The 57,671-nt window shown below is 67.9% G+C and carries 49 protein-coding genes, 2 tRNA genes and 1 pseudogene (1 of these 52 running past the window's edge); 31 read left to right on the plus strand and 21 right to left on the minus strand.

Annotated features, from left to right (window positions below; translation table 11 throughout):
• Positions 1–155: 155 nt before the first annotated feature.
• The gene (locus AB0B50_RS42055; RefSeq protein ID WP_362342525.1) at positions 156–1,598 is read right to left on the minus strand and encodes a CCA tRNA nucleotidyltransferase; all 1,443 of its coding nucleotides are present in this window, start codon (positions 1,596–1,598) and stop codon (positions 156–158) included.
• Between the two features lie 196 nt (positions 1,599–1,794).
• On the opposite strand from AB0B50_RS42055, the gene AB0B50_RS42060 reads away from it, so the two are divergent.
• From AB0B50_RS42060 to trxA, 7 genes are all read left to right on the plus strand, one after another.
• On the plus strand, positions 1,795–4,146 hold the full coding sequence (locus AB0B50_RS42060) for a DUF6049 family protein (RefSeq protein WP_362342528.1): 2,352 nt from the start codon (positions 1,795–1,797) through the stop codon (positions 4,144–4,146).
• A 46-nt stretch (positions 4,147–4,192) separates the two neighbouring features.
• On the plus strand, positions 4,193–6,535 hold the full coding sequence (gene murJ / locus AB0B50_RS42065) for a murein biosynthesis integral membrane protein MurJ (protein ID WP_362342531.1): 2,343 nt from the start codon (positions 4,193–4,195) through the stop codon (positions 6,533–6,535).
• Between the two features lie 118 nt (positions 6,536–6,653).
• Entirely contained in the window at positions 6,654–8,369 is a 1,716-nt protein-coding gene (locus AB0B50_RS42070) for a protein kinase family protein (protein WP_362342534.1), read from the plus strand.
• A 45-nt stretch (positions 8,370–8,414) separates the two neighbouring features.
• Positions 8,415–9,149: an RNA polymerase sigma factor SigM gene (gene sigM, locus AB0B50_RS42075; protein ID WP_362342537.1), complete on the plus strand. Its 735-nt coding sequence runs from the start codon at positions 8,415–8,417 to the stop codon at positions 9,147–9,149.
• Complete coding sequence (locus AB0B50_RS42080) at positions 9,146–10,150, plus strand: hypothetical protein (RefSeq protein ID WP_362342540.1); 1,005 nt, start codon at positions 9,146–9,148, stop codon at positions 10,148–10,150. Before sigM ends, AB0B50_RS42080 begins: the two co-directional genes overlap by 4 nt.
• Before the next feature lie 238 nt (positions 10,151–10,388).
• Positions 10,389–11,348, plus strand: a complete 960-nt coding sequence (trxB, locus tag AB0B50_RS42085; protein ID WP_362342542.1) for a thioredoxin-disulfide reductase — start codon at positions 10,389–10,391, stop codon at positions 11,346–11,348.
• A gap of 40 nt (positions 11,349–11,388) precedes the next feature.
• Positions 11,389–11,721 (plus strand): thioredoxin, encoded by a 333-nt coding sequence (gene trxA / locus AB0B50_RS42090; protein WP_362342544.1) that lies wholly within the window; start codon positions 11,389–11,391, stop codon positions 11,719–11,721.
• Between the two features lie 85 nt (positions 11,722–11,806).
• Here the strand turns inward: trxA and AB0B50_RS42095 are convergent, their stop codons facing one another.
• The 9 genes from AB0B50_RS42095 to rpmH all read right to left on the minus strand — a co-directional run bounded on the left by AB0B50_RS42095 (position 11,807) and on the right by rpmH (position 18,770).
• Positions 11,807–12,424 carry a GNAT family N-acetyltransferase gene (locus AB0B50_RS42095; RefSeq protein WP_362342547.1) on the minus strand — a complete coding sequence of 206 codons (618 nt, stop codon included), beginning with the start codon at positions 12,422–12,424 and terminating at the stop codon, positions 11,807–11,809.
• Between the two features lie 307 nt (positions 12,425–12,731).
• Entirely contained in the window at positions 12,732–13,850 is a 1,119-nt protein-coding gene (locus AB0B50_RS42100) for a ParB/RepB/Spo0J family partition protein (RefSeq protein WP_362342549.1), read from the minus strand.
• Positions 13,847–14,923 (minus strand): ParA family protein, encoded by a 1,077-nt coding sequence (locus AB0B50_RS42105; protein WP_362342690.1) that lies wholly within the window; start codon positions 14,921–14,923, stop codon positions 13,847–13,849. The genes AB0B50_RS42100 and AB0B50_RS42105 overlap by 4 nt, the downstream gene beginning before the upstream one ends.
• A 296-nt stretch (positions 14,924–15,219) precedes the next feature.
• A complete protein-coding gene (gene rsmG, locus AB0B50_RS42110; RefSeq protein WP_362342552.1) occupies positions 15,220–15,939 on the minus strand; it encodes a 16S rRNA (guanine(527)-N(7))-methyltransferase RsmG in 720 nt (239 codons plus the stop codon).
• 100 nt (positions 15,940–16,039) lie between these two features.
• A complete protein-coding gene (locus AB0B50_RS42115) occupies positions 16,040–16,555 on the minus strand; it encodes a R3H domain-containing nucleic acid-binding protein (protein WP_055700788.1) in 516 nt (171 codons plus the stop codon).
• 14 nt (positions 16,556–16,569) lie between these two features.
• Positions 16,570–17,883, minus strand: coding sequence for a membrane protein insertase YidC (yidC, locus tag AB0B50_RS42120; protein ID WP_362342555.1), 1,314 nt, complete (start codon positions 17,881–17,883; stop codon positions 16,570–16,572).
• Between the two features lie 3 nt (positions 17,884–17,886).
• Positions 17,887–18,243, minus strand: a complete 357-nt coding sequence (yidD, locus tag AB0B50_RS42125; protein WP_362342558.1) for a membrane protein insertion efficiency factor YidD — start codon at positions 18,241–18,243, stop codon at positions 17,887–17,889.
• Positions 18,240–18,611, minus strand: coding sequence for a ribonuclease P protein component (gene rnpA, locus AB0B50_RS42130; protein WP_362342561.1), 372 nt, complete (start codon positions 18,609–18,611; stop codon positions 18,240–18,242). Before rnpA ends, yidD begins: the two co-directional genes overlap by 4 nt.
• A gap of 21 nt (positions 18,612–18,632) precedes the next feature.
• Positions 18,633–18,770: a 50S ribosomal protein L34 gene (rpmH, locus tag AB0B50_RS42135; protein ID WP_003949374.1), complete on the minus strand. Its 138-nt coding sequence runs from the start codon at positions 18,768–18,770 to the stop codon at positions 18,633–18,635.
• Between the two features lie 367 nt (positions 18,771–19,137).
• Here rpmH and dnaA point away from each other — a divergent pair, with 367 nt between their 5' ends.
• The 10 genes from dnaA (at position 19,138) to AB0B50_RS42185 (ending at position 32,320) form a co-directional block, all read left to right on the plus strand.
• Positions 19,138–21,009 carry a chromosomal replication initiator protein DnaA gene (gene dnaA / locus AB0B50_RS42140; RefSeq protein WP_362342564.1) on the plus strand — a complete coding sequence of 624 codons (1,872 nt, stop codon included), beginning with the start codon at positions 19,138–19,140 and terminating at the stop codon, positions 21,007–21,009.
• 955 nt (positions 21,010–21,964) lie between these two features.
• On the plus strand, positions 21,965–23,095 hold the full coding sequence (gene dnaN, locus AB0B50_RS42145; RefSeq protein ID WP_362342567.1) for a DNA polymerase III subunit beta: 1,131 nt from the start codon (positions 21,965–21,967) through the stop codon (positions 23,093–23,095).
• An 89-nt stretch (positions 23,096–23,184) separates the two neighbouring features.
• Entirely contained in the window at positions 23,185–24,060 is an 876-nt protein-coding gene (gene gnd, locus AB0B50_RS42150) for a phosphogluconate dehydrogenase (NAD(+)-dependent, decarboxylating) (RefSeq protein WP_362342570.1), read from the plus strand.
• Positions 24,061–24,112: 52 nt separating this feature from the next.
• Positions 24,113–25,234 (plus strand): DNA replication/repair protein RecF, encoded by a 1,122-nt coding sequence (gene recF / locus AB0B50_RS42155; protein ID WP_362342573.1) that lies wholly within the window; start codon positions 24,113–24,115, stop codon positions 25,232–25,234.
• A complete protein-coding gene (locus AB0B50_RS42160; protein WP_362342576.1) occupies positions 25,231–25,803 on the plus strand; it encodes a DciA family protein in 573 nt (190 codons plus the stop codon). The genes recF and AB0B50_RS42160 overlap by 4 nt, the downstream gene beginning before the upstream one ends.
• A gap of 265 nt (positions 25,804–26,068) precedes the next feature.
• Positions 26,069–28,126, plus strand: coding sequence for a DNA topoisomerase (ATP-hydrolyzing) subunit B (gene gyrB, locus AB0B50_RS42165; protein ID WP_362342579.1), 2,058 nt, complete (start codon positions 26,069–26,071; stop codon positions 28,124–28,126).
• A gap of 42 nt (positions 28,127–28,168) precedes the next feature.
• Positions 28,169–30,772 (plus strand): DNA gyrase subunit A, encoded by a 2,604-nt coding sequence (gene gyrA, locus AB0B50_RS42170; protein ID WP_362342581.1) that lies wholly within the window; start codon positions 28,169–28,171, stop codon positions 30,770–30,772.
• An 18-nt stretch (positions 30,773–30,790) separates the two neighbouring features.
• On the plus strand, positions 30,791–31,501 hold the full coding sequence (locus tag AB0B50_RS42175) for a DUF3566 domain-containing protein (protein WP_362342584.1): 711 nt from the start codon (positions 30,791–30,793) through the stop codon (positions 31,499–31,501).
• A 121-nt stretch (positions 31,502–31,622) separates the two neighbouring features.
• Positions 31,623–31,699: transfer RNA gene (locus tag AB0B50_RS42180), tRNA-Ile, on the plus strand.
• Positions 31,700–31,909: 210 nt separating this feature from the next.
• The gene (locus tag AB0B50_RS42185) at positions 31,910–32,320 is read left to right on the plus strand and encodes a hypothetical protein (protein ID WP_362342586.1); all 411 of its coding nucleotides are present in this window, start codon (positions 31,910–31,912) and stop codon (positions 32,318–32,320) included.
• A gap of 149 nt (positions 32,321–32,469) precedes the next feature.
• On the opposite strand, the gene AB0B50_RS42190 is transcribed toward AB0B50_RS42185, so the two are convergent.
• Positions 32,470–32,799, minus strand: coding sequence for a DUF6344 domain-containing protein (locus tag AB0B50_RS42190; RefSeq protein ID WP_362342589.1), 330 nt, complete (start codon positions 32,797–32,799; stop codon positions 32,470–32,472).
• Between the two features lie 313 nt (positions 32,800–33,112).
• Between AB0B50_RS42190 and AB0B50_RS42195 the strand changes: the two genes are divergently transcribed.
• Entirely contained in the window at positions 33,113–33,241 is a 129-nt protein-coding gene (locus AB0B50_RS42195) for a DLW-39 family protein (protein WP_003999697.1), read from the plus strand.
• Positions 33,242–33,557: 316 nt separating this feature from the next.
• Positions 33,558–34,937, plus strand: coding sequence for a hypothetical protein (locus tag AB0B50_RS42200; protein ID WP_362342592.1), 1,380 nt, complete (start codon positions 33,558–33,560; stop codon positions 34,935–34,937).
• Between the two features lie 21 nt (positions 34,938–34,958).
• Here the strand turns inward: AB0B50_RS42200 and AB0B50_RS42205 are convergent, their stop codons facing one another.
• Both AB0B50_RS42205 and AB0B50_RS42210 read right to left on the minus strand, forming a co-directional pair.
• Complete coding sequence (locus AB0B50_RS42205) at positions 34,959–36,344, minus strand: serine/threonine-protein kinase (protein ID WP_362342595.1); 1,386 nt, start codon at positions 36,342–36,344, stop codon at positions 34,959–34,961.
• Between the two features lie 54 nt (positions 36,345–36,398).
• Positions 36,399–36,947: a DNA-binding protein gene (locus tag AB0B50_RS42210; protein ID WP_362342598.1), complete on the minus strand. Its 549-nt coding sequence runs from the start codon at positions 36,945–36,947 to the stop codon at positions 36,399–36,401.
• 182 nt (positions 36,948–37,129) lie between these two features.
• On the opposite strand from AB0B50_RS42210, the gene AB0B50_RS42215 reads away from it, so the two are divergent.
• From AB0B50_RS42215 to AB0B50_RS42225, 3 genes are all read left to right on the plus strand, one after another.
• A tRNA-Ala gene (locus AB0B50_RS42215) sits at positions 37,130–37,202 on the plus strand.
• 103 nt (positions 37,203–37,305) lie between these two features.
• Positions 37,306–37,503, plus strand: a complete 198-nt coding sequence (locus AB0B50_RS42220; protein ID WP_362342601.1) for a hypothetical protein — start codon at positions 37,306–37,308, stop codon at positions 37,501–37,503.
• A 23-nt stretch (positions 37,504–37,526) separates the two neighbouring features.
• Positions 37,527–39,170, plus strand: a complete 1,644-nt coding sequence (locus AB0B50_RS42225; protein ID WP_362342604.1) for a site-specific integrase — start codon at positions 37,527–37,529, stop codon at positions 39,168–39,170.
• A 1,142-nt stretch (positions 39,171–40,312) separates the two neighbouring features.
• Here the strand turns inward: AB0B50_RS42225 and AB0B50_RS42230 are convergent.
• From AB0B50_RS42230 to AB0B50_RS42240, 3 genes and pseudogenes are all read right to left on the minus strand, one after another.
• Positions 40,313–40,894, minus strand: coding sequence for a hypothetical protein (locus AB0B50_RS42230; protein WP_362342607.1), 582 nt, complete (start codon positions 40,892–40,894; stop codon positions 40,313–40,315).
• 80 nt (positions 40,895–40,974) lie between these two features.
• Positions 40,975–44,277 carry an RHS repeat-associated core domain-containing protein gene (locus AB0B50_RS42235; protein WP_362342610.1) on the minus strand — a complete coding sequence of 1,101 codons (3,303 nt, stop codon included), beginning with the start codon at positions 44,275–44,277 and terminating at the stop codon, positions 40,975–40,977.
• 745 nt (positions 44,278–45,022) lie between these two features.
• Positions 45,023–45,160 (minus strand): annotated as a pseudogene (locus AB0B50_RS42240) (response regulator); the annotation flags it as partial.
• A gap of 400 nt (positions 45,161–45,560) precedes the next feature.
• Here AB0B50_RS42240 and AB0B50_RS42245 point away from each other — a divergent pair.
• Positions 45,561–46,364 (plus strand): HEAT repeat domain-containing protein, encoded by an 804-nt coding sequence (locus AB0B50_RS42245; protein ID WP_362342612.1) that lies wholly within the window; start codon positions 45,561–45,563, stop codon positions 46,362–46,364.
• A 587-nt stretch (positions 46,365–46,951) separates the two neighbouring features.
• Here AB0B50_RS42245 and AB0B50_RS42250 read toward each other — a convergent pair.
• Complete coding sequence (locus tag AB0B50_RS42250) at positions 46,952–47,665, minus strand: DUF5324 family protein (RefSeq protein WP_362342615.1); 714 nt, start codon at positions 47,663–47,665, stop codon at positions 46,952–46,954.
• Positions 47,666–47,987: 322 nt separating this feature from the next.
• Between AB0B50_RS42250 and AB0B50_RS42255 the strand changes: the two genes are divergently transcribed.
• Both AB0B50_RS42255 and AB0B50_RS42260 read left to right on the plus strand, forming a co-directional pair.
• Positions 47,988–48,521, plus strand: coding sequence for a peptidylprolyl isomerase (locus tag AB0B50_RS42255; protein WP_362342618.1), 534 nt, complete (start codon positions 47,988–47,990; stop codon positions 48,519–48,521).
• 116 nt (positions 48,522–48,637) lie between these two features.
• The gene (locus AB0B50_RS42260) at positions 48,638–49,534 is read left to right on the plus strand and encodes a rhomboid family intramembrane serine protease (RefSeq protein WP_362342621.1); all 897 of its coding nucleotides are present in this window, start codon (positions 48,638–48,640) and stop codon (positions 49,532–49,534) included.
• Between the two features lie 260 nt (positions 49,535–49,794).
• On the opposite strand, the gene crgA is transcribed toward AB0B50_RS42260, so the two are convergent.
• Positions 49,795–50,052: a cell division protein CrgA gene (gene crgA, locus AB0B50_RS42265; protein WP_055701380.1), complete on the minus strand. Its 258-nt coding sequence runs from the start codon at positions 50,050–50,052 to the stop codon at positions 49,795–49,797.
• Between the two features lie 142 nt (positions 50,053–50,194).
• Between crgA and AB0B50_RS42270 the strand changes: the two genes are divergently transcribed.
• The 6 genes from AB0B50_RS42270 (at position 50,195) to AB0B50_RS42295 (ending at position 54,756) form a co-directional block, all read left to right on the plus strand.
• Positions 50,195–50,965 carry a DUF881 domain-containing protein gene (locus AB0B50_RS42270; RefSeq protein WP_362342623.1) on the plus strand — a complete coding sequence of 257 codons (771 nt, stop codon included), beginning with the start codon at positions 50,195–50,197 and terminating at the stop codon, positions 50,963–50,965.
• 38 nt (positions 50,966–51,003) lie between these two features.
• Positions 51,004–51,705, plus strand: a complete 702-nt coding sequence (locus AB0B50_RS42275) for a class E sortase (protein ID WP_362342693.1) — start codon at positions 51,004–51,006, stop codon at positions 51,703–51,705.
• Positions 51,706–51,731: 26 nt separating this feature from the next.
• The gene (locus AB0B50_RS42280; RefSeq protein WP_362342702.1) at positions 51,732–51,920 is read left to right on the plus strand and encodes a hypothetical protein; all 189 of its coding nucleotides are present in this window, start codon (positions 51,732–51,734) and stop codon (positions 51,918–51,920) included.
• A complete protein-coding gene (locus tag AB0B50_RS42285; RefSeq protein ID WP_362342626.1) occupies positions 51,917–52,570 on the plus strand; it encodes an aminodeoxychorismate/anthranilate synthase component II in 654 nt (217 codons plus the stop codon). Before AB0B50_RS42280 ends, AB0B50_RS42285 begins: the two co-directional genes overlap by 4 nt.
• 113 nt (positions 52,571–52,683) lie before the next feature.
• The gene (locus AB0B50_RS42290) at positions 52,684–53,994 is read left to right on the plus strand and encodes a class E sortase (RefSeq protein WP_362342696.1); all 1,311 of its coding nucleotides are present in this window, start codon (positions 52,684–52,686) and stop codon (positions 53,992–53,994) included.
• A 24-nt stretch (positions 53,995–54,018) separates the two neighbouring features.
• Positions 54,019–54,756, plus strand: coding sequence for a class E sortase (locus AB0B50_RS42295; RefSeq protein WP_362342628.1), 738 nt, complete (start codon positions 54,019–54,021; stop codon positions 54,754–54,756).
• 18 nt (positions 54,757–54,774) lie between these two features.
• On the opposite strand, the gene AB0B50_RS42300 is transcribed toward AB0B50_RS42295, so the two are convergent.
• The 3 genes from AB0B50_RS42300 to AB0B50_RS42310 all read right to left on the minus strand — a co-directional run.
• Positions 54,775–55,203: a hypothetical protein gene (locus tag AB0B50_RS42300; RefSeq protein WP_362342631.1), complete on the minus strand. Its 429-nt coding sequence runs from the start codon at positions 55,201–55,203 to the stop codon at positions 54,775–54,777.
• A gap of 166 nt (positions 55,204–55,369) precedes the next feature.
• Entirely contained in the window at positions 55,370–57,373 is a 2,004-nt protein-coding gene (gene pknB / locus AB0B50_RS42305) for a Stk1 family PASTA domain-containing Ser/Thr kinase (RefSeq protein ID WP_362342634.1), read from the minus strand.
• Between the two features lie 168 nt (positions 57,374–57,541).
• A protein-coding gene (locus AB0B50_RS42310; RefSeq protein WP_362342637.1) for a penicillin-binding protein 2 crosses the window boundary here: on the minus strand, positions 57,542–57,671 show its final stretch. It continues 1,334 nt past the right edge of the window; 130 of the gene's 1,464 nt are visible here — the last part of the coding sequence; its start codon lies off the right edge, out of view — the gene reads right to left on this strand; the stop codon is at positions 57,542–57,544.

The following is a 57,671-nucleotide window of genomic DNA, read 5'->3' on the forward strand; positions in this document are numbered from 1 at the left end:
CCCTGCGGGCTTTGGCCCACTCTGTGTTGTTCTTTTTTTTCTAAACTATTCTGGGGGGGGGGTGGGGGTTTTTTTCTTGTTTTTTTGTTTAAAACAGCGCCCCTCAGCACATAACGGACCAGTGGTTGTTTCACGTGAAACAACCACCGCCCGCCTCAGCTCTGCTCGGCCCACCACTCCTTGAGCGCAGCCACCGCCGCATCCCGCTCCATCGGCCCGTTCTCCAACCGCAGCTCCAGCAGGAACTTGTAGGCCTTGCCGATCACTGGGCCCGGGCCCACGCCCAGGACCTCCATGATGTCGTTGCCGTCGAGGTCAGGGCGGATCGAGTCCAGCTCCTCCTGCTCCTGGAGGCGAGCGATGCGCTCCTCCAGGCCGTCGTACGCACGCGACAGGGCGTTCGCCTTGCGCTTGTTACGCGTCGTGCAGTCGGAGCGAGTCAGCTTGTGCAGCCGGTCCAGGAGCGGTCCTGCGTCCCGTACATAGCGACGTACGGCCGAATCGGTCCACTCACCCGTGCCGTATCCGTGGAAGCGCAGGTGGAGCTCGACCAGCCGCGAGACGTCCTTCACGAGCTCATTGGAGTACTTGAGCGCCGTCATCCGCTTCTTGACCATCTTCGCGCCCACCACCTCGTGGTGGTGGAAGGAGACCCGGCCGTCGCTCTCGAAGCGTCGTGTCCTCGGCTTGCCGATGTCGTGCAGCAGCGCCGCGATCCGCAGCGTCAGATCGGGGCCGTCCGTCTCCAGTGCCATCGCCTGCTCGAGGACGATCAGCGAGTGGTCGTAGACGTCCTTGTGACGGTGGTGCTCGTCCCGCTCCAGACGCAGCGCCGGCAGCTCGGGCAGGACGCGCTCGGCGAGCCCTGTGTCCACGAGGAGCGCCAGGCCCTTGCGCGGGTGTGCGGAGAGGATCAGTTTGTTCAGCTCGTCCCGCACGCGCTCCGCGGAGACGATGTCGATGCGCTCGGCCATCGCCTTCATCGCGGCGACGACGTCGGGGGCCACCTCGAAGTCCAGCTGCGCGGCGAAGCGCGCGGCCCGCATCATGCGCAGCGGGTCGTCGGAGAAGGACTCCTCGGGAGTGCCAGGGGTGCGCAGAACGCGCTCCGACAGGTCTTCGAGCCCGCCGTGCGGATCGATGAACTCCTTCTCGGGGAGCGCCACCGCCATCGCGTTCACGGTGAAGTCACGGCGTACGAGGTCTTCCTCGATGGAGTCGCCGTAGGACACCTCGGGCTTGCGCGAGGTCCTGTCGTACGCCTCGGAGCGGTACGTCGTGACCTCGATCTGGTAGCCGTCCTTCTGGCTGCCGACCGTGCCGAAGGCGATCCCGACCTCCCACACCGCGTCCGCCCACGGCCGGACGATCTTCAGAACGTCCTCGGGGCGCGCGTCGGTCGTGAAGTCCAGGTCGTTGCCGAGCCGCCCCAGGAGGGCGTCCCTGACCGAGCCACCGACCAGGGCGAGGGAGAACCCCGCCTCCTGGAATCGACGGGCGAGATCGTCCGCGACAGGGGACACACGCAGCAGTTCGCTGACCGCGCGGCGCTGCACCTGGCTCAGTGCGCTGGGATTGTCTTCATTGGCGTTCGGCACAACAGAAAAGGGTACGTGGCCCGGGCGCCCGGGGCCGACCCGATTCCCGCCGGGCCCCGCAAGGCCCGCACCGCCGCCCCGGCCAGGTCTTCCGATCATGTGGAGCAGTCCGCGGCACTTCGCCACAGCGCGCATCGTTACCATGCGTGGACGCACAACCGACGACCACTGACGACGACGAGGGACGGGCGAACGCGTGGCCGAGGCGGCAGACTTCCCGGGGACCAGTCCCTCACCTGCCCGCCGGTGGCTGCGGCGCACCGCAGCACTGCTGGTGGGCACCCCTTTGCTGGCCGGACTCCTGCAGGTCCCGGCAGACCCCGTCGCGCATGCCGCCCCACCGAGCGCGAAGGCGGACGCGACCGGGTCCCGCACCGTCGACGTCTCGCTGGACAAGCTCACCCCGACCACGCCCGGTGAGGGCGACACGCTCGTCGTCTCGGGCACCGTCACCAACAACGGCAAGCAGACGGTGACCGACGCCCAGGTCGGCCTGCGGGTGGGGCCCGTCAACAGCCGCAGCGCCATCGACGCCGCCGCGAAGCGCACGGGCTTCCAGCCAGGCACCGAGGGCACGGAGGTCGGCGGGAAGTACACCGAGAAGTTCTCCAAGCTGGTCCCCGGTGTGCGCCAGGACTTCAGCATCTCCGTACCGGTCAAGGAGCTGAGCCTCGGCGCCGACGGCGTCTACCAACTGGGGGTCGCCCTCACCGGGCAGAGCAGCGCCCAGCCCTACCCCCAGGTGCTCGGCATCGAGCGCACCTTCCTGCCGTGGCAGCCCGATGCCGCCGACACGAAGACGAAGACGACCTATCTCTGGCCACTGATCTCCTCCACGCACCTCACGGCGAAGAACGAGTCGGACGAACAGCAGACGCCTGTCTTCAAGAACGACGACCTGGCCGACGAACTCGCGCCCGGCGGACGCCTGGAACAGCTCCTGTCCCTCGGCAGTGACCTCGATGTCACCTGGGTCATCGATCCGGACCTGCTCGCCTCCGTCGAGGCGATGACGCATAGCTACCGGATCCAGAACCCCGACGGGACGACCACCAGGGCCGGCAGGCACCAGGCCGTCGCCAATCAGTGGCTCAACGACCTCGAGACCGCCGTCAAGGGCAAGAAGGTCGTCGCGCTCCCCTTCGCCGACCCCGACCTCGCGTCCCTCGCGCACAACGGCAAGGCCGTCTCCGGCTCCCTCGGCCACCTCAAGGAGGCCACCGACGCCGCTGCCGAGACGGTGGACACGATCCTCCACGTGAAGCCCAGCACCGACTTCGCGTGGCCCGCCGACGGGGCGATCGACCCGTCGATCGTCGACGTCGCCACCTCCGCGGGAGCCCACTCGGTCATCACCCGCAGCGACAGCCTGCGCGAGGCCAATCTGCAGTACGCGCCGACCGCGGCCCGGCCCATCGGTGGTGGCACGACGGCCGTGGTGGCCGACGCACGCCTCTCGACGGCCTTCGAAGGCGACATGACGGAAGCCGAGAACTCCACGCTCGCCGTGCAGGAGTTCCTCGCCCAGAGCCTGATGATCAACCTTCAGGACCCCGACAAGCAGCGCAGCATCGTCGTGGCCCCACAGCGCATGCCCTCGGCGAGCCAGGCCCAGTCCATGGCGAAGGCACTCACCGGCCTCTCCGGCGGCCAGTGGTCGCAGCCCGAGGACCTGACCGCCGCGGCGAAGGAGAAGCCGGACCCGCAGGCCACCACGCAGGTGCCGTCGGCCGGCTCGTACCCCGCCTCGCTGCGCAAGCAGGAGCTGCCGCAGTCGGCCTTCGAAGACATTCAGAACACGCAGAACCGGCTCGATCGCTTCCAGGTGATCCTCACCGAGAAGCACCGCGTGGTCACCCCGTTCGGGAGGGCCATAGACCGAGAGATGTCGACCTCCTGGCGCGGGCGCCCGACGGAGGCGAGCGACTATCGGACGAGCGTGTGGGGCTATCTGAAGGAGCTCACCGGGCAGGTGGGTCTGATCCAGAGGTCCGATGCGAAGCTCTCCGGACGCAGCGCGACCATTCCGATCTCGGTCCAGAACAACCTGGTGCAGGAGGTCGACCACCTCGTGCTGCGGCTGTGCTCGCACAACCCCACTCGCCTGAAGATCGGTGACGGGCAGTGCGAGGAGAAGCCGATCAAGGTCTCGGGCGGCCACTCCCAGTCGGTGAAGTTCACGACCACGGCCAACGCCAACGGTCCGGTCCCGGTGTACGCCCAGCTCTACACGGAGGACGACCAGCCCTACGGCGACGCCGTGCGCTTCGAGGTCAACGTCACCGAGTTCACCCTCACGGTGATGCTTGTCATTGCCGGCGGCCTCCTGCTGCTCGTTCTCGCCGGATTCCGGATGTACACCCAGCGCAAGCGCGCGGCGCGCAAGCAGGCCCAGGAAGGCCCTGACGAGGGCCCTGACGAGGGCCCTGAGGGCGATTCCGGCTCCGAGTCGGGGGAAGACGACCCCGAGCAGCCGAGTGACCCGACACCGGACACCGCTCCGGAAAGCACCGACCCGTCGGACACGGGTGAGAGAGTGGACCGTTGAGCGATGTCGTGGCCGGTGGGCCCGGGGACGATGAGGTGGGGTAACCATGAACGCGCCGTACGACGGTGACCGTGGCCAGGGCGCGGGCGGCTCCGCCTCGCCCGGGGGCCCGCCGCCCGGCTCCCCCGAGCACGGGCAGGTGCCGCCGCAGCCGGCGCCGGACATGTATCTCCAGGACGCCTACGACCAGGACCCCTACCGGGCCCAGGACCTCTCCGCCCAGGACCCGGTGACCGAGGCGCTCTACGACCGTGCGGCGCACCCCCCGCCGCCGCCCGGCACCTATCAGCAGCAGCCGCTCTACGCCCAGCCGCCCAGCCCGCAGCACGCCCCGGACCCGCGCGTGTGGGCCCAGACACCCGCCCCCGAGCCGGACGGCCCCACCCGCCACCTCCCGTACGGCGACGACGCCCGTACGACGCAGTTCGTGGGCGTCGACGACCTGGTCACCCAGGCCGGCGAGGAGCACCACGAGCCGGACGCCTTCGCACACCTCTTCCGCGACCAGCAGCCCGGCGGCTACCGCAACCAGCAGGCCGGCTACCAGCAGAGCGACTACCAGCAAGGTGGCTATCCCCAGGGCGACGGCTACCAGCAAGGCGGTGGCCATCCCCAGCAGGGCGGCTACCCCCAGGGCAACGGCTACCAACAGCCCGTCAACGGCGGCTACCCGCCCGCCGAGCAGCAGCCGATCGTCCCGGCCCCCGCGGCGGCCCCGGCACCGGCTCCCGCGCCTGCGCCCGCCCCCAAGTCGGGCGGCCGCGCGTCGGGCCTGCTGAAGTCGAGCGCCGTCATGGCAGCCGGCACGCTCGTCTCTCGGCTCACCGGCTTCATCCGCTCCGCCCTGATCGTCTCAGCGCTCGGTGTGGGCCTCCTTGGTGACACCTTCCAGGTCGTCTACCAGATCCCGACAATGATCTACATCCTCACCGTCGGCGGCGGCCTCAACTCCGTCTTCGTGCCTCAACTGGTGCGCTCCATGAAAGAGGATGAGGACGGTGGCGAGGCCTACGCCAACCGCCTGCTGACCCTCGTCATGGTGGCGCTCGGTGTCCTCACCGCCCTGGGCATCGTCCTGGCTCCGCAACTGGTTCAGGTCATGTCCGTACCGGTCGCGAACAATGCGGAAGCCACCGAGGTGGGCACCACCCTGCTGCGCTACTTCCTGCCCTCGATCTTCTTCATGGGTGTCCACGTGGTGATGGGACAGATCCTCAACGCACGCGGCAGGTTCGGCGCGATGATGTGGACGCCGGTCCTCAACAACATCGTCATCATCTTCACGCTCGGCATGTTCATCTGGGTTTACGGAACGTCGGCGGAGTCCGGCATGACCGTGAACAGCATCCCGCCGCAGGCCGAGCGTCTCCTCGGCGTCGGAATTCTGCTGGGTCTGGTCGTCCAGGCCCTGGCCATGGTCCCGTACCTCCGCGAGACCGGCTTCCGACTGCGTCCCCGCTTCGATTGGAAGGGCCACGGTCTGGGGAAGGCCGCCAAGCTCGCCAAGTGGACCATCCTCTTCGTCCTGGCCAACCAGGCAGGTGCGATCGTCGTCACCCAGCTGGCCACCGCAGCCACGACCGACCTGCCCTCGACCAGCGGCATCGGCTTCGCCGCCTATGCGAACGCCCAGCTCATCTGGGGCCTCCCGCAAGCCATCATCACGGTCTCCCTCATGGCCGCCCTGCTTCCCCGGCTGTCCCGGTCCGCACACGACGGGGACACCGGTGCCGTGCGTGACGACATCTCGCAAGGCCTGCGCACAACGGCCGTGGCGATCGTCCCCATCGCCTTCGGATTCGTCGCGCTCGGCATCCCGATGTGCACCCTGATCTTCGGCTCCTCGGGCAGTGCCCAGGCCACGAACATGGGTCTCATGCTGATGGCCTTCGGCCTCGGCCTGATTCCCTACTCCGTGCAGTACGTCGTGTTGCGGGCCTTCTACGCCTACGAGGACACACGAACGCCCTTCTACAACACGGTCATCGTCGCCGCCGTCAACGCCGCCGCCTCCGGTGCCTGCTACATGCTGCTGCCGACCCGCTGGGCGGTGACCGGCATGGCAGCCGTGTACGGCCTCGCGTACGCCATCGGCGTGGGGGTCGCCTGGCGCCGACTGCGCAAGCGTCTCGGCGGCGATCTGGACGGGGGCCACGTCCTGCGTACCTACGCTCGCCTCGGGATCGCCGCGCTGCCCGCCGCGCTGCTCGGCGGCGGCGTCGCCTACGCCGTGACCCAGGCCCTCGGGCAGGGGGTCCTCGGGTCTCTGGCGGCGTTGCTCGCGGGTGGTGCGGTGCTGCTCGGGGTCTTCTTCGTGGCCGCCCGAAAGATGCGGATCGCGGAGCTCAACTCCATGGTCGGCATGGTCCGCGGGCGTCTCGGTCGCTGAGACAAGTCGGTTCGCACAACCATCGTCGGCCACCGTGTGTCGTGCATAGCGCCGGACTGTGGGCACAATTGGCTTTGGCGTCTGACGAAGCGCAATGGATGGGGAGGCAGGAACGACGGTGGCGGAACGGAGCACGGCTGCCGTCGACGTGGCAGACAACAGCGGCGACGAGCCGCTGACCGCCAAGGCGGAGCAGGCCACGGCCGACGGGGTGGCCCAGACCCGGGAGCGGGACACGGCAGCAGACGAAGACGCGGCGGACAACAACGACAAGCCCACGAGCCGCGGGGCGGCGTCCTCACCCCCAGAACTGCACAGTGGTCACAAGCTCGCCAGACGCTATCGACTGGAAGAGTGCGTCACCCGTCTGGACGGTTTCAGCAGCTGGCGTGCGGTCGACGAGAAGCTCCGTCGCGCCGTCGGCGTGCATCTCCTGCCCGCGGACCATCCGCGGGCCCGCTCGGTGCTCGCGGCGGCCCGTTCCTCGGCGCTGCTCGGCGACCCGCGCTTCGTACAGGTCCTGGACGCGGTCGAGGAGAACGACCTCGTCTACGTGGTCCACGAGTGGCTCCCTGACGCCACGGAGCTCACCGCGCTCCTTGCCGCCAGCCCGCTCGAGGCGCACGACGCGTACCAGCTCGTCAGCCAGGTCTCCCAGGCCATGGCCGCCGCGCACCGCGAAGGCCTCGCGCATCTGCGGCTGACGCCGAGCGCGGTGCTGCGCACCTCCACCGGCCAGTACCGCATCCGCGGCCTCGCCGTGAACGCCGCGCTGCGCGGCATCAGCTCCGACACCCCGCAGCGCACGGACACGGAAGCGATCGGCGCACTTCTGTACGCCTCGCTGACCCAGCGTTGGCCGTATGAGGACGACGCATACGGGCTCTCCGGGCTTCCCAAGGACATCGGCCTCATCGCCCCCGACCAGGTGCGGGCGGGCGTCCACCGCGGCCTGTCGGAGCTCGCCATGCGCGCGCTCGTCAACGACGGCGCGACGGCGTCACGCCAGGAGCCTCCGTGCACGACGCCGGAGGAACTGGTGAAGGCGATCGGCGAGATGCCCCGCATCCGTCCGCCCGAGCCCGCCTTCACCGCTCCGCCGGAGTACCAGCGCACCACGTACCAGCAGGGCACGTACGGCCGTCCGGCGCCCCCAGGTGTCACGCAGCCCGTACCGACCCCTCCGCCCCCGCTGCAGAGCCGCACCGGCAGGGCTCTCAAGTGGGCCGTGTCCGCGCTGCTCATCGCCGCGCTGGGCCTAGGCAGCTGGCAGCTGGCGGACGCCCTGATGGACCGCGAGAACTCCGGAGACCCCGGCACGTCGCACACCAACGGAGGCGGCGACAAGGGCCAGCCCAAGCCGAAGAAGCCCATCGCCATCAAGGGCGCCGAAGAGTTCGTCCTGAAGGGCGACCCCCAGAACCCGGGCACCGTAGGCAACACCTACGACAAGGACCGGTCCACGCTCTGGCGCACCAAGACCTTCAACGAGGGTCCGAGGCTTGCCCCGTACAAGCCCGGTGTCGGTATCGTCTACGACCTCGGCTCGGAGCAAGACGTCTCCGAGGCGTCGATAGCCCTTCGCTACGGCGGGAACCGCACCACGGTCGAGCTGTACGCGACGGACTCGCTGACGCCTTCGACGGCAATCGGGGCCATGAAGAAGATCGGCGCCGCGACCACGTCGGGCCAGACCGCGAAGATCGAGGCCAAGAAGCCCGTGAAGTCGCAGCACGTGCTCCTCTGGATGACCGAGGTACCGAACTCCCCTCGCGACGGGTACTACGGAGCGGGATACAAGCAAGGCATCACGGACGTGAAATTCAAGGGCTGAGAAATCGGCTCGGCGACGCTCACCGAGGGGGGAGGGGGTTCGACGGTGGACAGCACCGAACACCGCGACATGAGCGACCAGGACCTCCTCGCCTGCCACGTCGCCGGTGACAAGGATGCCTTCGGCGAGCTCGTGCGGCGCCACCGCGACCGGCTGTGGGCCGTGGCGCTGCGCACGCTGGGGGACCGCGAGGAGGCGGCCGACGCGGTGCAGGACGCCCTCGTCTCCGCCTACCGAGCGGCCCACACCTTCCGTGGGCAGTCCGCCGTGACGACGTGGCTGCATCGGATCACCGTGAACGCCTGTCTCGACCGGGCGCGCAAGGCGGCCTCGCGCAAGACCTCGCCGATCGATGACACCGAACGTCTGGAGCAGCTCCTGGAGCCGGAGGAGTCCGCGGCCGCTCCTGTCGAGCGGGGCGATGTCCACCGGGAACTCGTGGAGGCGCTGGGCACGCTTCCTCACGATCAGCGTGCCGCCCTCGTCCTCGTCGACATGCAGGGCTATCCGGTGGCCGAGGCAGCCCGCATGCTCGACATCCCCACCGGCACGGTCAAGAGCCGCTGCGCACGCGGCAGAGCCAGACTGCTGCCGCTGCTCACTCATCTGCGTACGGAAGCACCCGCACGGAACGGGGACAGCGGCGACGACGGCGGAAGCAAGAAGCCCGTCTCAGGAAGGAACCGGACGCAGGGGACATCCGTCCCACCGGCAGCAGGGCCAAGGGATTCAGGACCAAGCGATTCAGCTGCTGTGAAGGGCGGAGGTGGGCGAGCGTGACAACCACGACCGACTCGGCCGGGCACCCGGAAGTCGCTGAGATCTCCGATCTGACCGAGGGTCTGCTCTCCCCGTCACGCACGAGCGACGTGCGACGGCACCTGGACAGCTGCGAGCTCTGCGCCGATGTCTATGCCTCCCTGGAGGAGATCCGCGGCATGCTCGGCACCCTGCCGGGCCCTCCGCGCATGCCGGCCGACGTCGCGGGGCGCATCGACGCCGCACTGGCCGCCGAAGCACTGCTGAACTCCACCGCCCCCGACGGCCCCATTGCGGTGGACGAGACGTCCGAAGCAGGGTCTGAGACGGGGTCCGAGGTGGATCCCGAGCCCGCGCTCGCCACTTCGCCGCCCGCCGCCGCGCGTGTTTCACGTGAAACATCGCCTTCCCACGCATCCTCCGGAGCCACCGACCGTCCTGCCGGACGCCCGCGTGCCGCCACCGGTCCAGGGCGTGGCAGCCGCCTGCGGGGGATGCGTCGACGTACCGCCGTGCTCAGTGCCGTCTTCACTGCGGCCGCCATCGGTCTCGGCACCCTGCTGATGCAGACCATGGGCGGCGACTCAGGAGGGACCTCCGATACGGCCTCGGGCCGGGAGACCGCGAACCCCTTCTCCGAGGAGAAGCTCCAGGGGCAGGTCGCCGATCTCCTCGCGAAGAACTCCGTCAAGGGATCCGGGGGAAAGGTGGAGGGTTCCACGCCTTCCTACGACACGCGCACCGCGCCGGAGTCCCCCAAGACGAAGTTGCGTGAGGAGTCCGAGGAGAGTCAGAAGGGCACTGTCGAGGTCCCCGAGTGCATTGAGCGCGGCATCGACGACAAGACACCTCTCGCCGCCGAAGCAGGCTCCTACGAAGGCAAGCCCGCCTACCTCGTCGTCGTGCCCCACGATTCCGACAGCACCAAGGTCTCCGCGTACGTCGTCGACGCCAGCTGCGTGGGCGAGTCCTCGCCGTCCACGGGGAAGGTCCTTGTGACGCACTCCTATCCCCAGAGCTGACGTCTCGGGTATCCCCGGAGCTGACGTCCAGGGCCTTTTTCACAGCGCTCTTTCACGGGCGCTCGGCGCTGCGGCCAGCAGTCTTGTGGTGCAAGGCACTCTCCGTCCTGACACGCTTCCGTGCGCGCGGACACGTCGGGGAATGCACGCCCCGTAGGATCCGTTGGGTGGGGTGAGAGTCCTGAGACAGGCACCCACGAGCAGTACGCAGCAGTCCCCAGAGACGAGGAATCAAGCCGTGACCGACGTCCGTAACGTGATCATCATCGGCTCCGGGCCCGCCGGCTACACGGCGGCGCTCTACACCGCGCGCGCGTCGCTGAAGCCGCTGGTGTTCGAGGGCGCCGTCACCGCCGGCGGTGCGCTGATGAACACCACCGAGGTGGAGAACTTCCCCGGCTTCCAGGACGGCGTCATGGGCCCCGAGCTCATGGACAACATGCGGGCCCAGGCCGAGCGCTTCGGTGCCGAGCTCGTGCCCGACGATGTTGTCGCCGTCGACCTCAGCGGTGAGATCAAGACCGTGACGGACACCGCGGGCACCGTGCACCGCGCGAAGGCCGTCATCGTCACGACCGGCTCGCAGCACCGCAAGCTCGGCCTGCCGAACGAGGACGCCCTCTCCGGACGCGGCGTCTCCTGGTGCGCCACCTGCGACGGCTTCTTCTTCAAGGACCAGGACATCGCCGTGATCGGCGGCGGCGACACCGCGATGGAGGAGGCCACCTTCCTCTCGCGCTTCGCCAAGTCCGTGACGATCGTGCACCGCCGCGACAGCCTGCGTGCCTCCAAGGCGATGCAGGAGCGTGCCTTCGCCGACCCGAAGATCAAGTTCATCTGGGACAGCGAGGTCGCCGAGATCAAGGGCGAGCAGAAGCTCTCCGGGCTGACGCTGCGCAACCTCAAGACGGGCGAGACGTCCGAGCTGCCGGTGACCGGCCTGTTCATCGCGATCGGCCACGACCCGCGCACGGAGCTCTTCAAGGGACAGCTGGAGCTGGACGATGAGGGCTACCTGAAGGTCGACGCGCCCTCGACCCGGACGAACCTGACCGGTGTCTTCGGCGCCGGCGACGTCGTCGACCACACGTACCGCCAGGCGATCACGGCGGCCGGCACCGGCTGCTCCGCCGCTCTCGACGCAGAGCGCTTCCTCGCTGCCCTCGCCGACAGCGAAACCGCGGCTGCCACCGTCTGACCCCTCTCTTCCCCCACCGCAACAAGTTAAGGAGACTGCCGTGGCCGGCACCCTGAAGAACGTGACCGACGCCTCCTTCGAGGAGGACGTCCTCAAGAGCGACAAGCCCGTACTGGTGGACTTCTGGGCCGCCTGGTGCGGTCCGTGCCGCCAGATCGCCCCGTCCCTCGAGGCGATCGCGGCCGAGCACGGCGACAAGATCGAGGTCGTCAAGCTCAACATCGACGAGAACCCGGGTACGGCCGCCAAGTACGGCGTCATGTCCATCCCGACCCTGAACGTCTACCAGGGTGGCGAGGTGGCCAAGACCATCGTCGGCGCCAAGCCGAAGGCCGCGATCGAGCGTGACCTGGCGGACTTCATCGCCGAGTAATCGGCGGCGATGTTTCACGTGAAACACGAATGGACCAGTCCCTCGGGGACTGGTCCATTCGCCGTGCATCGGCCGGAAGGCGCCCTCACAGCGGCCGCAGCGCCGGCTCCTTCTGTACTGCTCCCAGCAGGCGGTCGAGCGCCAGCTCGACGTCCTCCTTCCAGGAGAGCGTCGTCCGCAGCTCAAGCCTCAGCCGGGGATAGGCGGGGTGTGGGCGGACCGTCTTGAAGCCCACCGCCAAGAGATGATCCGCCGGCAGCACACACGCGGGCTTCTCCCAGCGCGCGTCACCGAAGGCCTCGATCGCCTTGAAGCCTCTACGCAGGAGATCCTTCGCGACCGTCTGGACGATCACACGGCCGAGCCCCTGCCCCTGATAGCCGGGCATGATCAAGGCCGTCATCAGCTGGACGGCGTCCGGCGACACGGGGCTGGTGGGGAACGCCGTGGAGCGGGGGACGTATGCCGGAGGCGCGTAGAGCACGAAGCCCACCGGTACGTCGTCGACGTAGACGACACGACCGCAGGAGCCCCACTCCAGCAGAACAGCGGAGATCCAGGCTTCCTTCTCCAGCTCCGCGGTTCCGTCCTTTACCGCGGCCTGGCCGCTGACCGGGTCCAGCTCCCAGAAGACGCACGAACGGCAACGCTTGGGAAGGTCCGGGAGGTTGTCCAGCGTGAGCGGTACGAGCCGACGCCCCATGAAGGCGGTTCCTCACTTCCTTCACCCGCCGCGCTGAGGGCGGCTGTCAGAGCGCTGCGTTCCCTGAGCAAGCTGCCGACGAACCCGCCGACCGCACCCAGCCCGAGGCTCGCTGTCATCAGTCCGGTGCGGCTCATCGATCGCATGGCCCCTGCCTCCCCAATGAGGTGCCGTCAGGTGGATGCGCCATACCTCAACGCATCGTATCCACGATGGGATTGCCTCGATACCGTAAGAAAGCAAAGAGCGGGCCGTGTTCCGGTACACACCGGACACGGCCCGCTCTCGCGGTGCCGACCTTTGCGACTCAGGCCTTGCCGTCCTCGGAGTCGCTCTCCGCCTCGGCCTCGGCGAGGCCGTTCTGCAGGACAGGCCCCTCTCCCGGAGCCAGCGTGCTGAGGATGCGCTCCAGATCCTCCAGAGAGGCGAAGTCGACGACGATCTTGCCCTTCTTCTGCCCCAAGTCCACCCTCACCCGCGTCTCGAACCGATCGGAGAGACGAGTGGCGAGGCCGGTCAGTGCCGGCGAGAGCCGGGTGCCGGCACGCGGCCCCTTGGCCTTCGGAGCGCTCTGCGGCCGTGAACCCATGAGGGTCACGATCTCCTCGACGGCGCGTACCGAGAGACCCTCGGCCACGATCCGGTGAGCGAGCCGGTCCTGCTCCTCCGAGTCCTCGACGGAGAGCAGCGCGCGAGCGTGTCCCGCGGAGAGAACTCCGGCGGCAACCCTGCGCTGCACCGCCGGCGAGAGCTTCAGCAGCCGCAGCGTGTTGGAGACCTGCGGGCGGGAGCGACCGATGCGGTCCGCCAGCTGATCGTGCGTGCAGTTGAAGTCCTTGAGCAACTGGTCGTAGGCGGCGGCCTCTTCCAGCGGGTTCAGCTGGGCGCGGTGCAGGTTCTCGAGCAGCGCATCCAGGAGGAGCTTCTCGTCCTCCGTGGCCCGCACGATCGCGGGGATGCGCTCCAACCCCGCCTCACGGCAAGCCCTCCAGCGCCGCTCGCCCATGATGAGCTCGTAGCGCGCGGGGCCCAACTGCCGTACGACGACCGGCTGGAGAAGACCGACCTCCTTGATGGAGGTCACCAGCTCCGCGAGGGCGTCCTCGTCGAACACCTCACGCGGCTGCCGCGGGTTGGGCTTGATGGAGTCCAGCGGCAGCTCGGCGAAGTGCGCACCGGCCACGGTCGAGCTCTCCGGCGCCTCCGCCGACTGCTGGGGCGGCTCCACCGTTTCATGTGAAACGGGGCTCTGCGGGAGCGACGCCACCTTCGCGGCGGCCACCCCCCGCTCGGCGGTGAGCACAGGCACGGCAGTGGGGGAGGTCGAGGCTCCTCCCCCCACCGTCTGCGGGGCCTGCTTCTCCGTAGGGGCTGCAGGGATCAGGGCGCCGAGGCCTCGCCCCAGCCCTCTCCGTCGCTCGCTCACTGCATCCCCTCCGTCATGCTCTGCTGGCTGTTCTGAGCGCCCATGTGGGCGTGCTGGACGTCGTAACGCACCCCGACTCCGCGCAGCGCGATCTCTCGTGCCGCTTCGAAGTAGGAGAGGGCTCCGCTCGATCCCGGATCGTAGGTGAGCACCGTCTGGCCGTAACTCGGCGCCTCGGAGATGCGGACCGATCGCGGGATGCTCGTCCGCAGGACCTCGTCGCCGAAGTGGTTGCGCACCTCGTCCGCCACCTGAGAGGCGAGCCGGGTCCTGCCGTCGTACATGGTGAGGAGGATCGTCGACACATGCAGGTTCGGGTTGAGGTGACCCCGCACCAGATCGACGTTGCGCAGGAGTTGGCCGAGGCCTTCCAGTGCGTAGTACTCGCACTGGATGGGGATCAGCACCTCCGCACCGGCCACCAGCGCGTTGACCGTGAGCAGACCCAGCGACGGCGGACAGTCGATGAGGATGTAGTCCAGCGGCTGCTCGTACGCCTGGATCGCTCGCTGCAGTCGGCTCTCACGAGCCACCAGCGACACCAGCTCGATCTCCGCACCGGCGAGATCGATGGTGGCGGGGGCGCAGAAGAGACCCTCGACGTCGGGCACCGGCTGGACGACTTCGGAGAGAGGCTTGCTCTCGACCAAGACGTCGTAGATGGACGGCACTTCGGCGTGATGGTCGATACCGAGAGCCGTGGAGGCATTGCCCTGCGGGTCGAGGTCGATCACCAGGACGCGTGCGCCGTGCAGAGCGAGCGAGGCGGCGAGATTGACGGTCGTCGTCGTCTTGCCCACCCCGCCCTTCTGGTTGGCGACCACCATGACGCGGGTCTGCTCGGGGCGCGGCAGGCCTTCGCCTGCGCGGCCAAGCGCTTCCACCGCCAGTTGGGCAGCACGACCGATGGGTGTGTCGTCCATCGGGGTCGGTGTTTCACGTGAAACATCCTCCCCCGCCGACTCGGTACGGGGACCGGGGACCGGATCGGTCATCGGTCCCGCGATGTTGGCGTCGGACCGCAAGGATTCACTCTCCTCGACATCAGGCTCGCAATGAACAGAGCCTCCCATGCTTTCGGGGTCGTGAACCAGCGAGGCCCGGTCTTCTGTGGACGAATCCACCTCTGTGGACAACTCCGTTCCCTTATCGAGGGAACCAAGTGGTCGACGGTCGCGAGGTTCCGCAGCGCGGCCGCGACTGATGATGCCATGCAGCAGTGAGCGACGTTTCACGTGAAACACGATGCACCGCAGCCGGGGTGCCGCTTGTGCGACACCCCGGTATGCGTACGTTTGACAGCTTTTGTGGAGTACGGCTCGTCGTCAGGACGGATCAGCGGCCCCGCGCCGCAGTGAGCGGATCCGAGTCAGCCTCGGCGTCGCCGAGCCCGTCCGGTGCGAGCCGCCTTGGCCCGCTTCGCGGCGAAGCGCACGCCACCAGGGCTCTCCCCGACCTCCACCCGTACGACTGTGGACTGCGGGTCCACCACGCCCTCGCCCACGTGCAGGACCGAGGTGTCCACGGCGCCGAGCTTACTCAGGGCAGCTCCCGCGGCCCTGACCTCTTCCTCGGCGGTGTCGCCCTTGAGCAGAAGCATCTCTCCATACGGGCGAAGCAGCGGAACGCCCCAGGCCGCCAGGCGGTCCAGCGGCGCCACGGCGCGCGCGGTCACCACATGGACCGGCGGCAGCTTGCCGAGGACCTCCTCGGCGCGCCCCCGCACGACCGTCACATGGTCGAGGCCGAGCAGCTCCACGACCTCGGTGAGGAAGTTCGTGCGCCGCAGCAGGGGCTCGAGAAGCGTGATCTTCAGGTCAGGGCGGACCAGGGCCAACGGGATACCGGGCAGGCCGGCGCCGGAGCCGACGTCGCACACCGTGACGCCCTCGGGCACCACCTCGGACAGCACCGCACAGTTCAGCAGGTGCCGCTCCCACAGCCGGGGCACTTCGCGAGGGCCGATCAAACCTCGCTGCACTCCCGCGTCGGCGAGCAGCTCCGCGTACCGGACCGCGTCCGGGAAGCGCTCACCGAATACCGTCCGGGCCTCTTCAGGCGCCGGGGGGAGCTCCGCTGCCTCCGTCACGGGGACCGTCCTTCCGTACCGCACTGGGGTGGCTGACTAACAGGCTGACAAAGATCGGCCCCGCCTGCGAACAGACGGGGCCGGAAATACTCGGTGCCGCTCAGGCGGGGAGCACGACGACGAAGCGCTGCGGCTCCTCGCCCTCGGACTCACTGCGCAGACCGGCGGCCTTGACCGCATCATGCACGACCTTGCGCTCGAACGGCGTCATCGGCTTGAGCTTGACCGGCTCGCCCGAGCTCTTCACCTCGGCCGCGGCCTTGGCGCCCAGCTCCGAGAGCTCTTCGCGCTTCTTGGCGCGGTAGCCCGCGATGTCCAGCATCAGGCGGCTGCGGTCGCCGGTCTCACGGTGCACTGCGAGACGCGTGAGCTCCTGGAGCGCCTCCAGGACCTCGCCGTCGCGGCCGACCAGCTTCTGCAGGTCGCGGCTGCCGCTGTCACTGATGATCGAGACAGCGGCCCGGTCGGCCTCGACGTCCATGTCGATGTCGCCGTCGAGGTCGGCGATGTCCAGCAGACCCTCGAGGTAGTCCGCCGCGATCTCCCCCTCCTGCTCGAGGCGGGTGAGGGTGTCGCCGGCCTCAGCTGCGGCGGAGGTGGTGGTGCCTTCCGTCACGGGATGGGCTCCTTCTACTTCTTGGAGGACGGGTGCTTGGGCCGCTGCTGGCCCTTGCGCTGCTGTCCCGACTTGGCTCGGCTGCGCTGACCGGAGCCGGGCTGCTTGCCCGTGGTGCTGCCGCCGGCCTGCTTGGTCTTGGGGGTGCTGTCCTGGGGCTTGTCGGCCTTCTCCAGGGAGGGCTTCGTCTCGGGGGACTTGTCCTCGGGAGCGTCCGTCTTGGCGGTGCCCTGCGCGGTGCCGGACTGACGCTTCGCCTTGCTCTGGCGCTTGGGCTGCTGCCGCTTGGGAGCACCGGAGCCGGGAGCGCCGTCCTCGGTCTCCGTGGCGACGGCCGCTTCGCTCTCCACGACGGTGCCGTCGGCCTGGGCCGCGAGGCCCGCCTTGGTCAGACCGTTGATGAACTTCCGCTCGAACTCGTTGCGGTCACGGCCCTTGGCGACGATCGCCTTGATGACGTTGGTCTTGCCGCGGCCCCGCACCTTCTTGGTGTGCGTGATCTGCTTCTGCAGGCGCTCCAGGAACGCGGCCTGGGCCTTGGAGCCCGGGGTCGGGTTCTGGCGGATCACGTACATCTGCTGGCCCATGGTCCACACGTTGGTGGTCAGCCAGTAGACGAGGACACCGACGGGGAAGTTGATGCCGAAGACGGCGAACATGATCGGGAAGACGTACATCAGCAGCTTCTGCTGCTGCATGAACGGCGTCTTGACCGTGGTGTCCACGTTCTTCGTCATCAGCTGGCGCTGCGTGAAGAACTGCGACGCCGACATCAGGATGATCATGATCGCGGTGACGACGCGGACGTCCGTCAGCGTGGCGTTGAGCGCAGCGACCTTGTCCGCACTGTCAGTGAACTTCGCGGCCAGCGGGGCGCCGAAGATGTGGGCCTTACGCGCGCTCTCCAGGAGCGGGCCGTCGATCTCGCCGATCTGCTTGCCCGTGGCGATGCCGTTGAGCACGTGGTAGAGGGCGAAGAAGAACGGGGACTGCGCCAGGATGGGAAGGCACGAGGAGAGCGGGTTGGTACCCGACTCCTTGTACAGCTTCATCATCTCTTCGGACTGGCGCTGCTTGTCGCTCTTGTAGCGCTCCTGGATCTTCTTCATCTCGGGCTGCAGCGTCTGCATCGCCCGAGTGGCCTTGATCTGCTTCACGAAGAGCGGGATCAGGCAGATCCGGATCAGGATCACCAGGGACACGATGGACAGGCCCCAGGCCCAGCCCGTGTCGGGGCCGAAGATCTTCCCGTACACCGAGTGGAACTGGACGATGATCCACGAGACTGGTGTCGTGATAAAGCTGAAGAGACTGGCAATCGTGTCCACTAATCAGGCTCCTTGAGCATGGGACGGGGTCTCGGTCTCGGCGGCCGGTCCAGGGGGAAGATCCCCGGTCGGCGCGCCTGCGGCGGAGGGCCCGCCCTTGCGTTCGCGCCAGGCAGCGCGCAGCATCTCGTGCCACCGCGGACGCTTGCGCGGCGGAACGTGGTCGACACCACCGAGCGACCACGGATTGCACCGCAGAATGCGCCAGGCGGTGAGCGCCGTTCCCTTGATCGCGCCGTGCCGGTCGATGGCCAGGTAGCCGTAGCGGGAACACGATGGGTAGTACTTGCACACTGGGCCCAGGAGCGGACTGATCGTCCACTGGTACAGCTTGATCAGAGCCAGCAGCGGGTACTTCATCGCGCGCCCCCTCCCAGCAACCGCTCCAAGGCGGCGTCCAGGTCTCGGGCCAGCTGTGCATGGTCGGCGTCGCCCGCTCCGGGCAGCGCTCGTACGACTACCAGGCTACCGGGGGGCACCAGGGCCAACCGGTCACGCATCAAGTGGCGAAGCCTGCGCTTCACGGAGTTGCGTACGACTGCCCCGCCCACGGCCTTGCTGACGACGAAACCCGCACGTGTCGGGGGAGAGCTCTCCCCTGGCACGTGCGGGTCCGTTGCACCGCTACGCAGATGGACGACGAGAAGCGGGCGTCCGGCCCGGCGTCCTCGGCGTACCGCGGTCGCGAAGTCTTCGCGCCGCCTCAGCCGATGCTCGGTAGGCAGCACGACGTCATGACCTGACTGGGATCAGGCGGACAGGCGGGCGCGACCCTTGCCACGGCGGGACGCGAGAATCGCGCGGCCGGCACGGGTGCGCATGCGCAGCCGGAAGCCGTGGGTCTTGGCGCGACGACGGTTGTTCGGCTGGAAGGTGCGCTTGCTCACTCGGGGGCTCCAGAAATGATTCGTAGATGGCGGGACATCGCCTGGCTGTCACCGTGCGCCCACGAGAAGCTCGCGAATACGCACCGAGTGCACCGCTTCACAATCACAGATCGTGATCTTTGCCCATCGGAGGCAGGCGGCAGCAGCCATCGACAACTCGACCTGGTTACGGTACGCGGGGCTACGCCATCCGGTCAAACCGGCCGTCAGGGAGAGACACTGTGCACAGCCTGTGGACAACAACTTGAACCGCAGCCGTCGCCCTGACTACCGTGGCTGAACTCCGATTCGTTCCCTTCCTTCTCCCCATCCCGATTTCCGTCCCATGAACCACACCTTCGTGGGACCCCGTGAGAGAGCGTGCCCTGTGGCTGACGTACCTGCCGATCTTGCCGCAGTGTGGCCACGAGTTCTGGAACATCTGCTGGGTGAGGGCCGCGGGCAGGGCGTCGAGGCGAAGGACGAGCGGTGGCTCAGGAGCTGCCAGCCACTGGCCCTCGTCGCCGACACCGCGCTGCTGGCCGTTCCGAACGAATTCGCCAAGGGCGTACTGGAGGGCCGTCTCGCGCCCGTGGTCAGCGAGACCCTGAGCCGCGAGTGCGGCCGCCCCATCCGCATCGCCATCACGGTCGACGACTCCGTGGGCGAACCCGTGGGTCCGCCGGCGCCGCCGATCCAGCAGCAGCCCCCCCAGCAACAACAGCAGCACCAGCAGCGCTACGAAGAGCCCGAGCTGCCGCCTGCCTCCGGGCAGGGCCGCGAGCAGTACGAGAGCTACGGCCGCCGCCCGACGGACGAGCACCAGGCGGGTGCCCGTCCCGAGCAGCTGCCGACCGCGCGCCCCGCCTACCCGGACTACCAGCGCCCGGCCCCGGGCGCCTGGCCGCAGCAGCCCCAGCCCCAGGACGACTACGGCTGGCAGCAGCCGCGGCTCGGCTTCCCCGAACGGGACCCGTACGCGAACCCGGTGCAGCCGCCGCAGCACGACTACCGCTCGCAGCCGCCGCAGGAGCGTTCGCCGTACGAGCAGCAGCGCCCCGAGCCGCAGGACCGGCGCGAGCGCCACGACATGCCCGAGCCGTCCGGCGACCACCGGGGCAACGGTCACGGCGTGCACCGGGGAGGGCCGGTCGGCCCCACCTCGTCGAGCGGCGCCCCCGGCCCGCTGGCCGCGCAGCCGGCGCCCGCGACGGGGCCGGGCGAACCCACCGCGCGCCTCAACCCGAAGTACCTCTTCGACACCTTTGTCATCGGTGCGTCGAACCGTTTCGCGCACGCGGCCGCGGTCGCCGTCGCCGAGGCACCCGCGAAGGCGTACAACCCCCTCTTCATCTATGGGGAGTCGGGGCTTGGCAAAACGCATCTGCTGCACGCGATCGGGCACTACGCCCGCAGCCTCTATCCCGGCACGCGCGTGCGCTATGTGAGCTCGGAGGAGTTCACCAACGAGTTCATCAACTCCATCCGCGACGGCAAGGGCGACAGCTTCCGCAAGCGCTACCGCGAGATGGACATCCTGCTCGTCGACGACATCCAGTTCCTCGCGGACAAGGAGTCGACGCAGGAGGAGTTCTTCCACACCTTCAACACGCTCCACAACGCGAACAAGCAGATCGTGCTCTCCAGCGACCGGCCGCCCAAGCAGCTGGTGACCCTGGAGGACCGGCTGCGCAACCGGTTCGAGTGGGGCCTGATCACGGACGTCCAGCCGCCCGAGCTGGAGACCCGTATCGCGATCCTTCGTAAGAAGGCGGTGCAGGAACAGCTCAACGCGCCTCCGGAGGTGCTCGAGTTCATCGCGTCGCGCATCTCGCGGAACATCCGTGAGCTGGAGGGTGCGCTGATCCGGGTGACCGCGTTCGCGTCCCTCAATCGACAGCCTGTGGACCTCGGTCTGACGGAGATCGTCCTCAAGGACCTGATCCCCGGCGGCGAGGACGCCGCTCCGGAGATCACGGCGACGGCCATCATGGCCGCGACCGCCGATTACTTCGGTCTGACGGTGGACGACCTGTGCGGATCCTCGCGCAGCCGCGTCCTGGTGACAGCGCGCCAGATCGCCATGTATCTGTGCCGTGAGCTGACGGACCTCTCCTTGCCGAAGATCGGCGCGCAGTTCGGCGGCCGCGACCACACGACCGTCATGCACGCGGACCGCAAGATCCGCGCGCTGATGGCCGAGCGTCGCTCCATCTACAACCAGGTCACCGAGCTCACCAACCGCATCAAGAACGGCTGACAGCTACAGGGAACAACCACAGCGACACGTCGAAGGACACGTCGTATACGTCGCTGAAGGCGCCTCAGGACACCTCCTGAGGCGCCTTTTTGCTGCCTCAGGGCACCTTCCGGGGCGTCCCGAGGGGGGCTCCGGAGCACGAGGGAGCCGTACCGGGACCAGCCGGTGTTCGATTTCCCCTGTTCAGACGGGGGTTCTCCACAGATGTGCGAACTTTTTTGCTTCCACACCCTGGGGACCGGGAAGTTGTCCAGACACTGTCCACAGGGGACCCTGCTGAGGGATCATCAGGCCAGGTCAGGTGGCTGTGGATTCGTGGACGAAGATTCTCCACAGGGTGTGGATCAAAATTCTTTCCACAGGCTGTGCATGAAGTTGTCCACCGGCTGCCCACAGGCTCGAGCTCGTTGTCCCCAGTCGTCGCCAGCTTCTCCACACGGCTGTCCACTGTTCGGCAACGCAACGCGCGCTCTCACTGGGTCGAGTGAAAGGCGTCACACCAAGGTGGTCGGTTGGCCTGTGGGGAAGCTGGGTAAAGCTGGGGACAGCGCTGGGGAGAAGTGCCCCCTCCCTGTGCATCGGGTGTGCAGAACTTTCGCCCGTCCACAGAAACCCCCGGTTGTCCACGGGTGCCGCCCACAGGCTCAGTGGATAAAAAACCGGCGCTGACCTGCGCTTTCACGGTTATCCACGGTTTCCACAGGCCCTACTACTACTCCCAACTAGAGAGTCCGGGGAAATCGTTTGGAAGGGGGGCCTGTGCACAACTCGAGGTCCGGAGCTCCGGTGCCGCTCGCCACGACTTGACCCCGACGGGCACCGACTGTCAGTGCGGTGCGTCAGACTGGTCCCCGGTGTCCTTCCCACGGCATGGCTGAGAGACACCGAGTCAGACGACGAGGGCCACAGGCCCAGCGGGCGAGAGCAGCCAGCAACAGCAGGAGGGCGGCTTACGGTGAAGATCCGGGTTGAACGCGACGTACTCGCGGAGGCGGTGGCCTGGGCGGCGCGCAGCCTCCCGGCCCGGCCGCCTGCGCCCGTCCTCGCGGGCCTGCTGCTGAAGGCCGAGGAAGGCGCACTGAGCCTGTCGAGCTTCGACTACGAGGTCTCGGCACGCGTCTCGGTGGACGCAGAGGTGGACGAGGAAGGCACGGTTCTCGTGTCGGGCCGGCTGCTCGCGGACATCTGCCGCGCGCTCCCCAACCGCCCGGTGGAGATCTCCACAGACGGTGTACGGGCGACGGTGGTCTGCGGCTCCTCGCGATTCACACTCCACACCCTTCCTGTGGAGGAGTACCCCGCGCTGCCGCAGATGCCGACCGCCACGGGCACCGTCCCCGGTGAGGTCTTCGCATCCGCCGCATCCCAGGTGGCCATCGCCGCGGGCCGCGACGACACGCTGCCCGTGCTGACCGGCGTACGCATCGAGATCGAGGGCGACACGGTCACCCTGGCCTCCACCGACCGCTACCGCTTCGCGGTCCGTGAGTTCCTGTGGAAGCCGGAGAACCCCGAGGCGTCCGCGGTCGCCCTGGTCCCCGCCAAGACGCTCCTGGACACCGCCAAGGCGCTCACGAGCGGCGACACGGTCACCCTGGCGCTGTCCGGCTCGGGTGCGGGCGAAGGCCTGATCGGTTTCGAGGGCGCCGGGCGGCGTACGACGACGCGTCTGCTCGAGGGCGACCTGCCGAAGTACCGCACGCTGTTCCCGACCGAGTTCAACTCGGTGGCCGTCATCGAGACCGCCCCCTTCGTGGAGGCCGTCAAGCGTGTGGCCCTGGTCGCCGAGCGGAACACCCCGGTGCGGCTCAGCTTCGAGCAGGGCGTGCTGATCCTGGAGGCGGGCTCCAGCGACGACGCACAGGCTGTGGAAAGGGTCGACGCCCAGCTCGACGGCGACGACATCTCGATCGCCTTCAACCCGACGTTCCTGCTGGACGGCCTGAGCGCGATCGACTCCCCGGTCGCCCAGCTGTCGTTCACGACGTCCACGAAGCCGGCGCTGCTGAGCGGCAAGCCGGCCCTGGACGCCGAGGCGGACGAGGCCTACAAGTACCTGATCATGCCCGTACGTCTGAGCGGCTGAGCCCACAGGTGTGTGCGTGCGTCCGGGCGTAGGCTCGGACGCAGGTACGAAAGTGCCGTAACGCCACGTCGCTAGTGAAGGAACCTCTGATGGAGCTCGGTCTCGTCGGCCTCGGCAAGATGGGCGGCAACATGCGCGAGCGCATCCGCCGCGCAGGTCACACCGTCATCGGATACGACCGCAACCCGGACCTCGCGGATGTCCACAGCCTCGAAGAGCTTGTGGGCAAGCTCAAGGGCCCGCGAGTGGTGTGGGTGATGGTCCCGGCCGGTGCCGCGACCCAGTCCACCATCGACGAGCTCTCCGAGCTCCTCCAGCCCGGCGACATCGTGGTCGACGGCGGCAACTCCCGCTGGACGGACGACGAGAAGCACGCGGAGGAGCTCGCGGCCAAGGGCATCGGCTTCGTCGACTGCGGCGTCTCCGGCGGCGTCTGGGGCCTCGAGAACGGCTACGCGCTGATGTACGGCGGCGACAAGGAGAACGTCGCCAAGGTGCAGCCGATCTTCGACGCGCTGAAGCCCGAGGGCGACTTCGGCTCGGTGCACGCGGGCAAGGTCGGCGCGGGCCACTTCGCGAAGATGGTCCACAACGGCATCGAGTACGCGATGATGCAGGCCTACGCCGAGGGCTGGGAGCTCCTGGAGAAGGTCGACTCCGTCACGGACGTCCGCGAGGTCTTCCGCTCCTGGCAGGAGGGCACGGTCATCCGCTCCTGGCTGCTCGACCTGGCCGTCAACGCCCTCGACGAGGACGAGCACCTGGAGAAGCTGCGCGGCTTCGCGCAGGACTCCGGTGAGGGCCGCTGGACCGTCGAGGCCGCCATCGACAACGCCGTGCCGCTGCCGGCGATCACCGCGTCGCTCTTCGCGCGCTTCGCCTCGCGGCAGGACGATTCGCCGCAGATGAAGATGATCGCCGCGCTGCGCAACCAGTTCGGCGGCCACGCGGTCGAGAAGAAGTAATCCACAGCCTGTGCGCTGAGCGCGGGTTTGCCGGGGGAGGTCGGCGCACACCATGCACGTCACGCATCTGTCGCTGGCCGACTTCCGCTCGTACGCCCGGGTCGAGGTCCCTCTCGATCCGGGCGTCACCGCGTTCGTGGGCCCGAACGGACAGGGCAAGACCAACCTCGTCGAGGCCGTCGGCTATCTCGCCACGCTCGGCAGCCACCGGGTCTCCTCCGACGCACCGCTCGTCCGCATGGGCGCCGAGCGCGCCGTCATCAGGGCCCAGGTCCGCCAGGGCGAGAGGCAGCAGCTGGTCGAGCTCGAGCTCAATCCCGGCAAGGCCAACCGCGCCCGCATCAACAGGTCCTCGCAGGTCAGGCCGCGCGACGTGCTGGGGATCGTACGCACTGTGCTGTTCGCGCCCGAGGACCTCGCGCTGATCAAGGGCGACCCCGGTGAGCGCCGTCGTTTCCTCGACGAGCTGATCACCGCGCGCTCCCCGCGCATGGCGGGGGTCCGGTCCGACTACGACCGGGTCCTGAAGCAGCGCAACACCCTCCTGAAGTCGGCCGCCCTCGCGCGTCGTCACGGCGGGCGGTCCATGGACCTGTCCACCCTCGACGTCTGGGACCAGCACCTCGCGCGCGCGGGTGCCGAGCTGCTCGCCCAGCGGCTCGACCTGATCTCGACGCTGCAGCCGCTGGCCGACAAGGCGTACGAACAGCTGGCACCCGGCGGCGGACCGATCTCCCTGGAGTACAAGCCGTCGGCGCCCGGGGACGGGCACACGCGCGAGGCGCTCTACGAACAGCTGATCGCCGCCCTGGAAGAGGCCCGCAAGCAGGAGATCGAGCGGGGCGTCACCCTGGTCGGCCCGCACCGCGACGACCTCGTGCTCAAGCTGGGCCAACTCCCCGCGAAGGGGTACGCGAGCCACGGCGAGTCCTGGTCGTACGCCCTCGCGCTGCGCCTGGCCTCGTACGACCTGCTTCGGGCCGAGGGCAATGAGCCGGTGCTCGTCCTCGACGACGTCTTCGCGGAACTGGACGCGCGCCGCAGGGAACGGCTCGCGGAGTTGGTGGCTCCGGGCGAGCAGGTGCTGGTCACCGCCGCGGTGGACGACGACGTCCCGGACGTACTCACCGGCACGCGGTACGCGGTGTCGGACGGCGCGGTGGACCGCGTATGAGCGCCGAAGAGCCTGCCAAGGACACTCTCCAGGCCGCCGGTGACGGGGCCGCAGGCAAGCCGAAGACTCCTGAACCCTCCGGTGTCGACCTCGCCCGGGTCGCCCTGCGTGCCGCCAAGGAACAGGCACGCGCGCGTGGAGATGCCGCACAGCAGAAGAAGCAGGCACGCCGCGGCGGCCTGCGCTCCGGTGCACGCGCGGACGGGCGCGATCCGCTGCCGCTCGGCTCCGCCATCAACCGTCTGATCACCGAGCGCGGCTGGGAGACGCCGGCCGCTGTGGGCGGGGTGATGGGCCGCTGGCCGCAGATCGTCGGCGACGACCTGGCCAAGCACTGCGTCCCGCAGAGGTACGACGAGGACGAGCGCGTCCTGACCGTGCAGTGCGACTCGACGGCCTGGGCGACGAACCTGCGCCTACTGGCCCCGCAGCTGGTCGCCCGCCTCAACGAGGACCTGGGCCACGGCACCGTACGCCTCATCAAGGTCCTCGGCCCCGGGGGTCCCGCACGCCGCTTCGGCCCCTTGCGCGCACCCGGTAGCACGGGCCCCGGTGACACCTACGGCTGAGGGTGCTCCGGGCGGTAGCTGGGGGTTGACGTCCCGAAGCGCTGAGTGCCGCTGTGAGCGTTCTGGAGCCCTGGGCCGCATATGGGGAGTCGGCCGAGGCCGGTTCAGGGCGGCACATGCGGACTCAGGTACCGGCAAACCCCCATCACTGTCAGCGCTACCGGTAGACTGGAAGCTAATCCCGCCCCACTTGTGGGACGCACCGAGCAACGCTGACTATCGCTGAACGACGCAGCCGCTCCGGCCACCGCCGGGAGCTTGGCTTGTGCTGTGCCAGAAAGGGCGCTTCGTGGCCGATTCCGGCAACCCCAACGAGAACATCCCGTCCACCGACGCCGGCGAGAACGAGGCAAACGCCTCGTACGACGCCAGCGCCATCACCGTCCTCGAGGGTCTGGACGCGGTTCGCAAGCGACCCGGCATGTACATCGGCTCGACCGGTGAGCGAGGCCTGCACCACCTGGTGCAGGAGGTCGTCGACAACTCCGTCGACGAGGCCCTGGCCGGACACGCGGACACGATCGACGTCACGATCCTCGCCGACGGCGGCGTGCGCGTGATCGACAACGGCCGTGGCATCCCCGTCGACATCCACCCCGTGGAGAAGAAGCCGGCCGTCGAGGTCGTGCTGACCGTGCTGCACGCGGGCGGCAAGTTCGGCGGCGGTGGCTACGCCGTCTCCGGTGGTCTGCACGGCGTCGGCGTCTCCGTCGTGAACGCCCTGTCGACGAAGGTCTCGGTCGAGATCAAGCGCGACGGCTACCGCTGGACCCAGGACTACAAGCTGGGTGTGCCGACGGCCCCGCTCGCCAAGCACGAGCAGGTCGAGGACTCGGGTACCACGGTCACCTTCTGGGCCGACCCGGACGTCTTCGAGACGACCGAGTACTCCTTCGAGACGCTGGCGCGGCGCTTCCAGGAGATGGCGTTCCTCAACAAGGGTTTGACGATCAAACTCACTGATGAGCGCGAGTCGGCGAAGGCCGTGGCGGGCGCGGACACGGCCGAGGCGGCCGACGACGAGGTCCGCACGGTGACGTACCACTACGAAGGCGGCATCGTCGACTTCGTGAAGTACCTCAACTCCCGCAAGGGCGAGGTCGTCCACCCGACCGTCATCGACGTCGAGGCCGAGGACAAGGAGCGCCTCCTCTCGGCCGAGATCGCGATGCAGTGGAACTCGCAGTACAGCGAGGGTGTGTACTCCTTCGCGAACACGATCCACACGCACGAGGGCGGTACGCACGAAGAGGGCTTCAGGGCCGCGCTGACGGGTCTGGTCAACCGCTACGCGCGCGACAAGAAGCTGCTGCGCGAGAAGGACGACAACCTCACGGGTGAGGACATCCGCGAGGGTCTGACCGCGATCATCTCGGTGAAGCTGGGCGAGCCGCAGTTCGAGGGCCAGACGAAGACCAAGCTGGGCAACACCGAGGCGAAGACCTTCGTCCAGAAGGTCGTGCACGAGCACCTCACGGACTGGTTCGACCGCAACCCGAACGAGGCCGCGGACATCATCCGCAAGGGCATCCAGGCCGCCACGGCCCGCGTCGCCGCACGCAAGGCACGCGACCTGACCCGCCGCAAGGGCCTCCTGGAGACGGCGTCCCTGCCCGGCAAGCTCTCCGACTGCCAGTCGAACGACCCGACGAAGTGCGAGATCTTCATCGTCGAGGGTGACTCCGCAGGTGGTTCGGCGAAGTCCGGCCGCGACCCGATGTACCAGGCGATCCTGCCGATCCGAGGCAAGATCCTGAACGTCGAGAAGGCGCGCGTCGACAAGATCCTGCACAACCAGGAGGTCCAGGCCCTCATCTCGGCCTTCGGCACCGGTGTGCACGAGGACTTCGACATCGAGAAGCTCCGCTACCACAAGATCATCTTGATGGCGGACGCCGACGTCGACGGCCAGCACATCAACACGCTGCTCCTGACCTTCCTGTTCCGCTTCATGCGGCCGCTGGTCGAGGCCGGTCACGTCTACCTGTCGCGTCCGCCGCTCTACAAGATCAAGTGGACCCGCGACGACTTCCAGTACGCGTACTCGGACCGCGAGCGCGACGCCCTGATCGAGCTGGGCCGCCAGTCCGGCAAGCGCATCAAGGACGACTCGGTCCAGCGCTTCAAGGGTCTCGGCGAGATGAACGCCGAGGAGCTGCGCGTCACGACGATGGACCAGGAACACCGCGTTCTCGGCCAGGTGACCCTGGACGACGCGGCGCAGGCCGACGACCTGTTCTCGGTGCTGATGGGAGAGGACGTCGAGGCACGGCGCTCGTTCATTCAGCGCAATGCCAAGGACGTTCGCTTCCTCGACATCTGAGTCGGCCGTACAAGCCGCACCTCGAAAGGACTTTGACCAGCAATGGCCGACGAGAACACCCCTGTGACGCCCGAAGAGGAACCCGCCGTTCCCGGTGTGGGCATGCGTGTCGAGCCCGTCGGGCTCGAGACGGAGATGCAGCGCTCCTACCTCGACTACGCGATGTCCGTCATCGTGTCCCGCGCGCTGCCCGACGTACGTGACGGTCTCAAGCCTGTGCACCGCCGCGTCCTGTACGCGATGTACGACGGCGGCTACCGCCCCGAGAAGGGCTTCTACAAGTGCGCCCGCGTCGTCGGTGACGTCATGGGTACGTACCACCCGCACGGCGACACCTCGATCTACGACGCCCTGGTGCGCCTCGCCCAGCCGTGGTCGATGCGGATGCCGCTCGTCGACTCGAACGGCAACTTCGGCTCTCCGGGCAACGACCCGGCGGCCGCCATGCGCTACACCGAGTGCAAGATGGCGCCGCTGGCCATGGAGATGGTCCGTGACATCGACGAGGAGACCGTCGACTTCACGGACAACTACGACGGCCGCAACCAGGAGCCGACGGTCCTGCCGGCGCGCTTCCCGAACCTGCTGATCAACGGCTCCGCGGGCATCGCGGTCGGCATGGCCACCAACATCCCGCCGCACAACCTCCGCGAGGTCGCGGCGGGCGCGCAGTGGGCGCTCGAGCACCCGGACGCCTCGCACGAGGAACTGCTCGACGCCCTCATCGAGCGCATCAAGGGCCCGGACTTCCCGACCGGCGCCCTCGTGGTGGGCCGCAAGGGCATCGAGGAGGCCTACCGCACGGGCCGTGGCTCCATCACGATGCGCGCGGTCGTCGCGGTCGAGGAGATCCAGAACCGCCAGTGCCTGGTGGTCACCGAACTCCCGTACCAGACCAACCCCGACAACCTCGCGCAGAAGATCGCCGACCTGGTGAAGGACGGCAAGGTCGGCGGCATCGCCGACGTCCGCGACGAGTCGTCCTCGCGCACCGGCCAGCGCCTGGTCATCGTCCTGAAGCGGGACGCGGTCGCCAAGGTCGTGCTGAACAACCTCTACAAGCACACCGACCTGCAGTCGAACTTCAGCGCCAACATGCTGGCCCTGGTCGACGGCGTGCCGCGCACTCTCTCGCTGGACGCGTTCATCCGCCACTGGGTGACGCACCAGATCGAGGTCATCGTCCGGCGTACGAAGTTCCGGCTGCGCAAGGCCGAGGAGCGGGCCCACATCCTGCGCGGCCTGCTCAAGGCCCTGGACGCCATCGACGAGGTCATCGCGCTCATCCGCGGCAGCCAGACCGTCGACATCGCGCGCGAGGGCCTCATGGGCCTCCTGTCGATCGACGAGATCCAGGCCAACGCCATCCTCGAGATGCAGCTGCGCCGGCTCGCCGCCCTGGAGCGTCAGAAGATCGTCGCCGAGCACGACGAACTCCAGGCGAAGATCAACGAGTACAACTCGATCCTGGCCTCGCCCGCGAAGCAGCGCCAGATCATCAGCGAAGAGCTCGCGGTGATCGTCGAGAAGTTCGGCGAGGACCGTCGCTCCGCCCTTGTGCCCTTCGACGGCGACATGTCCATGGAGGACCTGATCGCCGAAGAGGACATCGTCGTCACCATCACGCGCGGCGGCTACATCAAGCGCACCAAGACGGAGGACTACCGCTCGCAGAAGCGCGGCGGCAAGGGCGTTCGCGGTACGAAGCTGAAGCAGGACGACATCGTCGACCACTTCTTCGTGTCGACGACGCACCACTGGTTGCTGTTCTTCACCAACAAGGGCCGTGTCTACCGCGCCAAGGCGTACGAACTGCCCGATGCCGGACGCGACGCCCGCGGCCAGCACGTGGCGAACCTCCTCGCCTTCCAGCCGGACGAGCAGATCGCCGAGATCCTCGCGATCCGTGACTACGAAGCGGCGCCTTATCTGATCCTCGCCACCAAGGGCGGCCTCGTAAAGAAGACCCCCCTCAAGGACTACGACTCGCCCCGTTCGGGTGGCGTCATCGCCATCAACCTCCGTGAGACGGAGGACGGTTCGGACGACGAGCTGATCGGCGCCGAGCTGGTCTCGGCCGAGGACGACCTGCTGCTCATCAGCAAGAAGGCCCAGTCGATCAGGTTCACCGCAACGGACGACGCGCTGCGCCCGATGGGCCGCGCCACTTCGGGCGTCAAGGGCATGAGTTTCCGCGACGGCGACGAACTGCTCTCGATGAATGTTGTCCGTCCCGGTACGTTCGTCTTCACCGCCACCGACGGTGGGTACGCGAAGCGGACTGCCGTCGACGAGTACCGCGTTCAGGGTCGCGGTGGCCTCGGCATCAAGGCCGCCAAGATCGTGGAGGACCGCGGCTCGCTCGTCGGCGCGCTGGTGGTCGAGGAGACCGACGAGATCCTCGCCATCACGCTGTCCGGCGGTGTGATTCGTACGCGAGTCAACGAGGTCAGGGAGACGGGCCGTGACACCATGGGCGTCCAACTGATCAACCTGGGCAAGCGCGATGCCGTGGTCGGTATCGCTCGTAACGCCGAGGCCGGACGAGAGGCCGAGGAAGTCGATGGCGATGTCGTCGTCGACGAATCGGACGCCGCCGAGCCGGCCGTCGGTACGGACGAGGGAACGGACTCCTCGGCCGAGTAGCGCGAGGAGTGAGTCATCGTGAGTGGAGCCACGGGCGCCGGGGCGAAGAGGACCGGCACTACCGGCACAGACGGTGCCCGTGGCTCCGCCACTGATGCACACGACTCTCATGAGTCTCATGGATCCCAGGGGGGGACTGTGACGGACACCCGAGGGCCAGGGACTTCTGGTCAGGCTTCTGGCCAGTACGACGCCGCGTACAAGGGCGGCAAGGGCGCGCAGGGCGGCGGGGCGCTGCCCGGGGAGCGTCAGCCTCAGCAGCAGGGTTCTCAGCCGTACCACCCGCCGCAGGCCTATCAGCAGGGCTCCCAGACGGGCTCTGTGCGTCGGCCGCGCACCGGGGCGCGCACGACGCCGCGTACGCGCAAGGCGCGGCTGCGGGTGGCCAAGGCCGACCCGTGGTCGGTGATGAAGGTCAGCTTCCTGCTCTCCATCGCGCTCGGCATCTGCACGATCGTCGCGGCGGCCGTCCTGTGGATGGTCATGGACGCGATGGGCGTCTTCTCGACGGTCGGTGGCACGATCTCCGAGGCGACGGGCTCGAACGAGTCCAACGGCTTCGACCTGCAGTCCTTCCTGTCGCTGCCGCGCGTCCTGATGTTCACGTCGATCATCGCGGTCATCGACGTCGTCCTGGCGACGGCGCTGGCGACGCTCGGCGCCTTCATCTACAACCTCTCCGCGGGTTTCGTGGGCGGCGTCGAGCTCACCCTGGCCGAGGACGAGTGACCCCTGCTTTCCCAGGGGCTTCGGTGCGGGGTTCCCCGCGCGCGGGTATCGATTTTGGGACTGGCCCCCAGGTGCGCTAATCTTCAGAGGTCAGCGCGCGGGACACACACCGAAGCGCGGCGGGGCTATAGCTCAGTTGGTTAGAGCGCATCCCTGATAAGGATGAGGCCACAGGTTCAAATCCTGTTAGCCCCACCAGCACGAAGACCCCCGGTCCACTTGGGCCGGGGGTCTTCGTCGTCTTGGGGCGCTGTGTCGTCATGGGGCATCGCGTCGTCTTGGGGTGCCGTGCTCGATCCTGTGTCTCAATCTGCGACTCCCGTGGTACGCCGCCGCCATCCCGGAACCGACTCCCGCGACTGCGAAGATCAGTGTCCGCACCGCGGCTCCCCCGGCGGTGAGCGAGTCGTGCTGTACGTACTCACCGGCGAGCGTGCGTGTCACAGGTATGGGGTGACCGTCCCGGCCGTCCTCGGAGTCCACCTCCGCGTGTTCGTCGACCGTGTCATCGCTGTTGGAGCGGAAGGTGCCCAGGCAGACGCGTTTGTCTCCACTGCGGGCTGCGGATCTCGTCTCGCAGCGATCGACCCACAGGTTTCCGGTCGACGTGCCTGCGCCGAGGGCGGCTACCAGTTCGAGAGCGCCGAACACGACGGAACCCCCGAGCATCAGCAGGGCGGCCGCGAGATAAGCGGTGGCGTACAGAGCACGCCGACGTCGCGACGGCGCACGTCTTGCGGCGCGACGGTTCACGTGCGCTCTCCTGAGATCTTCCTGGCAGCCGGGTCGGCCGAGAAGATCAAGGACGACAAATGCTGATAACGCCTGATCAGATCATCGCAGGCCGACGATGAGCTGGGACTATCGGGCGGCATCGGTAGCTGCCGTCGCAAGAAGACCCCCGGCCGGTGGCGGCTGGGGGTCTTCTGAAGGCGGGGAGGGCGTGTGCCCTGGTGTGGGGGCCGGGGTTACGGCTCCGCGGCGAGCCCTGGCTCCTGGGCGGTGTTCTCAGCCTCGGCTTCCGTGTCCGTCGGGGGCAGGTGCCGGCAGCTGGGGGACGAGCCATGGGCCTCGGCCCGGATGCGCTGTTTCATCGTCGGGGGCAAGGACCGTTCGTACGCCGCCGACCAGAAGGCCATGGCCTGCGCGGGCGCGCTCGCCGTGGCGTTGCGTGTGTTCGTGGTCTCCTGCGTCGCCGTGGCCGCGGTGGCCGTCGTGGTGAGCCCCAGCGCCGCGAAGAGCGCGAGGAAGGCGGTGACGATCGTGGTCCACAGCTTCATGGCCTTGTTGCCGGTCATGGCCCCTCAATTCAGGTTGGGCGATTTGCGTACTTTCCTCATGATGTGTATGCGGGGCCGAGAGTGGTGGACCGACGCACGCGCCGCGTCGATGTTCAGATGAACACCACCCGGATGGCCCCAAGAGCCCCGAGAAAGGGGCAAGAGCGGCGAAAGTCACAGTGGGCGGGATCGGCACGGAGGATCCGCGTCCGGTTCGACTGCTGTGCGCGGGGCGGGAGTTGGGGTGGATCCAGGTCACCGATCGATATCGATCGGTGTGTATAGTCGGGCGCCAGAAGTCCCCTACGTCAAGGAAAGACGAGGTCGCGCGGTGAAGAAGCTTCTCCTGGTCGCACTGGCCGCCATCGGCGGGCTCCTCGTGTACCGCCAGATCCAGGCGGATCGCGCCGAGCAGGATCTGTGGACGGAGGCGACTGACTCCGTGCCCACGGGTTCGTGAGTATCGACAGCAGTCACTTCACAGGCCCCGGTCGCTTTTGCGGCCGGGGCTTTGTGTTGCCCTCCTTGTGTCGCTCCGGAGCACAGTCTTCGCGTACGTAAATTTCTTGCTTGCGTAAGCGAATGTGGATGGCGGTGCGATGGCGCGGTTGCGTCGGTGGCGGGTTCGCGGTGGTGTTCGCGCGGTGCCGGGCGGGCAGGACGGTCGGGACGGGTGGGACGTCTGGGTTCGCGACGAGGGGTGGCGCGTGATGAGGCGGCGGCTGGGTGGGGGCCGGGGAGCGCGGAGACGGGGCCGTGGCCGGGCCGTGCCGGTCGTGGTGGCCGCACTGTGCGTGGTGGCGGCGCTTCCGGGCCGGGCCGGGGCCGCGGGGACGCCCAGTCCGTATGCCTTCGCCGAAGGCGCTGAGACGGTCGACGGCACGACGAGCAATGTCGAGGGGCACCGGCTCAGCCCCGGGAAGACGTACAAAAGCTCTCTCCCGCGCGTGGGGCAGCGTTTTTACCGCCTGGAGCTCACGGCCGAGGAGAGCGCGTACGTCTCGGTGACCGCCGTCCCGAAGCCAGGCACCAAGGTGACGTACGCCGACGGAGTCGAGGTGTCCGTGCAGGACGCGGACGGCAACAACTGCAGTCCCCTGGAGGCGCAGGAGGCGCGGTACGGCTCTTCGGAGAGCCCTCGTCCCATCACGGCCACGGCGGCACGCAGGGTCGGTCCCGACGAGAAGAGCTGCGAGGGAGCCGGCACCTACTACGTGGCCGTCGAGCGGATCGGTGACTCGGCGGCCGCCAGGGACAACTGGGACCTGGAACTTCACGTCGCGTCAGAACCCGCTCTGCGGGCGGACGGTGGGACGGCGCCGCCGAGGTCGTGGGACTCGTCGACGCCTGTGCCGCCGTCGGGCGAGCGGAAGCCGCGTGAGGGCGGCACGAGCTTCAACAGGGCGCGAGGGCTTGAGAGCGGGGTATGGGGGGCCGCGATCGAGTCCGGGGAGACCCTCTTCTACCGCGTGCCGGTGGACTGGGGGCAGCGGCTCTCGGTCGCCGCGGAGCTCGGCAGTTCGGGCGGGGGCGGTGAGCGGGGCGGTGCGGGACGCGGTAGCGCGCGTGGCACGGGCTATGTCTCGTCCGCGCTGGTCATGTCGCTGTACAACCCCGTGCGTGCGCATGTCGACGACGCGGACACGGCGTACGACGGCAAGCAGAAGTCGGCGGTGATGGATCCGCTGCCGCCCGTCGCGTACGAGAATCGCTTCGCCCTCACCGACGAGGTGGCCGCGATGCGGTTCGCCGGCTGGTACTACCTGTCGGTCCACCTCAGCCCGGAAGTCGCCGAGAAGCTCGGTGCGGGGCCGCTGGAACTGACGCTGCGTGTGGATGTGGACGGGTCGCCGAAGCCGGGGCCCGCGTACGCGGGATCGCCTCGGCCCGCCGACGAGTTCGGAGTGACGGAGCGGGACACGGCGGCCGCGAAGCGAGGAGAGACGCCCGCCGGGAGCGGTGCGGGGGGCGTCGACGAGGCGATGGTGGTGCTTGCCGCCGGTGGGATCGGGACCGGTGTGGTGCTGCTGGGGATCCTCGGTGTGTGGACGCTGGTCGCGCGGCGGAGGGCGGCGGTCGCGGCTTCGGCCGCCGTGGTGCCTGGGCCTGCGGCCGAGCATGCGCCTGCGGAGTTCGGGCCGCCGCGGGGTTGGTGAAGGGCCGGCGAGGGCCCGCAGTCAGATCCGGGTCAGCGCCCAGGTGCCGATCGCGAGGCAGATCAACGCGATGAGCAGCATCGGGACCGCGACCTTCGCGGGCGGTCCGGGGCGCCTTGGCGGGGCGGGGAATGCCATGGCGTGGGGCTGGGGAACTGTTTGGTTCTGGGGTGGAACCTGAGCGGCCTGAGCGGTGTATGGATAAGTAGGAGCGTGGCTGCGGTGCACCGCGGACGTCACGGCTTGTGCGGGGTCGGGAGTGGGTGCCTGCGGGGGCGCCGGAGTGGGCGTGGGGGGAGTGGACGGCTGAGGCGGCTGCAGGGGCGGAGGCAGGTGGAAGCTGCCCGTCTCCGAGGCGACGGACGGGAGGGGATCGGATGGCGTGGGTGTGGACGTCGGAGTGGGAGTTGGAGCCGGAGTCGGTGCCGGAGTGGGGGACCGAGTCCATAGCGAGGGGTCGGTGGGGGTCTCCGGCCTTGCGGTAGGGCGCATGTGACCCGAGGCCGGGCCCGGCCTCGGTGCGGATGCGAGAGGGCCGTCGGGGCCGAATCCGGTGGGCAGCGGGGCGAGTTGGTCGAAGATCTCGATGAGCTCGTCGTCGGGCCCCGGCTCGGGCAGCATCTCGGCAGCCGAGGCCAGCGCCTTGCGCGCGCCCGTGGCGGTGCGGAAGCGCGTCTGGGGGTCCGGCTGGAGGAGGGTGGCGATGACCTGCCAGAGGGGCTCGGGCATGCCTCGTGGGGCGCGTGGCGTGCCGTGCTCGGCGAAGTGTTCGATCAGCGCCCTGGCGTCCGGCTTGGCGCCCTCCAGGAGATACAGGGCGACCAGGCCGACGGCGAAGAGGTCGGCGGTGAAGTCCGGTTCGGCGCCCAGCATTTGTTCGGGGGCGAAGTAGCCGGGAGTGCCCACCACATAGTCGGTCTCGGTGAGCCGGGGCTCGCCCTTGCGCATCGAGATACCGAAGTCGGACAGGCGCAGATGAGGGCGCCCGGCGCCGGTGGCTTCCAACAGGATGTTGCCCGGCTTGATGTCGCGGTGGACGACGCCTTCGGCGTGGACGGCCGCGAGGCCGGAGAGCAACTGGTCGAGGAGGGTGCAGACGAAGCGGGGCGGCAGTGGGCCGTAGTCCCCGATCACATGAGCCAGCGAGCCGCCGCCGACCAGGTCCATGGTGAACAGGACCTTGTCGTCGTCGGCGGCCCAGCTGGCGGGCGCGAGCACGTGGGGGTGGTCGATCCGTAAGGCCTGTTCTCGTACGAACCTCAACAGGGCGTGTGCGTCGCTCTGTTGGAGGACCTTGGCGGCCACATACCGGTGGCGGCGGCGGTCCCAGGCACGCCAGACCGCTCCGACTCCCCCGTGTCCGATCGGGTCGACCAGTTCGTACCGACCGGCGAAGACCTCACCCATGGTCGCGCTCGCTCCCCTTCCGGGCCGCGTGGCGGCCCGGTCGACGGCTCAGGCTCAGCTCTGGTGCGCCTCGTAGTGGGCGACCGCGTCCGCGGTGCGCCCGGCGCCGTACACCCGGAGGAACTCTGCCAGTTCCGGATGGGTGGGGGCGAGGGAGTCGGCGGCATCGATGATGTCGCCGGCCGCCGCGACGGAGCGCAGCAGCGACTGGATCTCGCGCACCACGCGCTTGACCGTGGGGGCGCCCGAACTGGTCGCCGTCTGTGAGGTGTTGGTGAGGACGGAGCCGCCCTGGGACTTCTTGATCTCGTCCATGCGTTCGGTGGCCTCGGCGGCGCTCACGCTGCCGTCCGCGACCTGGCCGGCCAGTTCCTGGAGGAGCTGGACGCGCTGGACGACCGCGGGGTTTCCGATCTTGGCACGCTGACCGCTCATCAGCTGGGACAGCATGGGCGCGGACAGGCCGAGGACCCCGGCGAGGCGCGCCTGGTTCAGGCCCAGATCATCGATGAGGCGACGGAAGAGCGCCCCCAGCGGCTCCCCGTACCAATTCCGCTGGAGCTCCCGTGCTCTCGCGGTGGTGTCTTGCTGTGCGGCGTCCATTGCGTCTCCCCATCGCTTCCCCTAAGACCGCGGTTCGCTGCCGCGAACCACGTCGAGCATCTTACGGAGCGTGGTCGTGGACCGGGACCCCCAATCCTTTTGCGAGATCCGGGGGGTGACCCGGTACTCTGGTCTGCGATGCACGCCGGGACGTGATTCTTCCGGTCCGACGTATCACCCGCGGGGCCTTAGCTCAGTTGGTAGAGCGCTGTCTTTGCATGGCAGATGTCAGGGGTTCGACTCCCCTAGGCTCCACATCCGGAGAGGCCCTCTGACCAGCGGAAACGCTGGTCAGAGGGCCTCTCCGTGTTTATGACGTCAACACAGTGTCAACACCGACCTGCCGTACGGTCCCCTCGTGGCATCGATCAAGATGCGGAACAAAAAGGACGGCACGGCGAGCTTCACCGTGCTGTGGCGGGCTGGCGGCGCGCGAGACGCCAAGCAGGAGTCGGAGGTTTTCAGCGATGAGACCGCCGCCGAGCGCTGCAAGGAACTGGTGAACGGACACGGCCAGCAGTGGCCGCCCCGCGGGTGCGAGGTCAGGGATTCATAGCGGACCAGCGCAGGCCGGGCACGATGTTCGAACCCTTGGCCCTCGCCTGCGTGGACCGGTTCACCGGTATCCAGGGCGATACGCGCGCAAAGTACAAGAAAGACGTTCTGGACAACATGGTCCCCTGGTTCGGCCCCTACTCCGTAGAGGACGGTGAGGGGAGCATCCTCCGCTCCATGGTTCAGGACTGGGTCAACGACATGGAGGCCGGGCGCCTTGCTCCGCTCGACCCTCGCGACCGGAATCCCCGGACCGCGTACAAGCCGAAGACCATCCACAACAAGTACGGCCTGCTCTCGGCGATCTTGCAGTCCGCCGTCGATGCAGAACCGTCACTGCGGGCGTCTAACCCCTGTGGGCAGACGCGCCTCCCCCGGCTCGACGGAACCGAGGACGAGGAAGAGATGGTCTTCCTCGAACGCGAGGAGTGGGCATGGCTGCACGAGTGCCTCGCCGACGATGCCAAGGAACTCGGCGAGACGATCGCCGAGACTGGCTTCCGGTGGGGCGATGCCACCGCACTCCAGCCCCGCGACCTGCGACGCCGCAACGGCAGACCCGCCATCCGAGTCCAGAGGTCCTGGAAGAAGGACGAGGACGGCAAGTCCATACTCGGCCCGCCCAAGACCCGGAAGTCCCGCCGGACCGTCGTCATTACCCACAAGCTTGACCGGATGCTGCGGCGTCGTGCCAAGGGCCTGGCGAAGGACGACCTGATATTCACCGGCCCTGAAGGGGGTGAGTGGGACCCGGGCACCTTCCGCCGTCTGCGCTGGATACCCGCGATCGAGCTGGCCGCGGAGAAGTACGGGCTCATCAAGCGACCGCGTATCCACGACCTCCGTCACTCCCACGCGTCCTGGCTCATGGCCGCAAAGGTGCCTCTGCCGGCCATCCAGGGACGGCTTGGCCACGAGTCCATCACCGCCACTGTGGACCGATACGGACACCTCCTGGACGCGCTGGACGACGAGGTCATGGCCGCAGTCGAATGGGCCATGGACCCGAACGCACCGCTGCCCGGATTCCTCGAACACTCCGGCCTGGCGTCCGCGACGGACGGACTGACCAACGTGCCGCGCCAGATGTCCGGCCTGGCTCAAGAAGCCTGGAAGGACGCGAGCAGCATGGTGCAGTACGGCGCGGAGGACGACAGCGAGACGGTCTTCGTGGTCACCGTCGACGGTCGCGATGTGCCCTTCGCGGACCGCCAGCACGCTCAGGACGTCGCCGACCAGTGGAACGGCGACCACGCAGACGAGATCGACGCCATGCGTGCAGACGGCTGGTCCGAGGACAAGATCACGCGACGTGGAGCCATCGGCCCGGAGGAACGCGAGCAGTGGTCCGGTGGCGGACCGGTCTGGACACGGATGCCAGACCGGGAGTTCGTACACACCGCCCTGGCGTCGTACGACCCCGACGGTGCCCTCTCCTACGAGTCTCTTCCGGTGACGAGCCGGTGGGCGTGGGAATTCGAGCCCGACAGCTTCACCACGAAGGCCGCCGAGTTCCGGACCGAGTTCCGGCCCGGCGGCACCACGGAGGCTCACGCCCGCGGAATCAACAGAGCCGCCGTGACTAGGGCCTTCGAGCAGGCACGCGCGGATGCTCTGGCGGTCTGCTCGCAGAACCCGAACCTCGACTCAGTAGGCGCCCAGGCATGACCCGCGGCGTGCCACGATGGAGCCGCACAGCGAAATCTGCGAGGGAGGGATCACCAGTGACAGAGCCCGTTCCCAGCACCGTCGTCCCCAACGACGTCGTCCGTCGTCTGACTGCGATGCCCCAAGGCGTTGACGAGACGCGCGAGGTGATTCGGGCCCGGCACGCGATCATCCTCATGGCGCAGAAGGCGTACGGTCCGGCAACCTCCCCTCAGTAACCCGCGCCGCACTGGTCCCCAGCAAGCCAGTCGCGATGCGCGTCAGGCCGCTGCCGATGCCAGCCTCGGTCGCCAACGTCATCATGCGCCCGTACCTGGACGCTCGCCCCCTCCCGCAGCACGTCTCCGAGCAATTGACCGGCTCCGCCTTTGGCCGGACTCCGACATCACGAAGCTGATGCACACGTCAGGCCCGTTCCTCGGAGGAGCGGACCTTCGTGCGTTGCCTGCTTCACCGGCCGCAGTGCGGGCACCGGCCACTCGGGCGGCCGCGGCGAAGCTGCACCCGGCGGCGACTCCGATTCCGAGGATGGCGCCGCTGTGCTGTGTGATCCAGACGATGACGGGTCTTGGGGGAACCGTCCGCTCACGCATCGCTCACGCAGTCGGCTGGCGTGACCAGCTGACTGCCCTCGGAGCTCCCGCTGCTCGTCCTTCGGACCGCCACCCTGCGCATACCTCATGACACTCTGGCTCGGGCATGGCGCTCCTCTTTCGCAATGCTAGTCAGGCGGAGGCCGGGGGCCGGTTCCGCAAACTCGTCATCGATGTCTTCTCTGTGGCGGGCTTCACAGCACCGCGCGTGTTCCCGGCAGTGGCTTCGTCGGGGGGGGGCACGCCGGGTGACGGAGTGCCGGTGTTCTGTGGCTGGTCTCGTCGCCACCTGCCTCAGCGCACTGCGCTCGGTGCCGACGCCACCGTGCGGTCGATCGGCGTCGCCACCCTCAGCTTCTTATCCCGCAGCGACGTCAGCTGGGCCGCCGGTACTGCGCCCGCGAGCAGTGCTCCCGGGACCCGGGAGCACTGCTCGCCACGGCATCGCCTGACTCAGTGGGTGAAGGGCTATTCGTCAGGGGCGAGGCTAGGACTAGGGCCGCCGTGTCACACTCTCGCGCTGGAGTAGCCCCTGGCTGTGGGGGCGGATCACAGTGGGGGCGGTGGGGGAAGCGGAGGCTCGTCAGGTCGGCGTGACGTGCCGAGAGCCGTCACAAACTGGGCTGTTGCCGTTCTACGTCGTGGCGTTACACCGAGCCCTATCTTCGAGCCATGGCTCTTGACAGTCAGGAGCCGTCCGTCCGCCCGGAGTTCGGCAGAACTCTTGCCTCGGTCGGCTACCCACAGCACACCTGTGGGGATGTCGAGGACCCTATTGTGCGCGAGCACCAGGACCTGGCGCTCAGTGAGGACGACGAAGCAGCCGCGAACCGTCCGCCACGGCAGTGCGGTGCGGGGACGCCGGGCCGGGAACACCACAACCGGGGATTCACCCTCGTTGAGAAGCTCCTGTACTCGTCTGCTGTTCTTCCATGACAGCCCGCTGTAGGAGATGGTCCACCACGCCGCGATCAGAAGCGCATAAACAACGAGACCATCGCCGGCGCCTACGGTGTGCACGAACAACACGGCAGTCAGCGGAAAGCAGGCCCACAGAGCGACGATCAGCATCAGTCGCTTCCAAACTGCCTTAGGTGTTACCTGACGTACGCGCGTATCGATGTCGTCCAACGTGCCACTCCCAAGATGCTGCCACTATGGGCGAGGTGGCAGGACGAGGTCCTGCCACCTCAAGAGTCCAGGACTGGCGCCTACCTGAACACGTGGTTGAGTCCGAACCTGAAGCCGGTCGTGCCGAGTCCCCCGAATATGGTGCCGTTGAGGAACGCATCCTGCCGGTCGGCGTTGTCGCCGCCACCCAGAGCGGATCCGATGGACGCTCCGGACCCGGTACTCAGGCCGACGATCACCGCTCCTCCGATGATGCAGCCGACCGTGGCGGCCGTGCAGACGGCTGCTGCCGCAAAGCCGCCTACCACACCGCCGATCGCTCCACCGAGCCCTTCAGTGAGGTCGGAGAATCCCCACAGGCCAGTGGGATCGATGATGTTGGTGGGGTCGCCGGAGGCGTAGAGGTACGGGTTGGTTTCGAGCCCGGCCGGGTCGGGCTGAGTGAAGCGTCCGGTGCGCGGGTCCATGTACCGGGCAGACAGGTGGTAGAGCCCGGTCGGGTCCTGGTAACCGGCGGCGAACCGGTAGGGCTGGGGGACCTTCTCGTTGATGTTCCGGGTGACGCCGCGCGGGCTGTAGTCGTAGGTGTTGACCTTCTCGCCTTGGTCGTTGACGACGGCTCGGGTGGATCCGATGGCGTCGGTGAGGTAGTAGTACGTGCTCTGCGTCCTCAACGGGCTCTCTGTACGGAACGAGTTGAGGTTGCCGCCCGGTTCGCGGGTGAAGCTCATGTCCATCCCGGCCGTGGTCTTGGCAGAGAGGCCGACCGGGCCGTGGTGGAAGGTGGTGTCGCCGAACTGGGTGCGTTCGGACTGGTCGGTGGAGGCGTAGCGTCCCTTGAACTCCTGGCCGCCCTGGGTGATTGAGGTGAGCTGGGAGAAGTCGTTCCACTGACCGCCGGTGCGGGTGGTCTCGGGGGTCGGGGCGGCCGCGGTCTCGTTGCCGGCCTTGTCGTAGGACCAGCCGCTGGTGTCACCGTTCTTGCCGGTGAGCTGGGAGGCGTCATTGTAGGTGTAGGTGGTGCCGCCGGGGCAGCCCGCCTTGACGCCCTGGGAGGTGAGGTTGCCCGTCTTGTCGTAGCAGTACAGCCAACTGTCGTTGACCGTCGACCCCTTGGTTTCGTTGGTGAAGGTCAGGCGGCCGGCGGAGTTGTAGGTGTAGGTGCGCTTCAGGCTCGCAACGGCGTCGGTCTCGGTGCGAATCTGGGTGCCGTCCTTGGTGGTGCCGCCGCTGGTGTACGCGTAGTCGTAGGCGAGGTCGACCAGGGTGCCGGACGGTGAGGTCGCCTTGATGCGCTTGGCGCGGTTGGCCTTGTCCGGGGTGATGGTCTCGACGGTGCCGCCGGGGAAGCTGGTCTTGGTGCGGAAGTCGTTCGCGTTGTACTCGTAGCCGGTCTTCTTGCCTTGGGCGTCGGTGAGGGTTTCGAGCTTGTTGACCTTGTTGTACGTGTACTTCACCGTGCCGGACGGATCGCTGTACGTCTCGACGTTGCCCTCGGGGTAATAGGTGAGGACGGTCTGCGAGCCGTCCTGCAGGGTGCGGATCGTCTCCCGGCTCAGCGGGTCGAAGTCGTACTTGGTGACACCCGTGGCGTCCGAGCGTTGCCTGAGGTTGCCGTCACCGTCCCACTCGTAGGTGACGGTCATGTTCGTGCTGGAAACTTTCTTGATCCGGTCCCGGTTGTCGTACACGTAGACCGTCTTGATGCCACGGCCGTCGACGCTGGTCTCCGGGCGACCGAGGCCGTCGTAGGTGTACGTGGTCGCACCCATCGGGTTCGGCGGGGTGACCTTGGACAGATTGCCCTTGGCATCGTAAGTGGACTTCGTCGCCTTGCCGTTGGCGTCCTTGACCTCGCAGCGCTGTCCCTCGAAGCCGCCGCAGGTAGGGGACTTGGGGTTGTAGGTGAAGGTGCGGGTGCCGCCATCGGCCCCGGCGACGGTCTCCTTGGTGGTGTTGCCCGCGTCGTCGTAGTCGTAGTCGACCATGACGCCGTCGGCGGACGTGATCTTGCCGGGGACGTCCGCGCCGGCGATGGTCTTGTAGCCGGTGAGCGTGGAGGTGGCGCCGGTGGGCAGCTTGGCGGAGGTGGGGTTGGAGCGGGTGTCCCAGCCGTACGCGGTGACGTTGCCCGGGGTACCACCCACGCCCATGGCGTCCACGGCCGTCTCAAGGTTGAGGTTGGCGTCGTAGGTGCGCTCGCGGTTGCGGCCCAGCGCGTCGGTGACCTTGGTGATCTCACCGTCGGCGGCGTGCGCGTAGGTGGTGGTGTTCCCCGCCGGGTCGGTGACCTTGGTCGTGCCCGCCCTGCCCTCTCCGGCGGTGTACGTGTAGAGGTACGTCGGTCCGGTCTCGCCGGAGCCGTCGAAATGGGTGGCTCGCTTCATCGAGGTGACGCGGTTGTCGCTGTCGTAGGTGAAGACGGTCACCCGGCCTTCCGGGGTGGTGATCTTCGTCAGGCGGCGACTGGTGTCGTAGCCGAAGTGGGTGGCCTTGCCCTCGGTGTCGGTGACCTTCGCCAGGTCACCGGCCGGGTTCAGGTCGTAGACGGCGGTGCGGCCGGTGTTGTCCTTGGCCTGCCATTGCGAGGCGTCGGTCTTGACCAGGTCGACGAAGCGGCCGGAGCGGGACTCGGTGAGCTTGAAGCCCTTGTGCTCACTGCCCGCATCGTGCTGCTCGACCAGGACGTGCCCGCCGTTGCGGTCGGACATCTTCACCAGCGTGCCGGAGGCACTGTAGGTGTCCTTGCCGCCGGAGCCGCGTTCGGTGACCGTGTACTCGCCGTTGGCCGTCTTCTTCAGGTCCAGGCGGTAGCCCTTGGGGGTGCTGTAGGTGCCGTCTGCCTTCTTGGTGAAGGTGACCGCCCCGCCCGTGGCGTCGTACAGCACGACCTGGCCGTCCTCGACCTGCAGGTAACGCTCGTAGTTGGCCCACCAGCGCTGCGACACCTTCCCCCACGGCGCGTCCAGGGAGTTGTAGGTGCGGGTCAGCTGCAGGGAGTTGCCGACCCCGGCGACCTGGAAGTCGGTGGCGGCAAGCATCAGGTTGCCGGTGGAGTAATTGATCCGGGCCACCAGGGAGTCGGTGACCCGGACATCGGATATCTGGTGCCAGGGCACGTCCCCCTGCCCCTTGGGCACCACCGCGGCCACGGCCTTCGCGGCGGGCTCCCGCTTCCCGGTCGCGGTGCGGGCGCGCTCCTCCTGCGCCTTGCGCCATGCCGCCACCTGGCCCGAGACCTCTTCACCTACGGAGTCCGGGGCCTTGGTCTTACCGACCTTCACCGGCGGCATCTCCGCCTTGGCGCCGCCCTTGCCCCAAGCGGAGGAGGAGGGGCCTGTGGGCTCGGGCTGAGCCATGGCCGCCGGGACCACTCCGGCCATGAGTGCCACGCTGACCGAAGCCGCCACGGCGATGCGTCTCGCGCGAACCTGCGTGCGTCTGTGCGCTGTTCCTGTGGTGCGTGAAGACATGCTTCTCCTCAGGAAGACAGAGCCCAGTGACCCCCACGGTCACTGGGCTCTCGCACGCTAGGCAGCACCACACGGATATCGCACAGCCTTTCCCGCCGGTTGCCCTGCCTTTCAGCCCTGATCTTTACCGCGAAAGCGACAAGTGGCCCGCCGCCCGACGCGCGTAGATGCCTGGTTGCTCACAGACCAGCAGTGGTTGCTCCCAGGAGCTTTGACTTGAAATCAGCCCCATCGCCCCATGACCACCACTCACCGAGGTACGCACGTGTGCGGCTGAACGATGCGACTACCGGTACAGGAAGCGGGACTCGACCTCAGAGGAGCGGAGTTGATCCATCTTGAGGATGGGAGAACGCGCTGTTCCGGCTGGCCCCTGTGCCAGTGATCACGCACGTGGCCTGTAGGGAGGAGTAGCTGCCCAGGGCGCACGCCGAGGTTGCTGTCTCGCGATGATGAGATGCTCCAGGAGCCCAAGGAGTTCGCGGCGAGTGTGAACCGCGTCTACCTGTCGGCAGAGACCAAAGGGGACCCTACTTCTCTGGCTCGCATACGAGTTGGTCGCTTTGGTTGTTGACAGGATTGCTCTGCCCCGCGGCACCCACCAGCTGACCGGCAGCAAGGCCCCGCGTGACGCTAGGCGCGGAGGTGTCGGTGCGTCGGCGACGCCGAGCATGAAGGCCGCGGAGATCAGATCGCGGTTCATACCGAAGCCCGTCAGCAGCAGGACGGGGATGTACTGCGTCTGTTCCAGGCGCCGCATGTAGCGCATGATGTCCAGGCCGCCGGAGCCGGGCGTGTGCCGCTACCGACCTCGACGGCCGCCGCTGGCGCCCCCGAGTACCGAAGGTCCGCGTCAACTGGGGCGGCATGCGCAGCCGCCTGCGGAACAGCATCGGCGGACGGGCCCTTCGCAAAGTCAAGCGCGTGGGCTCCCGGACCTGGCTGAGGGCGGGAGTGAGGTACTCACGGACCGTTTCGTACTGGTCTCCCCGCGGGCGGCACTGCAGGGTGAAGGCTTCATCGGAACTCGCTAAGTACGGGTGGAAGTTCGGCCAGCACGCCGGATGGACCACAGGCATGCGGACAGGTGGCTCCATCGCCGGCTGGCTCTCCGGACGTTTCCGCCGATGATGAGAGCGCAGAGTGGAAGGCACAAAGAGGGAAACGATGGGAAAGACAGGCGGAGCCCTCACTTGATCACTGGAGTCGAGGACGCACAGAGGACGCTCGGGAGTGAGAGCTCCCCGGAGTCCTACATCGAAGCCCTGCTGTATCTGTACCGGCTTGGGCCCGAGGCCGACGACACGGTGATGGGCTTCATCCGCCGGATGGGCCGGGCCCACGGCAAGGAGCACGACGTCGTCAGCCACGGCACAGCTATCAGGATCGCCGCCGAGTTCCACCCCGACCGTGACCCGTCCCCCTTCATGGACTTCCTCTTCGCACCCCCTCCCCGAAGCCGCATCGCACGGCTCGTGCTGCGACGATGGAGCTTGGCATGGGTCTACCCGGACGTAGTGCCGGGCGGTTCCGGATGGGGGTACACGCGGCTGCGCCGCCTGGACCCGCCCCCAGTGGAGCGGTACGCCCAGCGTCTGACCGTCTCCGACAACAGAGTCCGGACGTTCGCGACCGCTGCGCTGGGAGACACCGCCGATCTAGCCGCTATGAGCCCGCTGACCACCGCGCTTGAGGACGGCGACGCCAACGTCCGAGGCAGTGCCGCAGCCGCCATCCGCCGCTTGCGGCATGCCGGGGCAGCCGCCTGGCTCGGCGGGCAACCGGCCGAGACCCGGCTGATCGGTCTTCTGCAGGACCCCAAGCGCCGCGTCCGCCACGTGGCCGCGCAGAGCCTGGTCCTCCTCGACCGCGCCGATGCGGTGCGCGACGCAGTCAGCACAGCAGATCCCCTGGACGCCGAAGCCTTCGGTGACTTCCTGAAAGGAAAGGTCAAGCCACTGGGTCAGACATGGCCTGGAGACACAACGCAGCTGTGAACACGCAAGTCATGAGAGGCCTCGCAGCGGAGACCATTCCCTAACCCCTGTGAGCGGCTCCCGCAGCCGATCATGCCGCGGTCGACGCGACTTCAGGGGTAGGGGGACGCGTCGCGATACCAGCCAGCAGTGAGGGGTTCGCTGCGGGGGACATGGACGTTTGTCGCCTCCCAGCAGGTCGTCAGCTCCACCGTTGTCGAACCCTGGCACGCTCTACGAGCGTGCTTGCATCCTGGATCTGGACGAGCTGCCTCGGTTTGAGCCCGACCAGTGCAAACTCTGTGACGGATAGCTCTGAGGCCGGTCTGAACAGGCGTATTCGCTCTGTGGATCAACCATCCGCAAACGTCGGCGGGCGCGTGCGCACGTGTGCGCACGCGCCCGGGGCAGAGCCGGATCGAGGCGGATCGAGCCGGATGGAAACAGGGGTGTTTGTCCCGGTTCTTTGATAAAACCGCAGCTCAGAACGGTAACGATTTCGGGTTCGACTCCCCTGGGCTCCACAGTAAGGAACCCCCCCCTGACCTGGGAAGACAGGCCAGAGGGGGTTCCTTGTTTCACGTGAAACGAGGTCGGGCCCCGGTGGGTCAGCTGCGTTCGTCGCGGTCCGCTGCCTCGGCTTCGGCCTGCTTGGCCTGGACCTCGGGGTCGAGGGATGCCTGGCCGCTGCCGTCGACGGAGGTCAGTGGCGTGCGGTCCGGGACCTCTGTGGCCGCGGGGGGCTCGACCAGCCAGTCGGGGTTGGCCTGCTTGTCCCACCACTTCCAGGCGGCGATGGCGCCTCCCGCGAGGATGCCGATCACGGCGAGCCTCTTGGCGAGGCGACCCGCCCTGGCGCGCCGCTTGTGCTTGCGGGCCAGGCGCTGGATCTCCTGCGGCGAGACCTGACCGCGCAGCGCGGCGAGGGCCGCCGTGCCACGGGACGCGGCCTCCTCGCGGACCGGCTGAGCGGCGGCGACCGCGTGCTCGATGCGGGGCTTGGAGTAGTCGGCGGCCTGTCGGGCAGCCTTGCGGGTGCGGGCGGCGGCCTCGTGCGCGGCTTGGTCGACCTTCGGCGGCACGTGCGTACGCGCCTGCTCGACGCGCGGGGCGACATGCGTGCCGTACTGGGAGCGTGCTTGCTCGGCGGCCTGATGCGCGGCCTGTGACACCTTGGGGGCCAGCCGTGTGCGCACCTCGTGCGCATAGTGGGCGGCCTGGTCCTTGGCCGTGCCGGCATAGGGGGCCACCGCCTCCGCGGCGTGCCGGACGCTGTCCTTCGCCGAGCCGGTCGCGGCGCGCACGCTGTCGATGCGGGTCACGGGATCCTCCTCCTCGGTGGCGTATAGGTATGTCACCTTTCCACCCTTTCAGGGATCATGCCTTCCGGATCGCTCCGAGGCATGCGAGGGCGGGCATCCGGGTCACGACAAATACGGACTCCGGCCGATCTGTGATCAAGGCAAATCTCCGCTCGGCATGATCGATCGGATGCTTCCGTTCAATTCGATCGAATCGGTGCAAGAAGAGCTCTCGGCCGACAATGCCACGGATCGCTTCGGCGCGCGCCTACTCGGTGGCTACTCGTCGCAATCCGGTCCGTGCGAGGATCGGGGTGTCACAGAAGACAACGGAAGGCAGATCGTGGCTGAGCAGCTTTACGCCACCCTGAAGACCAACCAGGGCGACATCGAGGTCCGGCTTCTGCCGAATCACGCGCCCAAGACGGTCAAGAACTTTGTGGAGCTCGCCCAGGGCGAGCGCGAGTGGGTTAACCCGCAGACCGGCAAGAAGACCACGGAACGGCTCTACGACGGCACGGTCTTCCACCGGGTGATCAGCGGCTTCATGATCCAGGGTGGTGACCCGCTGGGCAACGGCACGGGCGGCCCGGGCTACGAGTTCGAGGACGAGTTCCACCCGGACCTCGCCTTCGACAAGCCGTACCTGCTGGCGATGGCCAACGCCGGTCCGGGCACGAACGGCTCGCAGTTCTTCGTGACTGTGTCGCCGACCGCGTGGCTGACCCGCAAGCACACGATCTTCGGCGAGGTCACCAACGACGCCAGCAAGAAGGTCGTGGACGCCATCGCGACCACGCAGACCAACCCGCGCACCGACCGTCCGGTCAACGACGTGGTCATCGAGTCCGTGGTCATCGAGACCCGCGACGCCTGACCTGCGCGTATCCGCGAGGGAACCAAACCGCCCCGCCCGTCCGTAAAGGAAGGGCGGGGCGGTGCGTTGCCACGTGTGCCGTCACAGTGCCTTCGTACGGAGATTGAGGGGACCCCATGGACCAGGCGCCAGGCAGCCCGCAGGAGCCGCAGGGGGCGTCGGGCCTGCCCGGCTGCTACCGGCATCCGGACCGTGAGACCGGCATCACCTGCACGCGCTGCGAGCGACCCATCTGTCCCGAGTGCATGATCAGTGCCTCGGTCGGCTTCCAGTGCCCGGACTGTGTCCGTGGCGGCTCGGGCACCGGTCACACGCCGGCGGCCACCCAGCCGCGCACGATCGCGGGCGGCACGATCACCTCCGACCCACGGCTGGTCACCAAGATCCTGGTCGGGCTGAATCTCGCTCTGTTCCTGGTGCAGCTGACGGTCGGGGACCGCTTCACCGACCAGTACGACCTGCTCGGGCGGGCCTTCGTGCCGGAGCTCGGCTCGGTCGAGGGAGTCGCCGAAGGGCAGTGGTATCGCCTGGTGACGGCGATGTTCCTGCACAGCAGCATCATGCACATCGCCCTGAACATGCTCAGCCTGTGGTGGATCGGCGGCCCGCTCGAAGCGGCGCTCGGCCGCGCCCGCTTCCTCGCGCTGTACATGGCCTCGGGCCTCGCGGGCAGTGCGCTGACCTATCTCCTCGAAGAGCCGTACCAGCCCTCGCTCGGAGCGTCCGGCGCGATCTTCGGTCTGTTCGGCGCGACTGCCATCCTGATGCGGCGCCTGAACTACGACATGCGGCCGGTGATCGCGCTTCTGGCGATCAACCTGGTCATCACGGCCTTCTGGCCCAACATCGCATGGCAGGCCCACATCGGTGGTCTGGTGGGCGGCGTCATCGTCGGCTATGCGATGGTGCACGCGCCCCGTGAGCGGCGGAGCCTCATCCAGTACGGCAGCTGTGCGCTGGTGCTCGTCGCGGCTGTGGTCATGGTCGTCATCAGGACCGGGCAGCTCACCTGACGTACTCGCGTTGTCCACAGCGTGTGCCGGATCTTGTGCAAGCCGTGGGGAACAACCGTGCCCCTCGTCGCTGACCTGGGTTTCCCCAGGAAGGACAAGGGGCGCGGGGCGAACAGAGATCCGGTGGACCAGTCACACCGGCGTCAACCGTCTGAGAGTTATCCACAGATCTTCAGACCTTTTCCCCATGTGGATAGCGCTGTGGATAACTCAGGGCAAGGCTTGTGCGCGGAGCGCCTGGGTGCTCCACGCCGTGGGGCCTACTTCCACTGCGTGGAGACGCCGAATCCCGCCGCGATGAAGCCGAAGCCGACCACGATGTTCCAGTTGCCCAGCGGGTCGATCGGCAGCTTTCCGTCCGTGACATAGAAGACGACGATCCAGGCGAGGCCGATGATGAACATCGCCAGCATCACCGGCGCCACCCAGCTGCGGTTGGTCAGCTTGATGTTCGTCGCCTTCTTCGAGGGCGGCGGCGTGTAGTCGTCTGCCTTCTTGCGGATACGTGACTTCGGCACGAGGGTCTCTCCTGTCGATGCGCTGCGTGGCCGCGCAGGTAACTGTGGTCTGGCGCCGGGCGGGACGCTACGGGGAGCTGAGGCCTCCCCCGGGCGTCCGTTAGCGTAGTGCTTCCGCGGCGCTGAAGGAGATAAGGGTACGTTGAGCAATTCTGCCGACTCCCACAAAGGTGCCGGTCGCCGCCCCCGGTGGCGTCCGGTTCGCGTGCTTACGGGTGCCGTTTTCGCCCTCGCCGGGCTGATCTTCTTCACCAGCTTCAACACGGCCAAAGGCACCAACATCCGTACCGATGCCTCCCTGTTGAAACTCTCCGACCTCATTCAGGAGCGCAGTCACAAGAACGGCGAGCTCGACGAGTCCAACGGCTCGCTGCGGGACGACGTCGAATCACTCGCTCAGCGTGACAACGGCAGCACCAAGGCCGACGACGCGCGGCTCAAGGCGCTGGAGGAGAACGCCGGCACCAAGAAGCTCAGTGGCAAGGCGGTCACGGTCACCCTCGCGGACGCCCCGCCCAACGCCACCGCCAAGCTCCCCGGCTATCCCGAGCCCCAGCCCAACGACCTCGTCATCCACCAGCAGGACCTCCAGGCCGTGGTCAACGCCCTCTGGCAGGGCGGTGCCGAGGGCATCAAGGTCATGGACCAGCGCCTGATCTCCACCAGCGCCGTGCGCTGCGTCGGCAACACCCTGATCCTCCAGGGCCGCGTCTACTCGCCGCCGTACAAGGTGACCGCGGTCGGTGACCCCGACAAGCTCAAGAACGCCCTCGCCGCGTCCCCCGAGATCCAGAACTACATGCTGTACGTCAACGCGTACGGCCTCGGCTGGAAAGTGGACGACGACGGGGCGGTGACTCTTCCCGGCTACTCGGGCACAGTGGATCTCCACTACGCGAAGTCCGCGGAATAGCACCCGGAGCAGCACTCAGGGAGGGCCGTCCTGTGTCGGTGCGTGTGCTCGTCAGGACGTTCAGCGAACTGTGCATCACCGTCGGCACCTTGATCGTGCTCTTCGTGGTGTACGTCCTGTTCTGGACCGGCGTGAAGGCCGACAACGCCATGGACGGCGAGATCGACAAGCTGCAGGACCAATGGGCGCAGGGCTCCGTGCCCACGGGGACGGGCGGCGGCGGTGGCGACGACGCCGTCGACAGTGCCCCGAAGAAGCCCGCCGCTTATAAGGACGGCAAGCCGTTCGCCGTCATGTACATCCCGCGGTTCGGTTTCACGTGGAACAAGCCCGTGCTCCAGGGCACCGGCACCGACGTACTCAAGAAGGGCCTCGGCCACTACGCCTCCACCGCCCAACTCGGGCAGAAGGGCAACTTCTCCGTGGCGGGCCACCGGCGTACCTACGGAGACCCCTTCAAGGACTTCCCCGAGCTCCGCCCCGGTGATGCCGTCGTCCTGACCGACGGCACGACCTGGTTCACGTACCGCATCGACAAGAAGCCGTACAAGACGCTCCCCAGCGACATCGGTGTCATTGATCCGGTCCCGCGCAAATCCGGCTATGACGGTCCGGGCCGTTACCTCACCCTTACGACCTGTGAACCAGAGTGGGGCCACAGTCACCGGCTGATCGTCTGGGCACACCTGGATGCCACCCAGCCTGTGGAGGCCGGGAAACCGGAGGCACTGCGCCGTTAGTCTGGTGCCGTACGGCGAGGGAGGCCTTGGCCGTACGCGACGGAAGGGACGGCATGTACGGCTGGATCTGGCGGCATCTGCCGGGAAACGCATGGGTGAGGGCACTGATTTCGCTGGTGCTCGTCCTCGCGGTGGTGTACGTGCTCTTCCAGTACGTCTTCCCGTGGGCCGAACCGCTGCTGCCCTTCAACGACGTGACCGTGGACGGCCAGTGAGCACCGCCGGCGGCCGCAGCCGCATCCTGGTCGTGGACAACTACGACAGCTTTGTCTTCAACCTCGTCCAGTACCTGTACCAGCTGGGTGCCGAGTGCGAGGTCCTGCGCAACGACGAGGTCGAGCTGAGGCACGCGCAGGACGGCTTCGACGGCGTCCTGCTCTCGCCCGGCCCCGGCACCCCGGAGCAGGCGGGCGTCTGCGTCGAGATGGTGCGGCACTGCGCCACCACCGGCGTGCCCGTCTTCGGCGTCTGCCTCGGCATGCAGTCGATGGCGGTGGCGTACGGCGGCGTGGTGGACCGCGCCCCCGAGCTCCTCCACGGCAAGACCTCGCTCGTCCGCCACGAGGGCAAGGGCGTCTTCGCGGGGCTGCCGTCGCCGTTCACCGCGACCCGCTACCACTCGCTGGCCGCCGAGCCCGCCACCGTCCCGGCGGAGCTCGAGGTCACCGCGCGCACGGAGGACGGCATCATCATGGGCCTGCGCCACCGTGAACTGCCGGTCGAGGGAGTGCAGTTCCACCCCGAGTCGGTGCTGACCGAGCACGGCCACCTCATGCTCGCCAACTGGCTCGTGGAGTGCGGCGACACCGGTGCCGTCGAGCGATCGAGCGGGCTCGCCCCGGTGGTGGGCAGGGCCACGGCGTGACCGCCCTGCGCCCCGAGCGCGACTCCTCCGGAGCCCCGTACGGCGCGAGTGACGCGCAGGGGGGCGCCGGTGACGTCGCTTCCGGTGGCGTCGCTTCCGGGGACGGCGGGGCGTTGGAGGGCGGGGCGTTGGAGTCGGCCGTCGATCATCTGGCCGACCCGCTGACCGATCCGCTGCCGGGGCAGCACCCTTCGCCGTGGTTCCGCAGTGCGTCCGCCGAGCCACCGCAGGCCGTGGCTCCGGAGCCGCAGGAACAGGAGTGGTACGACCCCGAGGGGTACGCCCGGGACTGGTACGGGGAGCGGCAGGCGCAGCCGCAGGAGACGGCCGAGACGGCTGAGACAGCTGAGACGGCCGAGCCCACGTACGAGCAGCTGTACGGCGCGTACGCCCCCGAGAGGCGCACGCCCGAGCCGGAACCTGTGCCCGAGCCGGAACCCGCGTACGAGCCGGAACCCGCGTACGAGCCGGAACCCGCGTACGAGCCGGAACCCGCGTACGAGCCGCTCGAAGCGCACGAGCCGATACCCGACGACGAGACGGTGGCGTTGCGGACCGAGGACACCCGCCGAATAGCCGAGCCGGAGCCCGATCGGCCCACCGAGGGTCGGGCGGCTCGCCGCAAGGCCGCCAAGAAGGGCGGCACACGCCCACGCGGCACACGCCCCGCGCCGCCCCCGCAGAGCGCGCAAGGCGCGCCGGGCGCCCCTCTCTCCCGCCTGGAGGCCCGCCGTGCGGAGCGCGCCCGCAGGCCGTCGCCGGGCGCGGTCATCAGCCGGGGGCTCGGCGAAGTCTTCATCACCGTCGGCGTCCTGATGCTGCTGTTCGTCACGTACCAGTTGTGGTGGACGAACATCCGGGCCCAGCAGCAGGCGGACGGCGCCGCCCACGACCTCCAGGAGAGCTGGGCGAAGGGCAAGGGCAAGCCGGGGGCCTTCGAGCCCGGTCAGGGGTTCGCGCTCCTCCACATCCCGCGCCTCGACGTCGTCGTGCCGGTCGCCGAGGGCATCGACAAGCAGAAGGTCCTCGACCGCGGCATGGTCGGCCACTACAACGAGGGCGCCACCAAGACCGCGATGCCGGAGGCCAAGCAGGGCAACTTCGCGGTCGCGGGCCACCGCAACACCCATGGCGAACCGTTCCGCTACATCAACCGTCTGGAGCCGGGCGACCCGATCGTCGTAGAGACGCAGGACAAGTACTTCGTCTACAAGATGGCGAGCATCCTGCCGCAGACCAGCCCCGGCAACATCGGTGTGATCGGCCCCGTTCCGCCGGGCTCCGGCTTCACGAAACCCGGCCGGTACATCACACTGACCACTTGCACCCCGGAATTCACGAGTAAGTATCGAATGATCGTCTGGGGCAAGATGGTCGAGGAACGGCCGCGCAGCAAGGGAAAGCCGAGCGCGCTCGTCAACTAGCAGTGTGAGAACGGGGCAGATCCAGTGGCAGCCACGACCGACCACGACGAGAAGAAGGCCGAGGCGCCCGTGCCCGCGCCCGCGCCACGGCAGCGGGGCCGCGGCCCCATCGCCACCGCGGTCAGCGTCTTCGGTGAACTCCTCATCACCGCGGGCCTGGTGCTCGGCCTGTTCGTCGTCTACTCGCTCTGGTGGACCAACGTCATAGCGGACCGCGAGGCCCACAAGCAGGGCGACCGGGTGCGCGACCGCTGGGCCGGTGGCCCCGGCACCATCGACACCAAGGACGGCATCGGCTTCCTGCACGTCCCCGCGATGGGCAACGGCGAGATCCTGGTCAAGCGGGGCACGACCAGCAAGATCCTCAACGACGGCGTCGCCGGCTACTACAAGGACCCGATCAAGTCGGCCCTTCCCGAGGACAAGAAGGGCAACTTCACGCTGGCCGCGCACCGCGACGGGCACGGCGCGAAGTTCCACAAGATCGACAAGATCAAGAAGGGCGACGCGATCGTCTACGAGTCCCGGGACAAGTGGTACGTCTACAAGGTGTACGCGACGCTGCCCGAGACCTCGAAGTACAACGTGCGGGTCCTGGACCCTGTCCCGAAGGAGTCGGGCAAGAAGAAGCCGGGCCGTTACATCACGCTGACGACCTGCACGCCGGTCTACACGTCGAACTACCGCTACATCGTGTGGGGCGAACTGGAGCGGATCGAGAAGGTCGACAACAAGCGGACGCCGCCGGCGGAGTTGGAGTAGCCCGCCGGCAGGGCTCGGCTAGGTTCCTTGGCCCCAGGCCTTGCAGGACTTGACGACCCTTGTCCCGTCCATGACGGCAGCCTGTATGCCTATGTAGCTGAGCCCGGATTTCCCCGTCGATGCAGAGGTTTCCACGACGTCCTTCTTGTTGTAGCCCTTGCGGTTGTGGTGCCAGGCCCAATAGCGAATCTTGCCGTCGTAATCCTTCTTCGAGATGAGTCGAATCGCTACGTGCCGGTGGTCTTGCTGGGTGTCGTACGTCACAAGGGATATCTTTGCGCTGTTGTGGGTCCAGTTCTTGAAGAAGCCTCGCCCGTCGACCCCGTTGACTGCACAGCCTGCGTGCCCCCCGCTGCCGATCGCATGCGCGTTGACTGTGGATGTTGCGATGAATATCGCCGCCGCCGTGGCTCCGACCGCTGCGATGCGCTGACTCGTCTTCTGCATAAGTGGAAGCTATCACTCTGAGGTCGATGTTGATCAAGTCGCTTTTTTAGCCATCTGCCAGTGGTGCAAGGCCTGTCAGGGGTAAAGGAAATGCCCGGCACACCTGGATTGGAGTGCCGGGCATTTCTTTTCGACTGGTGCGGGTGCGAGCGCTTTCTTCTTCGGGTCAGTCCCTGTCGTGGCGGCCCCAGCCGCCGGCGCCCTCGATGAAGCCGCCGCCTCCGTTGTCACCGCCGTTTCCGCCGGTGTCGTTGCCGCTGCCGCCCGCGGTGGTCAGGTTGACCGCCGTGCCCGGGGCCGCCTTCTCGCCGGCGTTGGGCGTGGACAGGACCACGAGGGCGTCGTCGTCCTGCGGGCCGGTGATGGTGCCGACCGTCAGACCGGCGTCCTCGATGGCCTTGCGGGCGTCCTTGAGCTTCTGTCCCGTCAGCGGCGGGACGGTTGCCTCTTCGGCCTTCTTGGCGACCTGGACGGTGACGGTGGAGCCGGGGTCCGCCGGGGTGCCGGCAGCGGGCGTGGTCTTGATGACCTTGCCCTCCTCGACGTCCTCGCTGGCTACGTCCGAGCGTGCGGGAGTGAAGCCGTTGTCCGTGATCCGCTTCGCGGCGGCTTCGTAGTCGAGGCCGGTCACGTCGGGGACCAGTTCCTGCTTCTTCTCCTTGGCGACGGTGAGCGTGATGGTCGCGCTCTTCTCCGCCTTGGTGTCACCTTCCGGGTCCTGGCCGATGACCTTGCCGGGGGTCCGGTCGGACTCCTCGGTCTCCTGCTCGATGTTCGTGAAGCCCTTGTCCTTGAGAAGCTTCTCGGCCTCGGCGTAGCTCAGACCCTGGACATCCGGGACCATGATCTTCGGCGAGCCGGTCGACACCGTCACCGAAATGGTGTCGCCCTTCTTCACCTCGGCATCCGCCCCGGGCTCCTGGCTGCAGACCTCACCCTTCGGGTACTTCTCACACGGCTCGCGCTTGCCGATCTCCAGCTTGAGTCCGACGTTCTCAGCTGACTTCTTGGCCTCGTCGTACTGCTCGCCCACGAAGTTCGGCGCCTTCGTCGTGTTGTCGCCGCTGCCCCCGCTGAACGCCCACTTCCCGATGAGGATCGCGCCCACCAGGACCAGGACGCCCGCGAGGACGAGCAGCCACGTCGACGTGTTGCTCTTCTTCTGGCGGCGGCCGCGGCCCTCGTCGTAGCCGTAGCCGTCGTCCGGGTTGACCGGCGGCATCATCGACGTCTGGCCGCCGCCGTTCTGCGGGCGGAGCATCGCCGTCTGCTGGTCGTCCGGGTGGCCGCCGTAGCCGACCGCGCCCATGGCGGCGGTGGCCGCGACCGGCTGGCCGTCGAGGCAGGCCTCGATGTCGGCGCGCATCTCGTCGGCCGACTGGTAGCGGTAGTCCGGGTCCTTGGTGAGGGCCTTCAGGACGATGGCGTCCATCTCGGGCGTGATCTCGCCGTCGAAGACGCTCGGGGCCTGCGGCTCTTCCCGTACGTGCTGGTAGGCGACCGCGACCGGGGAGTCCCCGACGAACGGCGGGCGGACGGTCAGCAGCTCGTAGAGGAGACAGCCGGTCGAGTAGAGGTCGCTTCGCGCGTCCACCTGCTCGCCCTTGGCCTGCTCCGGCGAGAGGTACTGCGCCGTGCCGATCACCGCGGCGGTCTGCGTCATCGTCATGCCGGACTCGCCCATCGCACGGGCGATGCCGAAGTCCATGACCTTGACCTGGCCGTTGCGCGTCAGCATGACGTTCGCGGGCTTGATGTCGCGGTGGACGATGCCGTTGCGGTGCGAGTACTCCAGGGCCTGGAGGATGCCGATCGTCATCTCCATGGCCCGCTCCGGCAGCAGCTTGCGGCCGGAGTGCAGCAGCTCACGCAGCGTGGAGCCGTCGACGTACTCCATCACGATGTACGGGATGGAGACCCCGTCGACGTAGTCCTCGCCGGTGTCGTAGACCGCGACGATCGCCGGGTGGTTGAGCGAGGCGGCCGACTGGGCCTCACGGCGGAACCGGGCCTGGAAGGACGGGTCACGAGCGAGGTCCACCCGCAGCGTCTTCACCGCCACGGTGCGACCGAGCCGGGTGTCGTGCGCGAGGTACACCTCGGCCATGCCACCACGGCCGAGCACCTGGCCCAGCTCGTACCGGCCGCCGAGGCGACGCGGCTCTTCCATAGCTAATCCAGCCCTCTCCGTCGGTCCCGACCGCACCGTTGTGTGGTCCGGCGGTGTGCTGTCCGGGCATACCGTACCCGGCTCGACTTGCGTGACCCGGACGCGACCGTCACCCGATACCGGACCGGTACCGCAACGTGCACCGATGTGGAGGGAGCGTGATGGGGGTCACTTCTTGCTTTCGATGACTGCCTTCATCACGTTCTTGGCGATGGGCGCGGCAAGTCCGCCACCGGAGATGTCACCCCGGTCGGCGTCGCTGTCCTCGACGACCACGGCGACGGCGACCGGCGAACCG

It is taken from the genome of Streptomyces sp. NPDC041068 (assembly GCF_040647455.1).
In the GTDB taxonomy this organism is placed as follows: domain Bacteria; phylum Actinomycetota; class Actinomycetes; order Streptomycetales; family Streptomycetaceae; genus Streptomyces.

What these genes read in the sequence shown, in the direction of transcription:
- AB0B50_RS42210 (WP_362342598.1), bottom strand. Translation starts at nt 36,947, where the DNA reads ATGGACGCCGCACAGCAAGACACCACCGCGAGAGCACGGGAGCTCCAG.
- murJ (WP_362342531.1), top strand. Translation starts at nt 4,193, where the DNA reads ATGAACGCGCCGTACGACGGTGACCGTGGCCAGGGCGCGGGCGGCTCC.
- recF (WP_362342573.1), top strand. Translation starts at nt 24,113, where the DNA reads ATGCACGTCACGCATCTGTCGCTGGCCGACTTCCGCTCGTACGCCCGG.
- AB0B50_RS42300 (WP_362342631.1), bottom strand. Translation starts at nt 55,203, where the DNA reads ATGCAGAAGACGAGTCAGCGCATCGCAGCGGTCGGAGCCACGGCGGCG.
- AB0B50_RS42105 (WP_362342690.1), bottom strand. Translation starts at nt 14,923, where the DNA reads ATGGGAGGCTCTGTTCATTGCGAGCCTGATGTCGAGGAGAGTGAATCC.
- AB0B50_RS42205 (WP_362342595.1), bottom strand. Translation starts at nt 36,344, where the DNA reads ATGGGTGAGGTCTTCGCCGGTCGGTACGAACTGGTCGACCCGATCGGA.
- AB0B50_RS42095 (WP_362342547.1), bottom strand. Translation starts at nt 12,424, where the DNA reads ATGGGGCGTCGGCTCGTACCGCTCACGCTGGACAACCTCCCGGACCTT.
- gyrA (WP_362342581.1), top strand. Translation starts at nt 28,169, where the DNA reads ATGGCCGACGAGAACACCCCTGTGACGCCCGAAGAGGAACCCGCCGTT.
- AB0B50_RS42225 (WP_362342604.1), top strand. Translation starts at nt 37,527, where the DNA reads ATGTTCGAACCCTTGGCCCTCGCCTGCGTGGACCGGTTCACCGGTATC.
- yidD (WP_362342558.1), bottom strand. Translation starts at nt 18,243, where the DNA reads ATGAAGTACCCGCTGCTGGCTCTGATCAAGCTGTACCAGTGGACGATC.
- AB0B50_RS42235 (WP_362342610.1), bottom strand. Translation starts at nt 44,277, where the DNA reads ATGGCCGGAGTGGTCCCGGCGGCCATGGCTCAGCCCGAGCCCACAGGC.
- gnd (WP_362342570.1), top strand. Translation starts at nt 23,185, where the DNA reads ATGGAGCTCGGTCTCGTCGGCCTCGGCAAGATGGGCGGCAACATGCGC.
- AB0B50_RS42190 (WP_362342589.1), bottom strand. Translation starts at nt 32,799, where the DNA reads ATGACCGGCAACAAGGCCATGAAGCTGTGGACCACGATCGTCACCGCC.
- pknB (WP_362342634.1), bottom strand. Translation starts at nt 57,373, where the DNA reads ATGGAAGAGCCGCGTCGCCTCGGCGGCCGGTACGAGCTGGGCCAGGTG.
- AB0B50_RS42160 (WP_362342576.1), top strand. Translation starts at nt 25,231, where the DNA reads ATGAGCGCCGAAGAGCCTGCCAAGGACACTCTCCAGGCCGCCGGTGAC.
- AB0B50_RS42260 (WP_362342621.1), top strand. Translation starts at nt 48,638, where the DNA reads ATGGACCAGGCGCCAGGCAGCCCGCAGGAGCCGCAGGGGGCGTCGGGC.